This window comes from Halomonas sp. 3A7M (assembly GCF_014897875.1).
Classification (GTDB): domain Bacteria; phylum Pseudomonadota; class Gammaproteobacteria; order Pseudomonadales; family Halomonadaceae; genus Vreelandella.
This window is the reverse complement of record NZ_JABUZD010000019.1, coordinates 1-56,652: the sequence shown is the minus strand read 5'-3', so window position 1 is coordinate 56,652 and position 56,652 is coordinate 1. Positions and strand designations below refer to the sequence as shown.

The window sequence follows — 56,652 nt, the reverse complement described above, 5'->3', positions numbered from 1 at the left end:
CCTCCAAACTTTGTTATTACTCAGCGGGTATTACGCTTATTCGGTAGCTTAGCCTGTCTGCCCGTGATCTATGTACTGATTGTGCACGGTAATGTACTGGTGGATATGGGCTGGAACCGACGCTCGGTAGCGCTAGGTACGCCCATGGCCTATGTGTTCGCCGCGATTCCCGTAGCAGGTATCTCCATGTTGCTATTTTCTATTGAGACTATTCGCGATGATATCGCCAAGCTGCGTGCTGGTAGAGATGCGGCCAGTAGTGGAGAGGCCCCCGAATCATGAGTCCATTGATTACCTTGATTGGCAGTTTTCTGATTCTTATCGGCCTGAGTGTCCCTATCGCTTTTGCGATTGGTTTGGCTTCCATATTGACGATCATGCAATTGGGGCTGCCCTTAACATCGGTCGTTAATCAGATGTTTGCCAGCATTAACTCATTCCCGTTACTGGCCGTGCCTTTCTTCCTACTGTTAGGGCGCCTGATGAACGACGGGGGCATCACCGATCGTCTGCTACGCTTTGCGGATAGTACTGTTGGGCATGTCCGTGGCGGCCTGGGCCACATCAATGTCATGGTATCCATGATGTTTGCCAGCCTCTCGGGGTCTGCAGCTGCAGATACTGCCAGCGTGGGGGCGGTACTCATTCCGGCTATGAAGAAGTCGGGCTATCCCGCGCCGTTTGCTGTGGCATTGACGGCTGCATCGTCTGTGCTGGGGGGGATCATTCCGCCCTCGATTCTCATGGTAATTTACGGTGCCTTTGGCAACGTATCAGTGGGTGCTCTGTTTATGGGGGGCATTCTGCCAGGGATACTCGTCGGTTTGATGCAGATGGGATATGTGTATTACATCGCGAGAAAGCACGATATTAAAGCAACGGGTAAGTTCTCTTTCCGCCAAATGGGGCGCACTGCGATCACCGCTGCTCCACCTATGGTGCTGCCGCTAGTGGTTCTAGGTGGCATAACCCTAGGCGTATTCACTGCTACGGAAGCAGCTTCGGTAGCGGTTCTGGTAGGCGTGTTGTTAGCCTTTGTTTTTTATCGAGCGATACGTTTTAGGCAGCTTCCCGGCATTTTGTCAGACTCGGTTGTGGCCTTTTCGTTACCGATGTTTGCTGTCGCGTCCGCAGGCATTATGGGGTGGCTGATTTCGTACTTGGGGATCGCTCAGGAGGTCGCTAACTTTATCCTCACCGTAACGCAATCGCGGGTGGGCATCATGCTGTTGGTGATGCTGTTCATGTTAGTGATTGGAACCGTCCTCAGTCCGGTAACAGCAGTTATTATCTTCCTCCCCATTATTCAGGGACTGTGTATCGCGGCTGATATCAACCAGGTCCATATGGCGCTGGTAGTGATTTTATCGCTCACCTTAGGGTTGATCACGCCTCCCTATGGTATTTGCCTGCTTATCGCAACGCAGATTGGCGAGGTTTCCATGCCGCGTGCTTTTATGGCGGTAATACCGCTAATAGTGCTCATTATGTCGATCATTATCGCCATGATACTGCTGCCAAGCGTCTTCCTGTATTTACCGCAATTAGTGTTCCCAAAAGCGTTTTAGTAAGGTGGGGTAGCGTTATATTAGCGCTACCCCCACCTCGACGATGCCAAATACCGCCACCCCAGCTGCGACCGGCCAGCCTAATGAGCGTAGCCGCGACCATACCCATAATGTGACGGAGAGACCGATAGCAGTGGCTATCCATGAAACGGCACTCGGGCTCACTGGTACGATAGAAACGCCGAGCACAGCGGCGATCATCAGCGGGCCGAGAATACTTAGCCATTGAGGCATATTGTTAATGCCTGTCTCACTATTTATACGGCGCTGCATCCATAGAAAAGGCACCACACGCATCAGCAGAGTACCTATCGCGGATATCATCACCGCTAACCACAGCGCGCTACTCATTACTCCCTCTCCTTTTTTCAAACTTCACCAGATAGAAGCACAGCGCGCCACAGGCAGCCGCCAGTGGGATGGCCACATTGCCCCATCCAGTCAGCGTTAAACACAGCGCAGCAATGATGGTGAGTCCCATTGCTACTGCCCAACGTTTATCGGTAAAACGCGGAGCCACCATGGTGAGAAAGAGTGCAGGCAGCGCGAAAGGCATAATTTCACCCAACAACGGCCAGCGGGCGGTAAATGCTTCGCCAGCGGTAGCTCCCACGGCAGTGCCCACTGCCCACGCACCCCACGCCAGTAACGATGCACCTACAAACCAGCTAAAGCGCTTCGCGTCAGGCAACTGCGGAAGCCTGGTTAATGCCAGAGCAAATACCTGGTCGGTTAGGCCGTGCATTAGCCATGGCCAGTGGCGGCTGCGTGGCAACAGCTCGGCTAGGTTAGGGCCGTACACCATGTGGCGCACATTAATCAGTAATGTCATTGCTACCACCAACCATAGTGGTGCGCCGGTGGCGATCATGCCCACGAACAAAAACTGCGAAGCACCCGCGTAAATCAGCGCTGATATGGCTGTGGCTTCCCATGTGCTAAAGCCTGCTTGGCTAGCCACCAAACCAAACGATAGCGCCACCGGTATGTAACCACCCAATAGCGGAATCGCTTCCTGCACGCCTTGCAGCGCGCTGCGCCACGGCGAGTGGCTGACAACTTGGTTCATGGTGCATCCCCCTGTTCGCCGTAAGTAATGGTGAGTAGCATGGTGGCCTCTTGGTCTTGGGTGCGGTAAAAGTGAGGCTCATCAGCGCTAAAGGTAATGCTTTCGCCAGGGGCTAGCGCAGTAACCGTCCCTTCTGGACCGACTTCGAGCCAGCCGCTGATCAGGATCAGCGTTTCTTGAGTACCCAGGGTGTGAGCTTCGGCGTGGCGCAGGGTATGGGGAGCGCAGCGCATCCAGTAGGCATCTACCTGAGGCGAGCCTTTTCCCTGGTCAATTAACTGAACTTGCACGCCATCTTCACCTAAAGGCACAGAGATAGGCGCAACCAGGGTGCCGAAGGGGACATTAAGCTGCACTGCTAACCGCCAGATGGTATCCAGGGTGGGGTTGCCATTACCTTGTTCCAGACGACACAGATTCGATTTGGCAATGCCTGCTGCGTTGGCTAGGTGGGAGAGTGACCAACCTCGCGCTTGGCGAAGGGATTGCAAATGCTGGCCTAGGGTACTTAGTGAGTGCTCATCCATTCTATTATCTCGCTGTTCCTTTTATAGAACGTTCTATATAAGGAACAGCGAGAAGTCAATCAAATTGCGTTATAACGTGTGGTCAGAGCTGGAAGGTTGACGGGCTCGGCAAGCTGCTGCAGTGAACAGCACATCCGTTGAGGAATTCAGCGCGGTTTCGGTCGCGTCTTGTACCACGCTGATGACAAAGCCAATTGCCACTGCTTGCATGGCGACTTCTGTGGGAATGCCAAACAGGTTGGCAGCCATCGGAATGAGCATCAGCGAACCACCGGCTACGCCTGAAACACCGCAGGCAGCCAGTGCAGACACCACGCACAGTAGTAGGGCAGTGGGGAAGTCGACGGTAATGCCTAGCGTATGGGTGGTCGCCAAGGTAATTACCGTTATGGTGATAGCGGCACCACACATGTTGATCGTCGCGCCGAGCGGAATAGAAATAGCGTAGGTGTCGGCATCCAGCTTTAGACGGCGGCACAGCTCTAAATTTACGGGGATATTCGCCGCTGAGCTGCGGGTGAAAAAGGCGGTGATGGCACTGCCGCGCAGGCAGGTGAACACCAGTGGGTAAGGGTTCTGACGGGTAGTGAGGTAAACGAGCAGCGGATTGCTAACAAGAGCAACAAACAGCATACAGCCTACGATGACACCAAGCAGTTGGGCGTAGTTGAGCAATGCCTCTACCCCTGACTCTGCCAAGGTTCCCGCGACTAAGCCAAAGATGCCAATCGGCGCTAAGCGAATTACCAGCGTGACAATGCGGGTGACAGCAGTGGATAAATCGCTTAACGCTTGACGGGTGGTGTCGCTGGCTTGGCGTAGCATTAAACCAAGGCCAATGGCCCATGCCAGAATAGCGATAAAGTTCGCTTCCATTAGCGCACTTACCGGGTTAGCCACCGCATTTAATAACAGATCCCTTAGAACGCTAAAAATATCCCCAGGTGGATTGCCGTCAATTTGCCCCGCATTCAATGCAAGTTCGGTAGGGAATAGAAAGCTTGCCGCCACTGCAATTAGCGCAGCGACTAATGTGCCTACCACATACAGTATGAGCACGGGGCGAATGTGAGTGGGTTGACCTTTCTTGTGTGCAGCGATGGCAGCGGTAACCAGCACAAAGACTAAAATAGGGGCCACTGCTTGCAGCGCGGCAATAAATAGCTGACCAAGCAGTGCCACATTGCCTGCAATGTCCGGTGTGAAAAGGGCGATGAATATCCCGGTAACAATGCCAATTAAAATCTGTGGGATAAGGCCCAGCCGGAAAAGTGGCTGAAACACGGTGTAGATGGTGGCGATCATTGCGCGACTCTCAGGTAGTAGAAGGGGAAACGTTGTGGCGATAGGCCGTGGACGTGCCTGAAAGGGGCAGCATTCTACCAGCTGTGAGTATCTCGCGGGCAGTTGGGTGAAAAACTTGGGGAGGGCGCCCAGTTAGATAAGTAACTGACGATATAATCGTTCTGATCGCTATGTTTGGCTCTTGGCGATACCTACGTTGCAATCTATCGCTTCTCTTAAAAGGGAAAAGAACAGGAAACTTATCAATGCGCATTAAAGTGTTATTCGCTGCACTGCTGATACTGTGTAGCTCTTCGCTTGCAATGGCTGCCGACTACCACATCGATATCACTAATCGTACGGGCTATATCTTGTATTACATGTATATAAGCCCAACAGATTCGAAAAGCTGGGAAGAGGATGTGCTCGGTAATGATGTCCTGATGGATGGTGATACTCAACGGGTGGCGATTACGGGTTATGACAGTCCTATCTTCGATATTCGTTTGGTCGATGAAGACGACGACAGCTACACCTTCTGGAAGGTAGATGTATCAACCCGGGATCTTGTGGTTACGCTAGATGATTTAGACTGATAAAAAATTCCCAACGGTTTGCCTCCCCTAACAGCGCCCTTGCTGATGAATCTTCGGAATAGAGGCAAGCCGTTTATATAGGCATTGGTTAGCTAGTGACGTGATAAGAACGAGATTGGCTTTTAATCGAACAGAGATAGAATTATTACCTTGGCCATGACCGCAATGTCCAATAGCCTCCCCATAGCCGCGTGGCAGTCGTGATTAGGCAAGCGGCTGCGAATAGCCCCGCTAACCATGGAAAATAGTGAGGAAATAGGCAAAAGAGCACTAACGCGATCACGGTTTCTGTGCCTTCGGTTAATCCCTCTAAATAGTAAAATGTTTTTTGTGGAAAGTTTGGCCGCTCAGCATTGCGTGCTTTCGCCGCAATAGCAAAGGCTAAAAACGATGTTCCCGTGCCGATAAATGCGAATAGCAGTAGCGCGGCTGCTAGCGCATTTTGCCCAGGGTTAGCCAGCGCGAACCCCAGTACGACTGCGGCATAAAAGACAAAATCCAACCCGATATCAATAAATCCACCCGCATCGCTTTGCTGGCCGCTTAGCCGGGCAAGCGCGCCATCAAGCCCATCACCGAGGCGGTTCAACAAAATCGCCATCAGTGCCAAAACATAATATTCAAAGGCTAATAGCGGTAGCGCGCTCATACCCACTAAAAAAGCCACTAAGGTAACTTGGTCAGGGGTAATCTGCCGGTGGTTGAGGTGCTCAGCCATACTGGCAAGTGGTCGGTGGGTCAGCGGCATAGTAAAACGGTCGAGCACGTGAGTACCTCCTTAGAAAAAGACTCAAAACTACCGGGATAAAAGCGCAGTGTCACATCAGGGGAAGGCGCGCTAGTAGCTACAACTAAGGTTGTTAGACTTTGGTTGTAGTTTTCGTCAATTCGCTGGACTAATACTTGGCTGCAGTGAATAAAGGGCACCAAAAACCAGCTAGTCTGGTTTAAATACGCCATAGGGGGTTGCTGTGAGAAGCTCCCTTTCGATCACCTGACTGAGAACGGTACTTTGATAATGCGCAGAACTGCCACCATGACACTCTGGGAGTCGCTTTGGCACTCCCATGACCAAGCCAAAAACCTACTTATGTGCGCGTTGCCAGCCGCTGGCGCTGGACGCTCATCCTCTGCTACGTCAGGTGAGCAACAACATTCGGGTAGCAAACCGCCAAAGCCACCTGCCTATACGACAGCTCAAAAGGTTGGGCTAGTGCTAGGGCCGATGCTGTTTGCCTTCGTACTGCTGTTTTTTCACCCGGCGGAGCTTAGCTTAGAAGGCCGCATGGTGCTTGCTACCACGCTTTGGGTAGCCGTGTGGTGGATTACCGAAGCCATCCCTATTCCTGTTACGTCACTTTTGCCCATTGTATTGCTGCCGATCACCGGCGCCCTTGAGAGTAGTGCGGTTACGGCAGCATACGGCAATCCTATTATCTTCCTTTTCCTCGGTGGTTTTATGATTGCCCTGGCGATGGAGAAGTGGGATCTGCATAAGCGTATTGCCCTCACCATTATTTCAGTATTGGGCACCAGCATTAACAGTATTGTGTTCGGCTTTATGGCGGCCACTGGCTTTTTGTCGATGTGGGTATCCAACACGGCGTCGGTCATGATGATGCTGCCTATTGGCACCGCGATTGTGTATCAGGTAACCCAGGAGCTTAATAAGAGCGAGGGTGATCACAGCGAAGACATCGATAAATTCAGTAAAGCACTGATTTTTGGCGTTGGTTACGGCGGCACTTTCGGCGGTTTGGGTACCCTGATCGGTACGCCTCCCAATATTATTCTGGCAGCGATTGTGAATGAGTTGTTTGGCGTTGAAATTACCTTTGCCAGTTGGATGATGTTTGCTTTCCCTGTCGTTGTGGTGCTGCTGTTTATTGGTTGGCTAATGCTGACACGCTTTATTTACCCGATTAACTTCAGCAACCTTCCGGGTGGCAAAGCGCTCATTGCTAAAGAAAAGGCAGCGCTGGGTAAGATCACCTTTGAAGAGAAAGCCGTGCTGGTTGTTTTCCTGTTAGCGGCGTTTTTCTGGATTACCCGTTCTTTCCTGTGGCAAGGCCAAATACTCACCATTCCGGGGATTAACGACACGATGATCGCCATTGTGGCGGCAATTGCGCTGTTTTTAATTCCTTCGCCAAGCAAAGGCGGCTGCCTGCTGGGGTGGGATATTGCCAAAGACGTACCCTGGGGCATTCTGCTGCTATTTGGCGGTGGCTTGGCGATTGCTGCTGGCTTCGGTTCCTCTGGATTAGCCGCCTGGATTGGTGGTCAGATGAGTGTGCTGGAAGGTGTTAACTTCTTGCTGGTGATCTTGTTAGCCGCTGGAATGGTGTTGTTCTTGACTGAAATCACTTCCAATACAGCAACGGCCACGATGATTCTTCCGGTGCTTGCCTCGCTGGCGTTGGCGTTGGATATCCATCCGTTCGTACTAATGGTACCTGCGGCCATGGCAGCTAACTGCGCCTTTATGCTGCCGGTGGGTACACCCCCCAATGCGATTATTTTTGCGACCGGAAAAATCAAAATTATCGAAATGGTACGCAACGGCTTTTGGCTAAATATTTTCGCACTACTGCTGATTGTTGCGGCGGTTTATTTCTTATTGCCCCTCATGTGGGGAATCGATCTAACCACCTATCCGGACGCGTTCCGCGACTAACAGCCAGTCACTACTGTTGCTTCAGCCCCGCCATGTGCGGGGCTTTTTGTAGAAAGCTTTGGTAGAAAGCTTTTTGTGCTGCGTGACGGACAGTTTGGAATGCAGATTGCTATGATGGGGCATATTTTTTGCGTTGAGCCTGCCATGCGACTACTTCATACCGCCGATTGGCACCTAGGGCGGCTGTTTCACAACCTCTCCCTGCTGGAAGACCAGCGCCATGTACTGAACCAGCTACTGGATATTATCGACCGCGATGCGGTGGATGCTGTGCTGGTTGCAGGCGATATCTACGACCGTTCGGTGCCGCCATCCGCTGCCGTCACGCTGTTAGATGAGGTGCTTGGTGAGCTATGTGAAAAGCGTGGCCTACCGGTGATTATGATTTCCGGCAACCACGACGGCGCTGAGCGACTCGGCTTCGGGGCGCGCCACCTGCGCCAAGCAGGGCTGCATATTTTGTCTGATCTATCTGCCTGCGATCACCCGGTGACACTGTCGGTTAATGGGGAAGAGGTGGATGTGTTCGGTATTCCCTACGCTGACCCGGAGTATGTGCGCAGCCAGTTTTCGGTGGATGTCCGCGATTTCGACAGCGCCCACCGTTACTTAGTCGAACGTATCAACACCCAGCGTCAAGCGGGCCGACCGACTGTGCTTATGAGCCACTGCTTTGTGGATGGCGGCAGTGCCAGCGATTCAGAGCGCCCGTTAACCTTGGGGGGCGCGGAAAGTGTTGCTTGGGAGCCGATGCAGTCGTTTGACTATGTCGCCTTAGGCCACCTTCATGGGCCGCAATATCGCGGTGGTGAACATATTCGCTACAGCGGCTCGTTGCTTAAATACAGCTTCTCAGAGGCCAACCAGCGCAAAGGCGTCACGCTGGTGGATATTGGCCCCGAAGGCGTGAGGCAGATCGAGCACCGCCCGCTGACGCCGCGCCGAGAGGTGCGTGTGTTGGAAGGCGAGCTGGCCGAGCTGCTAACACTAGGCAGAACCGATCCCCAAGCCGATGACTATTTGTTAGTGCGGATGACCGACCGCCACGCGATTCTTGACCCCATGGGCAAGCTACGCGAGGTCTACCCCAACGTGCTGCATTTAGAAAAGCCCGGCATGTTGGAAGCCCAAGGGCGTCAGCAGTTAGATCGCGAACGGCTGCAGTTCAGCGCGTTGGATATGTTTAGTGATTTCTTTAGCCAAACCAGCGGGGGCAACATGAGTGATGAGCAGGCCAGTGCCATGCGTGAGCTCATCACCACCCTAAGTCGTGAGCAGGAGAGCCAGTTATGACGCCGTTGACGCTCACCATGCAGGCGTTTGGCCCCTTTGCAGGCAGTGAAACGATCGACTTTACTGCGCTGGGCAAAAGCCCATTGTTTCTGATTAATGGCCCCACGGGCGCAGGGAAGAGCTCGATATTAGATGCCATCTGTTTTGCGCTTTACGGCCAGACCACTGGTAATGACCGCGATGCCGGGCAAATGCGCTGTGACCAAGCTGCTGCTAGCTTGTTGACCGAGGTGAGCTTGGATTTTCGCCTGCGCGATAGTGCTTACCGAGTGCGCCGGGTGCCCCAGCAGGAGCGCCCCAAGGCGACTGGTGAAGGCACTACCACACAAAGCGCTGAAGCCCAGCTGTGGCGGCTTACCCCGGAGGGTGATAAGGATGAATGTTTGGTGGCGCGTAAGGTCACCGATGCCAACAGCCAGCTACACGCTTTAATAGGTCTGGATGCTAATCAATTTCGCCAAGTAATGGTGCTCCCCCAGGGGAAGTTTCGTGAACTGTTGTTAGCGGAATCGAAAGATCGCGAGAAGATTTTTTCGCAGCTATTTCAAACCCAGATTTTTCAGCGTATTGAAGAGCGCCTGCGTACCCAGGCGAATCAAATTGAGCGAGCGGTGAATGATCACCGCCAGCATATCAGCGGCATTTTGGCCGGGGGCGAGCTGGAAAGCGAAGCAGCATTGGCGCAAGAAGTAGAGGCGCTAACCCCGCAAGTAGGGCAAGCGCGTCAGCGTTTTGAAACCGCTCAGCAGCAGCGCCGTAGTGCTGAACAGCGACGAGATGAAGCCCAAGCGTTACAGCGCCAATTTGAAGCGCGGGACAGCCTTGCCACGGAGAAAGCACGCCACCTTGAGCAGCAGGCGCAAATAACGGCCTCTCAGAACCGCTTGACCCAAAGCGACCACGCTCAAGCGCTACGACCCTACAGTGCTGCGTTAGTCCAAGCCCAGCAGGCACTCACTACCGCCCAGGAAGAGCAGCGACAGGCCGATGCCGCGCTGACTACCCAGCGTACGAATACTGAGCAAGCCAAACGTACCTTTGAAGCGACACGCCAGCGCCAGATCGAACTCCCTGCACTGCGCGAGCGCCATCGTCAGTTGGGAGAGTTTATCCACAGAAGCCAGCAGTTAAGTGAGCTTGAAGCGCGCTGGCAAGCGGCACAAAACGCTTGGCAACAAGCCGATGACATACTTAAGCGTGATGAAGCTCAATTAGACGGTATTCGCCAGCAAGGTGAAGCGCTAAGCATTACTCTTGAGCAGCTGCAAACGGAAAGTCAGCAGTTGGCCAGCGCCCCTGCAGAGCTGAGCCGCCATGAGAGCCTGCTAGCTCAGCGACAGGAGTTGGAGGAGCTGATACGGCAGGGGCGCGAACTTGTCGCTCAACAACAGCAGGCAACGGCGGCGCTTAAAGGTCGGCGAAGGGAAGCAGAGCAGGCTAAACGCCACGCAACTGAGCAAGAGGTGCGCTGGCACCAAGGGCAAGCCGCACTGTTAGCGCTCACCCTGGAAGAGGACGCGCCTTGCCCGGTGTGTGGCAGCCTTGAACACCCATCCCCAGCGGTTCAGCATGCTGATATCGTTACCCAAGCGCAGGTAGAAGAAGCCCGCTCAATTGAGGAGCAGGCCCGCCACGCCTTCCAAACCGCCGAGCGTCAGGAGCAACAGCTAGCACAGCAGCTTAGCTATAACGCTGAGCAAGCGCAGCGACTTCGTCACCAGCTTGGTGAGTGGGCCAGCCAACCGCCGTTTGAGTTGCAACAAGCCTGCGAACAATTGCGCTGCCAAGTCGCACGTCGGCAACATGTCGAGAGTGAGATTAACCGGCAAAGCGCTGCCCGTGACGAGCTACGTAGCGGCTGGGGCACGCTGGACAAACAGATCAAAGTCCAGCGGCCTCAGGTTGAAAAGGCCAAAGAGGAGGCGTTACGGCTAGAGAGCCAGCGCGATCAATTAAGTCAATCACTGCCAGAAGATGCCCGTAACCCGTTGGCCATGCGCCAAACGCTCACTGAACTTGATAACCAAATTGCTGAGCTTGAACAGGCCTGGGAGCGAGCACAACAGGTGCTTTCGACGAGCCAGACCCAGCAGGCGCGGGCAGAAGAGCAGCTGCGCAGCGCAAACCAGCAGCTGGCGCGTAACCAGCAAGCACTTGAGCAGGTCCAGGCTGAGTGGCAAACGGCGCTACAAGCTAGTTCATTTGAAAGTGAAGCTGCTTATCAGGCGGCTCAGCTAGAGGATAACCAACGGCAAGACCTGGCTCGCCAAGTAGAGGCCTATCAACGCCGTTTGGCTGATCTTGACGGCGCGCTACACAATTATCACGCCCAGCTGGCCGAAAAAACGCCGCCAGATCTCGCCGCACTCACCACACTCACCGAAGCCGCCCAAGCGGAGGAGCACACTCAACTCGATGCGTGGCGGGCGCTAGATGGGCGGTTAAATACGTTGCAGGGAGTTCGCCAGAAACTTACCGCTGCCCGTGCGGCCCAGGCCGAGCTTGAAGCCCAGTATCGGGTGTGGGGGACATTAAGCGAAGTGGCTAACGGGCGCACCGGTAATCGCATTAGCTTGCAGCGGTTTGTGCTAGGAGTGCTGCTGGACGACGTACTGATCCAAGCGTCTGAACGGCTGGTGCGTATGAGCCGCGGGCGCTACCAGTTGGTACGCCGCGAAGACCCATCCAAGGGCAATAAAGCCTCTGGATTGGAGTTGGATGTGGCCGATACCTACACTGGCAAGAGTCGCTCGGTAGCGACGCTTTCCGGCGGCGAGTCCTTTATGGCGGCCTTGGCGTTGGCACTAGGGCTTTCTGACGTGGTACAGGCCTACGCAGGCGGGATTCAGTTGGATACGCTATTTATTGATGAGGGCTTTGGTAGCCTTGATCAGGATGCATTAGACCAAGCGATTGCTATGCTCAGTGAGTTACAAATGGGCGGGCGAATGATCGGGATTATCTCTCATGTCAGCGAACTCAAAGAGCAAATGCCTGTCCGTGTTGAAGTGCGTGCCAGCCGACTTGGTAGCTCGGTGGAAGTGAAGGGCACGCTTCTTTAATGCCTGGGGTGGCGTTAATTCATGCTGCGTTCATACAGCATGTTTTATAACGGAAGTGAATCGTCTAGCGAGCCCTAGAGATACTATCCACTTAGGAGTGCAAGGATGAACGCAAGCAAGATTTTACAACAGTTGATGAAGCAGGCCAGCGGTAGCAGAAGTAGTGGAAACAGTGGTGGAAACAGCGGAAGCGGTTTCGATGTTAAAGGCGTTATTGATGGGCTATCGCGCCAGCTAGGCGGTGGTAGCAGTAGCGCAGGCCAGGGCTCGCGGCAAGGGGGCGGCTCTAGCGGTTTTGATATGAAGAGCCTGTTAGGTGGTGGCGCAATGGGCATGCTCATTGGCTCTAAGCGTGGTCGTAGCATGGGCGGTAAAGCGCTCAAGTACGGCGCAATTGCTGGTGTGGGCATGCTGGCCTGGAAAGCATGGCAAAGCTCTCAGGAAGGGAAAAATGCTGCTAACTCGTCCAGTGCTGCTCAAAATGCATCCGAGGGCGAACGGGTAGAAGTGCTTAGCGGTGAGTATCAAGAGCGGCGCAGCCTTGAGCTGTTGCAAGCAATGATTATGGCCGCCAGGGCCGATGGCCACATTGATGAGCAAGAGCAGGCACTCATCACAGAGCAGATCGATGCGCTAGGTGCCGATCAGGAGATGCATCGCTGGGTCGAGCAGCAGCTCAATGCCCCGCTGGATGCTCAGACACTTGCCCGTGAAGCCGACTCCCCCCAGGCTGCCCGCGAGATGTATCTGATCAGCGTCGCTGTCACTGATGATCAAAATCCCATGGAGCGCGCTTGGTTGGATCAATTGGCAAGTGCGCTGAATCTCTCGCCCGACATGGCTGCCGAGCTTGAACGCCAGGCGCAGCAGGCCGGTTAATGCTGGATACCATTAATTTTTGGCTAGCCACCGGCTTTGGGCTGGGGCTAGCGCCGGTGGCGCCGGGTACGGTAGGTTCGCTGCTGGGAATTCCATTAGCATGGTGGTTGTTAAGTAAGCCAACCCGTCAGCAAGCGGCCATAACGGGGCTGTTAGTTGCTGCAGCTGTTCCAGTATGTCATGCAGCTTCGCTGCACTTTGCGGGTGCTGACCATGGCAGCATCGTCGCCGACGAATATGTCGCGTTCCCGCTAGCGGTATTGGGGCTAACAGCCGCCCGAAATCCACTCGTTATGGCCCTGGCGTTTGGAGTTTATCGCTTCTTTGATTCGCTGAAGCCGCCGCCAATTCATTTGGCAGAGTATGTGCAGGGTGGCTTCGGAATTGTGTTAGACGATGTTATTGCGGCGTTAGTGACGTGGGGAGTGATGGCCCTAATAGTGAGATTTTGGCAGCGCCGAACCGCTGAACAACACTAAAACCCATAACAATACTAGTAACCAAAAAAGCGCCGCTAGCCTGTTGAAAGCTAGCGGCGCGCTCTTTTCATGACCTATGATTCTGAGCGTTTACCGCCTCACTCTTTAACAACAATGACCGACTTTGCGTTAACGAACTCAAGCATGCCAAAACCACCATGCTCACGCCCATAACCGGAGTTTTTAACGCCACCAAACGGCATTTCCGGGGTGGCAACGCCAAAGCCATTGATAAACACCATGCCAGTGTCGAAGTACTTGCTGGCAAGCTCAGTGGCACGCTTCACGTCTTTAGAGATGATGCCACCACCGAGGCCATAACGGCTGTCGTTAGCAATGCGCATGGCGTCTTCGTCGTCTTTAGCGCGAATCAGCGCCGCGACGGGTCCGAATAGCTCGTCATCGTAGGCGGGCTGGCCGGGCGTCACGTTATCCAGCACGGTCACTGGGTAAAACGCGCCTTTGTCAGATGGTTTTTCGCCGCCGCAGAGAATTTTTGCGCCTTTGCGTACACTCTGTTCCACCTGCTCGTGGAGAGCATCGCGAAGGTCAACCCGCGCCATGGGGCCTAGGTCGGTGTCATCTGCCCTGGGATCGCCTACTTTCAGCGCCCTCATTTTTTCCACAAAACGCTCTTTGAACGCTTCGTAGTTGGCATCGGTCACCACGAAGCGTTTTGCAGCCACGCAGGTCTGTCCGGTATTAAACACTCGGCCAGTGACGCAGGTTTTGACGGCAACATCGAGATCGGCATCATCCAGCACCAAATAGGCATCGTTTGAACCCAATTCCAGTACGGTTTTTTTCAGGTGCTCGGCGGCTTTTGCCGCCACTTTACGTCCTGCACCATCACTACCCGTAAGCGTAACGCCACGAACCGCCTTGTGTGCAATCACCTCATCAGATACATCGTGAGAGATAATGATCGCGCGGAAAACGTTTTCCGGTAGGCCAGCCTCACGATAAATTTTTTCGAGCAGTAGGCCACTGCCAGTGACATTCTCAGCATGTTTCAGGAGCACGCTATTACCCGCCATAATGTTGGCGATGGAGTAACGCACTACCTGATAAGCAGGGAAATTCCACGGCTGTATGCCATAGATAACGCCCATGGGTGAGTAAGTAACAATGCCACGCTCGCCGTTGCTGGGGTTGCGCTCTTCGTCAGCTAATGTGGTGGGGCCATGCTTCGCGGTGTAATCGCATATACCTGCGCAAAGCTCGACTTCCTGGCGGGCTTGGTTGGGTAACTTGCCCATTTCCTTCACCATCAGTTCAGCAAGCTCTTCTTTATTGGCGTTAAGCGCCTCGCCAATGGCTTTCACTACCTTAGCGCGCTGTTCAAGTGGTTTAAGCCGCCAGTCGAGAAACGCTTCATGACTAGCCTCGACAATCTGCTTGGCATGGCTGGCATCCATTAGCGCATAAGTCTCAAGCGTTTCGCCGGTGGTTGGGTTGATGGTTGTGATGCTGTTGCTCATAAGATCTCCTATCTTTTGATCAACGGGGCGTTAAAGAATAGATCAGTTATTAGCCGACTGGTCTATTAATGCTGATCCTCCACTCTAGTAAAAAAACGTCGGTTTGCCCAAATTGATTGTTAGCGTCTTAACTACAGCGCTCCCTCTAGGGCAGTCGTCGGTAAAAAATGTTCCGTTAAACTTGCGCGTTAAGGGTAGGCTACTCAAATATCGGCCCTCCTGCCTCTTCGCCCCATACCTCTTCCAGGCGATTGTCCCGACCACAGCTCAAACGATAGAACCGGTAACGTAGCGGATTTTTTTCATAGTAATCCTGGTGGTACTCTTCAGCTTCCCAAAACTCGCTGGCAGGGGCTATCTCAGTCGCTATAGCCTGGTCAAAGCGTGCTTCCATTTCAGCTTTCGACGCTTCTGCTAGCTCTCGTTGTTCATCACTATGGTAAAAAATGGCTGAGCGGTACTGGTCACCGCTGTCGCAAAACTGGCGGTCTACGGCGAAGGGGTCAATATTGCGCCAGAAAATCTCTAGCAGCTGTTCGTAGCTGATTTTGCTGTCGTCGTAGGTAATTTGCACCACTTCGACATGGCCAGTTCCACCGCGAGAAATCTGTTCGTAGGTAGGGTTTTCAAGCTCGCCGCCCATATAACCAGAGATGGTGGCGCTGACGCCGGGCTGCTTATCGTAGGGCGGTTCCATGCACCAAAAACAGCCGCCAGCAAACGTGGCTTCCGCATTAGACTGGGCATGGAGTGGCGTGCTGGCGAGACCTGCGGCAGCTATAACACACAGCGTTAAGGGCTGAGATAAGGGGCGAAAAAGGTGGAATCGAATCATGGTAAGCACTCCGGTGGACGTGGTGAGTTATCGCTCGATGTAGAGTCGATTAGTGGCAACGTTGGCGACTACCTTACATAACCTATTCGCTACCCCAGCCGGTAAGGCCATACTGTGTCTAACGTATCCAATGCCGCTTTGAGCGTCGGCTCCGCAGCGCGTTCTTTGCGCCATATCATGCTAAGTGCGCAGGGCAGGCGAATATTTTCGGCTACAGCCAAACCGCTTTCCTGGCGTTCGGCCATTGCCAGCGCGTCCCTTGCTAAGCTTAGACCCACTCCCGCACGTACTAAATCCAGCATACAAGCTTCTTGGTCTACTTGGGCAACCCTATTAGGCGTGGCGCCACTTGGGGTTAGGACGCGTTCTAGCAGCCGGTGGTGTGCCGAGACTGAGGGCGTGACTATCCAGGGAAGCTTGGCTAGAGCTTCCCAGCGAGTGTCTAACAGTTTGGTTTCCCAGCCTGCTGGGGCAATGACGTGATAGTGGAAGTGGGTCAGCTCACGCCAAGCAAGGATTTCGCTTCCTGATCCTTCGCCGGGAGGGGCGAGAAAAAAGCCCACATCCAGTTCGCCTTGCTCTACCTTCGTTAATACGTTGCCACTCATCCCGTGATGCAACTCGGTTTCCAATTGAGGGGCGCGAGCCATCAATCGGCTGAGAAATTTACCCAGGCGAATAAATTCCGGGTCAACAATCGTGCCGATTTTTAGTTTTCCTCGCAGGGTGCTGTGCAAAGCGCTAGCGCGTTGCTCAAAGGCCAGGGCGCTGGCCAGGGCATTTTCTGCGGCGGGCAATAACGCATAGCCGTCGGCAGTTAGCGTTAATCCCTGAGGGCGACGGGTGAATAGGGTTAACCCTAAGTGCTGCTGAAGTTGCTTCAACTTTAGGCTGACGGCGGGTTGAGTCAGGCATAGCTGGTCAGCTGCCCGTGAAACGCTTCCGGTACGTGCGACGGCTACAAATGCCCGTAGCGCTGAGTTTTCTTGCATAAGCGAGCACCTGTTGTCGTTGTGTTATTTGAAAAGTTTATATCTGGGTTAAAAATTACTCAATTGATTGCCTCACAGAGCTGGTTAATCTGTCAGTACTTAATTCGGTATTTTAATCTGCTTATAAAGGTAGCCAAATGACAACAACCACTATTAATCATTTCATTAACGGGCAGATCAGCCAGGGAAGCTCGGGTCTCTCTCAAAATGTCTTTAATCCTGCGACGGGTAACGTCACCGGAAACGTGGTGCTTGCCTCTGCACACGATGTCGATAGTGCTGTGCAAGCCGCTAAAGCGGCATTTCCTACTTGGGCTGACACCCCGCCCATTCGTCGGGCACGGGTTATGTTCAAGTTTTTGGAGCTGCTCAACACCCATAAAGATGCATTGGCGGAAGCAATTACTAAAGAGCATGGCAAAGTGTTTACCGATGCCCAGGGCGAAGTTGCCCGGGGGATTGATATCGTTGAATTCGCTTGCGGTATCCCTCAGTTGTTAAAGGGCGACTATACCGAGCAGGTGAGTACGGGGATTGATAACTGGACCATGCGACAGCCATTGGGCGTAGTGGCTGGCATTACGCCGTTCAACTTCCCTGTCATGGTACCGATGTGGATGTTCCCCGTAGCGATTGCTGCAGGTAACACCTTTGTTCTTAAGCCTAGTCCGCTTGACCCTAGCGCCTCGCTGATGATCGCCGATCTGCTCAAGCAGGCGGGTCTGCCGGATGGTGTGTTCAACGTGGTTCAGGGCGATAAAGACAGCGTTGAAGCGTTGATCGACCATCCGGATGTTAAAGCGTTGTCGTTCGTTGGTTCTACGCCGATTGCTAACCTGATTTACGAGCGCGGTGCTAAGCACGGTAAGCGGGTGCAAGCACTGGGTGGCGCTAAAAACCATATGGTAGTGATGCCGGATGCCAACCTGGATAAAGCCGTGGATGCCTTGATTGGCGCTGCCTACGGCTCGGCGGGCGAACGTTGTATGGCGATCAGCGTGGCGGTGCTGGTGGGCGATGTGGCGGATGGCGTGGTGGCTCAGTTGGCTGAACGTGCCAAGGCGCTGAAAGTTAAAGACGGCATGCAGTTGGATGCGGAAATGGGCCCGATTGTCACCCGTCAGGCCCATGAGCGGATTACCGGTTACATTAATAAAGGCGTAGAAGAAGGTGCACACTTGGTGGTGGATGGCCGAGAATTCGATGCCGCGCAAACCGGCGACGGCTGTGGCGAAGGCTTCTGGATGGGCGGTACTCTGTTTGATCATGTCACTCCCGAGATGACCATTTACAAAGAAGAGATATTCGGCCCAGTGCTGGCCTGTATTCGAGTGCCGGATATTGCCACCGCCATTCAATTGATCAATGACCATGAATTTGGTAACGGAGTGAGCTGCTTCACTGAGAGCGGTAGCGTTGCGCGGGAATTTGGTCGCCGTATTCAGGTGGGCATGGTCGGCATCAATGTGCCCATTCCGGTACCCATGGCATGGCACGGTTTCGGCGGTTGGAAGCGTTCGCTGTTTGGCGATACGCATGCTTATGGCGAAGAGGGCGTGCGCTTCTATACCAAACAGAAATCCATTATGCAGCGCTGGTCAGACTCTATTGATTCAGGCGCTGAGTTTGTGATGCCTACGGCGAAGTAACGCCATTACGTTACGGGAGCCAGTTCATGTCACATGCTACTAATAATAACTTCGATTATATTGTGATCGGCGCAGGCACCGCAGGGTGCCTGATGGCTAATAGACTCAGCGCTAATCCAAATAATAAGGTGCTGCTAATTGAAGCGGGCGGGCCGGATAACTACCACTGGATTCATATCCCGGTGGGCTATCTTTACTGCATCAACAACCCGCGCACAGACTGGCTGTTTCGTACCGAGCCTGACAAAGGGCTCAATGGCCGCTCACTGATTTACCCCCGGGGTAAAACGCTGGGGGGCTGCTCCAGCATTAACGGCATGCTTTATCTACGTGGTCAGGCACGGGATTACGATCACTGGGCCGAGTTGACCGGCGATGACGCCTGGCGGTGGGAGAACTGCTTGCCAGATTTCATGAAACACGAAAACCACCACCGTTTGGATGAAGGCGGTGATGGTGATGCCGATCATCGCCGTTATCATGGCCATGGTGGCGAATGGCGGATCGAAAAACAGCGCTTAAGCTGGCGAGTGCTAGATGATTTCGCTGAAGCGGCGGTGCAAGCGGGTATTCCGCGCACTGACGATTTTAATCGTGGTGATAACGAAGGCGTTAACTATTTTGAAGTTAACCAGCGCAATGGCTGGCGCTGGAATACTTCTAAAGCGTTTTTGCGGCCGATCAAGCAACGCATAAACCTAACGATCTGGCACTCTACCCACGTCAATCGTTTGCTATTTGAACCACAAGATGGCCAACCACGCTGCACGGGCGCTGAGCTTTTGCGTGAAGGCACAACGATCAACGTGACAGCCAATAAAGAAGTTGTGCTGAGTGCTGGCGCTATCGGTTCGCCACAGATTCTGCAGCTTTCCGGTATTGGCGCGCCCGAGCTATTACAACAACACGGTATTGATGTGGTGTCAGCGCTACCCGGCGTAGGCGAAAACTTGCAGGATCACTTGCAGATTCGCTCCGTCTATAAAGTAAAAGGGGCAAAAACGCTCAATACCATGGCCAGTACTCTGTTGGGTAAAGCCATGATTGGTTTAGAATACGTGCTGAAACGTCGGGGGCCGATGAGCATGGCGCCTTCTCAGTTATGTATCTTTACGCGTAGTTCTGACGAGTATCAGCACGCCAACATCGAGTACCACGTACAGCCATTAAGCCTGGATGCGTTTGGCCAGCCGTTACACGACTTCCCGGCGATTACTGCCAGTGTCTGCAACCTTAACCCCACAAGCCGTGGCTCGGTAAGGATCAAAAACCGTGATCCACAAACGGCGCCCGCCATTGAGCCTAACTACCTGAGCACGCAAGAAGACCGCAAGGTGGCGGCAGACTCATTGCGGGTTACGCGGCGGATTGCCGAGCAGCAGGCATTCGCTAAGTATCAGCCAGAAGAGTTTAAGCCTGGGGTGCAGTATCAAAGTGACGAAGAGCTGGCCAAATTGGCGGGCGATATCGGTACCACTATATTTCATCCCGTTGGGACGGCGAAAATGGGCCGCGATGACGATCCGGGGGCCGTGGTGGATTCCAAACTGTGTGTTAAGGGCGTGAGCGGTCTGCGAGTAGTGGACGCCAGTATTATGCCGACCATTACCAGCGGTAATACCAACTCACCTACCTTAATGATTGCTGAGAAAGCAGCAGGGTGGATGGTGTCCGCGGACTAGTCATCACCCTGACATTTTTTTTAACTATAGTATTGACGTGCGGCTAAGTTAAGCGCATACTGAATGCAGTTGGTTAGCAAGTCGAACGTTGTCAGCAGTATCGAAACGCCCAAGCGTTTAGTCTGGTGAAAGTTTCTTGTTCTACCCACTGCAACTCGGGTATTACCCGGCTCTACATCAAGCTACATCGAGGATTTCGATCATGGCAACTGGTACCGTTAAGTGGTTTAACGACACTAAAGGCTTCGGCTTCATTTCTCCGGACGACAATGGCGACGATCTGTTCGCGCATTTCTCTGAAATTCAAGCTGACGGCTTCAAAACTCTGCAAGACGGTCAGAAGGTTTCCTTCGACGTTACTCAGGGTAAAAAAGGCCTTCAGGCTTCTAACATCAAAGTTCTTTAATTAGAAACGATGATGTTCGCTGTTAGCGGCTAACGCTAATATGCTAAAAAACCCCGCGAAAGCGGGGTTTTTTCGTTGCTACTTAGTCAATACCCTGCACACTCCATGCGCCTATATTCCTTTTTGTTCTTACTGTGTTTCTAAAAATAACTTTTTAGAATATCTTCGAAGCGGCACAATGCTCCTAAGATTTTAGGTTAGGGATGCAGGATATGTCGCTGGATGCTTGGATAGCCGTGGGGGTAGTGCTGACTATCTTCCCGTTAATGACACTGTCTCGACTGGGGCCGGACATTATTCTGCTTGGTGCCGTCGTAGTGTTAATGACCTTGGGTGTCATTGATCCGCAACAGGCGCTGGGCGGTTTTTCTAACAGTGGCTTATTTACCGTGGCCTTCATGTATGTGTTGGTTGCCAGTATTCGTGAAACGGGTGGCATTGACCTGATTATTCGCTATGTACTGGGTCGCCCTAACAGTGAGCGGGGGGCGCTTGTTCGGCTGCTGTTACCCGTGGCATCGCTGAGCGGTTTTCTCAATAACACGCCCGTAGTGGCTACCTACATCCCTGCTGTAATGAGTTGGAGTCGGCGACTAAGGCTTTCTCCTCAACGGCTTTTAATGCCGCTCAGCTTTGCTTCCATTCTAGGCGGTACCATTACACTGTTTGGTACCAGTACTAACTTAGTTGTGCATGGTTTGTTAGTAGAGCGCTATCCCGCGCTTGAGATGGGGCTATTTGATTTAGCGTGGGTAGGTGTCCCTGTTGCGCTGGTGGGTCTTGCTTATCTTATCTTCTTAGGGCCACGCTTATTGCCCTCACGAGAGGGGATGTCAAAAGCGTTTGCTAACCCTCGCGAGTTCACTATCGAAATGGAAGTTGATCCTGCAGGGGTGCTGGTTGATCGTACGGTGGAAGAAGCTGGGTTACGCCACCTTCAAGAGCTTTTTCTAGTCGAAATTGAGCGTGCAGGTAATGTGGTGAGTGTGGTGGGGCCAGGCGAGCAACTAAAGGCAGGCGACCGACTCGTTTTTGTGGGCACCTCGGACGCCGCTGTAGAGCTACAGCAGATTCGTGGACTCATCCCTTCTCGTGATGCGGCGTCGAGTTTGGAAAAAGAGTTTAAAGAGCGCCGCTTGGTTGAAGCGGTGGTATCGAACCAGTGTCAATTTATTGGACAGCGGATTCGTGACGGCCGTTTTAGAACGCTGTATGGCGCTGCTGTATTAGCAATCTGTCGTGGCGGTGAGCGGGTAACCGGCAACTTAGGTCAAGTCCGTTTGCAACCTGCTGATGTGCTGCTGTTAGAAGCACGCCCTCCGTTCATTGAGCGCCACCGCCAATCGAAAGACTTTCTTTTAATTAGTGAGTTGAACGGTTCAGCGCGACCTGTTCATGAAAAAGCCCCGCTGGCATGGGCGATTCTGTTGGGGGCGGTGCTGTTGGCGGCATTAGGTGTCTTAAGTATGCTCAATGCTGCCATGTTGGGCGCGGCGCTCGCGCTGTTAACCGGTTGTTGTTCCGTGGGCGCTGCTAAGCGTGGCCTGGATACGCAAGTGTTACTGACCATTGCAGCATCTTTCGGGGTGGGGGCTGCGCTGCAAACATCCGGCGCGGCGGATTTCCTGGCGGGCAGTGTTCTATCGCTGGTGGCGGGTAACCCGCTGTTGCTATTAATTGCCACTTATTGCGTCGTGGCAATGTTAACCGAGTTGGTAACCAATAATGCCGCTGCGGTGATCATTTTTCCGGTGGTTATGGCTGCAGCAGAAAGCCTGGGGGTTAACCCGATGCCCTACGTGGTGGCAGTAATGTTTGCTGCCTCGGCGAGTTTTTTGACGCCTATTGGTTATCAAACGAACCTCATGGTGCATGGCCCTGGCGGCTACCGGGTCAGTGATTTCTTACGCGTTGGTGGTGGCTTAAACCTATTGACGGGAGCCATTGCCTTAACCCTTATTCCACTGGTTTGGCCGCTTTAAGCAGGCAAATGACTCGCCCAACGCGTCACTTTACGCTAGGGTGGCGCTTTTAACGTTAGCAAGGAAAGAGCCCATGACAGCCCCAGGCGAACTGATTATTGAACCGCAAAATGGTCAACCCGCCGATGCGTGCGTGTTTATTATTCACGGGTTGGGTGCCGATGGGCACGATTTTGAGCCGCTAGTGCCAGCCCTGACGCTACCGGACTCAGCGCATGTGCGTTTTATTATGCCCCATGCGCCGCGCTTGCCGGTCACTATTAATGGCGGCATGGTGATGCCTGCGTGGTACGACATTCTCGCTATGGACTTAGGGCGTCGGGTAGATGAAGCGCAGCTGAAAACGTCTGCTGAACGTATCCAGGCACTGATTGAAGAACAGATTGATCAAGGGATCGACAGCCGTCGTATTATCGTAGCGGGTTTTTCCCAGGGTGGCGCAGTCGCTTATCAGGCGGCCCTCTCTTTCCCTCAGCCTCTTGGCGGGCTGTTGGCCATGTCGACCTATTTTGCAACGGCCGATAGCATCGATTTAGCTGAATCCAATCGTGATATACCCATCGAAGCACACCATGGGAATTTCGACCCCATCGTTCCTGAAACTCTGGGCCGCAGTGGTGTCGAACGTCTAAAAGAAATGGGCTACACGGTTAATTATCGTCAGTATCCGATGGCGCATGCGCTATGCCCGCAGCAGGTAAATGATATCGGCAAGTGGTTGAGCGAGCGGTTGGGCTAAGTGGGTAAGCAGTACCGAGGTCGTAGAGCTGGCGTACCTGGTGATATCCCTCGTGAGGGGTGGCTCGATATTATTTGGCGTGTAGTGCGTGCTGCACGTCGGGACCGGATTACTATCTTTGCCGCGGGCATCGCTTTTTATGCCCTGCTGGCGTTATTTCCGACCATTGCCGCCGTTATTTCTCTTTGGGGTTTGCTGTTTGATCCTGTTGAGGCAGGCCGCCAGCTTTACGAAATTAGCCGCTTTATGCCACCGGATGCGGCAAACTTGATTGATCAGCAGGCTCAAGAGGTGGTCGAAACGACAGAGTCTGGCAATGTGATGACAGCGCTTGCGGGGCTGTTAGTGGCCATGTACATCGCATCGAAAAGTGTTTCTGTGTTAGTGGTTGGCTTAAACGTAGTGTATGGCGAACACGAAAAGCGCCCGTTATTGCTACGTGGTGTCGTGCTGGTATCGTTGACCTTTGGTTTGATCATAATGACGCTAGTGTCACTGGGGTTTATCGCCATTGTGCCGATAGTGGTTGATGCGCTGACGATTGAGCCACCGGTGGATAGTGTTTTGAAATGGCTGCGTTGGCCCGCGCTGTTGTTACTGATGAGCGTGCTTATTGCTTTGCTGTATCGTTACGCGCCTTATCGACGTTCTGCCCAGTGGCGCTGGTTAAGCTATGGCACGCTGTTTGCCACCACTATGTGGTTACTAGGCTCAGGTGGCTTGTCGCTTTACGTACGTTACTTTTCTACCTTTAGTGAGCTGTATGGCTCTCTTGGTGCTGTTGTGGCGCTAATGCTGTGGTTTTGGCTGTCAGCGTTTGTGGTGCTGTTTGGTGCCGAACTCAACTGCGAAATGGAGCGCCAGACCTGCAACGACACAACGGTGGGAGCTGCTCGTTCACTTGGCGAACGTCAGGCATTTGCTGCCGACACGGTAGGTGTTGAAAACCCCTGGAATAGCGAAAATGTTGATACGCGACACCAATCGCGAGATTAATGAACTGGTAAATAATAGCTACTAAACAACACCGACCAGCTTTGCTGGGCGGTGTTGTTTAGTGGAAGTGTGAATCGGTAGGGTTTTTGCGGCAAACGTTACAACAGCTCTTCGGCAGCCAGTGCCAAGCGTGAACGTTCAACGCTTTTCAGGGTGATGTGCCCAGCATGGGGCCAATCCCTAAATCGTTCGACAACAGCAGCCATGCCACAGGTGTTGGCGGTGAGGTAGGGCGTATCGATCTGGCCAACGTTGCCTAAACAGACAATTTTGGTATTTCGACCCGCTCGGGTTACCAGCGACTTAAGTTGTTTAGGGGTGAAGTTTTGCGCCTCGTCAATAATCAAGAACGTATCGTTTAAGGTGCGCCCACGCATGAAGCTCGGTGCGCGGATCTGCACCCTGGAGCCAATTAACTGCCGAGTAGCACCATTATCCCAGCTAGATTCCCCTTCTTCATTACGCAACAGGTTGTCCATATTGTCGTGGAAGGCACCCATCCACGGTGACATTTTCTCCTCTTCGGTGCCCGGTAAGAAACCGATATCTTCACCCATGGGTATTGGCGCACGGGTAAACACAATGCGCTCAAATAGTTTGGCGTCCAGTGTTTGCTGGAACGCCGCAGCGAGTGTCATAAAGGTTTTGCCGGTGCCTGCATTGCCTGCAATGGTGACCAGGTCAATGTCCGGGTCCATCAGTAGGTTGAGGGTGAAGTTTTGCCGACTATCGTGGGCATGAACGCCCCATACGCCCGCATGGTGACGGTAGTTGGTAAGTAGCTGTAGTCGGGCAGATGACGGTGAAAGCTCACGGACAATGGCTTCAAACTCAGCGCCATTTTCGCTATCGGATACCAGCATGCCGACATGCCAATGGCGAGGCATGTTGCCACTTAGCTGATAAAAGGTGTGGTGGTCGACACGTTCAACGGTGACCTCGACATTGAGCGCTTCCCACAGCGAAGCACCATCCTGTCCGGCAGTGGCGTAAACCTGTGCGCCTTCAATCATGGCATCGCTGTCAGAATAGGCGCGATCATTCAGGTAATCTTCCACTGGCACTTTTAGCGCGGCAGCTTTCACCCTCAGGTTGATGTCTTTAGTGATCAGGATGACGGAAGCATCCGGACGCTCATCGCGTAACCGGCAGGTTTCCGCCAGAATGCGGTTGTCGGGGTTGTCATCAAGGGAGTCGAAGGGTTTAAGGTCGTTGTAGCACAAAAAATGGAGGCGGCCTGATTCACCACTGATGCGGGGAATAGGAATGCCTTTCTGGATTTCATCGAAGGTGACTTGGCTGGTTAAGTCGGAAAGAGTACGGCTAATTTGCCGCGCCGTACGGGCGATCTCTCTGATACCGTTTTTATGCTTGTCTAGCTCCTCGAGTACAGTCATGGGGATAACGACGTCGTGCTCATCAAAGTGGTAGAGCGCGGCGGGGTCGTGGATAAGGACATTCGTGTCTAGGACATACAGCCTAGTCGCTTTCTTATCGAGTCGTACCATCGTGGAAACTACTCCTTAGTTGACGGCAACATCGACACTGGCAGATGCACTTTACGCTTAGATGACACTCACCTGTGCCGGTTCTCTAGCGTGTCCTTTTGATCTCCTTATTTAGCACTTTTTTACAAGTTCCTTAACAGAGTGGAAGGCATAAGCAATTTTTTCCAATGCTCTATTTCAACGTTATTACAAAGCATCAACGGGTAGTGCCTAAAAAGCGTGACACTTTCGTTAGCAGAGCGGTGGCGACCACGCCCAGGCTTTCACCTTCTACGTAGCGATAATAGTGGCTGTCCAGGGCGAGATCATGATTTAACGCGCAAAGCTGATGGCTTTCTATGGCTTCTTTCACTAATGGGTAGGGTAGCAGTGCCCAGCCAGTGCCATTGATGGCGGCATCGCGAATGACCTCGAACATGGTCAGCCCGAGGTAGTTTGTCGAAAAAAGTGCCTCACTGACTAGCTTATCGCCCTGCTCATAGGTTAAGCACACCTGAGTATATTGGGCGAGATCATCGCGGGTAACACTGGGTAAGCGGCTTAGCGGGTGCGACGTTGCCGCTACTAGACACATGCTCACCGGTGCAAGATTACTGGCATTTACGTCGGCACCCTCAGCGGTATACAACCCAAAGGCGATATCAACGGTTTGGCGAAGGACGAACTGTGGGTGCTCTTGGGGAGGCAATAAATATACCGAGATGGCCGTAAGTGGATAGCGCTGCTTTAAATCGTGCATGACTTGTCGCCAAAATGCTTCAGGCAACGCATCATCCCTGGCAATGCATAGCTGGCTTTCTACGCCTTGCAGGTGCTGTTGGCAGTGTTTTTTGATTCGGCTGGCACTTGTCAGCAGTCGGTAGCAGTCCGGCAGCACGCTTTCACCTACTGCAGTGAGTTGTAGGCTATTGCCTGAACGCTCGAACAGCACGACCCCAAGACTATCTTCCAAAGCATTCACTGTGGCACTTAGCGTGCTGCGCTTTATCCCGGTGTGTCGCGCGGCCGCTGCAAAGGAGCCATGTTCAGTAACGTCAATAAACGCCTGCACTTGTTCTGCGCGCATGGGTTACTCCATTGAGAGCCAAGAAAGTTGGCGCTGAGCGATTGGTGAAACGTTAGTGTACTCACTATGATGCGTTGGGTTTAACATACTTTACTGGAGTATTTCGCGTGACCCCCTTTGTCGCCGAGCGCCGTGCGCTCAGATTTTCTGCTGTCTCTGCCAGCCTGTTTGCCTTTACCGGCCTTGCGCTCGGGCTTGCCAGTGGATCAATTACTATTTTATTCGATAGTGGCTATTCGCTATTAAGTTTAGTGCTGGCGTCGCTGTCGTTGTTTGCGTTAAAGCAGGCGCGCAAACCGGCAGATAATCATTACCCCTTTGGGCGGCTGACCGTAGAGCCGTTGGCTGTGCTGCTTAAAGGCGTAGTGATCGCGTTAGTGTGCCTGTTCTCAATGGTGTCTGCTGTGTGGAGTCTTGCGCAAGGCGGGCGGCTGGTAACGTTAGATCTTGCGTTGATGTTTGGTGTGGTGAATGTGGCAGGCTGTTTACTGACTTGGTGGTGGTTGAAACGCTATGCTCGAATTGCGCGCTCATCACTGCTGGCCGCCGAGCTGCGCCAGTGGCAAATGGACACATGGCTGAGTGCCGCTGTGATGCTGGGCTTTGCGCTCACATGGGGTTTAACGCTTACTCCTTGGGCTCATCTGGCGCGTTTTGCTGATCCTGTGATGGTGCTGATTATCGCCGGATACTTCTTGCCGATGCCTATTCGTATGATGCGTGGCGCGCTGCGCGAATTGATGTTTGGCGAACCGTTGGGTAGCGTTCGCCAGGACGTAGTGCAAAAGGTGGCAGATTTCGATATTACCAACGACGACGTGCGTTTAGCTCAGGTTGGTAGTTTTTTAATGGTAGATATTCAGTTAGATAAGCAGCAAATCAATGATGCTGAAGAGATTGTCGAAAGCGTGGAGCAGCATTGTAAGCTGCGTAACCTGCGTGCAGTGACCAGCATTACATTGGTAACTTAATTTATTAGCAGCAGAATAGGCAGCAGTGACAGCGCTGCCGCAACCTGAGCCGTTGCCGATAGGCGTTTAGTCGTTTGCTCTCTTTTGAGGCTTACCTTTGCGCTGGGTGCTTGCCATCTCTTCAAGTTCCTCTTCGCTCATTGAGTCATACATGTCTTTAGAGGAATCATAAAGTTCACTAGGCTTTGTTTCACCACGCTTGGCAGAAAGCGCCGCTCCCGCGGCTTTCTGCTGCGCTTTGGAAGTTGCTTTCATAGGTCGACTCCTGTCAGTTGACTTCCTTAAACCAATCACGATATTAAGCTTAGCAGAGAGCAGTGCTCTTTCCAGACGAGCTGACGATGTTAACTTAAGAGAATTCCATGACACCGGCGATTAATAGCGCGAAACACGCGGGAATTGCGTTTCAGATCCATGAGTATCAACACGATGCTGCTGCGCAATCTTACGGGCTGGAGGCAGCTGAAAAACTGGGTGTTGCCGCTCAGCAAGTGTTTAAAACCTTGGTAGTTACCCTGGATGGTAAGCAGTTGGCAGTTGGTATTGTACCGGTCACCAGCCAGCTGGGGTTAAAGCAAATTGCTAAAGCGGCAGGGGCGAAAAAAGCGTCAATGGCGGCGCCAGGTGATGTGGAACGGACCACGGGGTATGTGCTTGGTGGTGTTAGCCCGCTGGGCCAGAAAAAGCGTCTGCCTACGTTTATCGACGACTCGGCGCAGACATTTTCGACACTGTATGTAAGCGCGGGGCGACGTGGGCTGGAGATTGAGCTTGCTCCGAACGACTTAGCAGTGTTATGCCAGGGGCGTTTTGCGGCGCTAGCAACGACTCTTTCCTAATCTCTGATCTACTATTTATGGAACTAGCAACCACTCATCTATGGGGCTAGCAACCACCCATGTTGTACCGTTCGCCTATCCTTGCCAAGGCATAGGTTGGCGCTTTCTGGTATGGTGCTTCACATTATAGGTTTGCTGGGCAATATAGCCCCTTCAGGATAATTTTGTGTCTGACACTTCTTTTGCATCGCTTGCGCTCTCTCCTGCGCTTTTAAGCAACTTAGATTCCCTTGGCTATCACGCAATGACGCCTGTGCAGGCGCAAAGCCTGCCACCGATGTTAGCGGGGCGTGATGTGTTGGCTCAGGCCAAAACGGGGTCGGGGAAAACCGCTGCCTTTGGCTTGGCACTGCTGGCTGAGTTGCGCGTAGAAGCATTTGCTGTACAGGGCCTTGTGCTGTGCCCCACCCGAGAACTCGCCGACCAGGTGGCCGAAGAACTACGCCGTTTAGCGCGTGGGTTGCCCAACGTTAAAGTGCTTACCCTATGCGGCGGAGCGCCGTTTGGGCCACAGCTAGGCTCCTTGGAACATGGTGCGCATATTGTTGTGGGTACGCCGGGGCGTATCGACGAGCATTTGCGCAAAGGCTCGTTGACACTGGGGTCGCTTACCACCTTGGTACTTGATGAAGCCGATCGTATGCTCGATATGGGTTTTCAAGACACCATTGATGCGATCATTGATGAGACCCCAGCTGATCGCCAAACGCTGCTGTTTAGTGCGACATTCCCAGACGATCAGGCTTCAGGTGGCCTGACTGCTATGACCCGCGGCATTATGCGTGAGCCAGTGATGGTCAAAGTGGCCGAGGTTCATGATGCCACTACTATTGATCAACACTTCTATGACGTTGCCAATGAAGAGGCGCGTTTCGCGGCCCTTCAACAGCTGCTACTGGTTTATCGGCCAGCGACCAGCGTGGTGTTCTGCAACACTAAACGCGAAACTCAGGCAGTGGCTGAGCAACTGGTGGATGCCGGCTTTAGCGCCGTGGCGCTCAACGGCGACTTAGAGCAGAAAGATCGTGATCGTCGCCTCATTCTGTTTGCTAACCAAAGTGCGTCTATTCTAGTAGCAACGGATGTTGCTGCGCGCGGTTTAGATATTGCCCAATTAGACGCGGTGTTTAATTATCAGATTGCCCGTGAGCTTGATGTTCACGTGCATCGAGTAGGGCGAACCGGGCGCGCAGGGGCTAGCGGCATTGCCTGTACGCTGGTCACACCTAAGGAGCATTATCGGCTGGAGCGGTTGGAAGGCTTGCTAGAACAACCGATTACCACCGAACCCTTGCCCAAACCCCAGCATTCAGTGCCATTTGAACCGCCTATGGCAACACTGCAGTTGGCGGGGGGGAAGAAAGACAAGTTGCGTCCAGGTGATATCCTGGGGGCACTAACCAGCGAAGGTGGCCTGCGTGGCGATCAGGTAGGCAAAATTAAAGTGCTGGCCCGCAGTGCTTATGTGGCGGTGGAGTATGGTGCTGTTCAAAAAGCCCAGGCCAAACTTGAACGTGACAAGCTTAAAGGGCGCGCTTTCCGCGTCCGCCGTATTCGCTATTGATCGATTAATGAGTGTGCACAGATAGTAAAGAGGAGCCGACGCAGCTAACCATGAAAATCCCTAAGCGATTACAGCCCCTGGTCGATGATGGAATGATCGACGAGGTGCTGGTGCAGTTAATGAGTGGTAAAGAGGCGCAGGTATATGTCGTGCGCTGCGGCGAAGAAGTACGTTGCGCCAAGGTCTTTAAAGAAGCTAAACAGCGTAGCTTTAAGCAGGCCGTGCAATACCAAGAAGGGCGCAAGGAGCGTAATAGTCGTCGTTCGCGCGCCATGGCCAAAAAGACTCGCTACGGTCAAAAAGAGCAGGAACAGGCGTGGCTGAATGCAGAAGTCGATGCGCTGTATCGTCTTGCTGCCGCAGATGTGCGCGTGCCTGAGCCGCATGGTTTTGTTGATGGCGTACTGCTCATGGAAATGATCAGCGATGCCGAGGGTAACGTAGCACCACGTTTAGGCGAAGTGACACTAACCGAGGAGCAAGCGCTGCGCTACCACGCCAAAGTGATTCAGGACGTAGTGCGAATGCTGTGCGCAGGTTTGATCCATGGCGACTTATCTGAATTCAACGTGCTGGTTGACGCCGAAGGGCCGGTGATTATCGATTTGCCCCAGGCGGTGGATGCGGCGGGTAACAACAGCGCGGCGGCAATGCTAGAGCGCGATGTTGATAATATGCGCGCCTACTTCGGTCGTTTTGCCCCCGAGCTACTGACTACTCACTACGGTAAAGAAATGTGGGCCTTGTATGAAGCAGGCAAGCTACACCCTGATAGTAAGCTGACTGGCCATTTTGAGCTTGATAGCCACATAGCCAATGTCGATGAGCTATTGGAAGTGATTGATGATGCCATTGAGGAAGAGGCTGATCGCCAGGCGCGCATCCGCGGTGATGATGACGAAGATTAAAAATAGCAGTACTTAACACCTAATATCAGTGACTTAAAGTCTAGTACTGAACAACTAGCACTTAACAACTAGCTCATAACACCCGAAAGCCCTTAGCAGTGGTAATCTAACGTCTACGCTTAGCAGGTTAACAATTGCGTTTTAACGTTAAAGGTTAGGGTGGAGGAGAGCGTGAAGGGCATCCGTGTCAGCGCAGAAAGTGCAAAGGGACTTGTAACATCGCTTACCGTAGGCGCCGTGGGCGGCATCGTTTTTCATCTCTCCGGTTTACCGCTAGCCTGGATGCTAGGCCCGCTGATTGCCAATCTGCTGGTATCGGCAAAAGGAATTAGCGTTGGCGTACCGGAGCCGCTGCGCAACGTATTTTTAGCGGTCATGGGGTTGGTGCTGGGCAGCCAAGTAACGCCGCAGCTTGCCCATCGTGTGCTGGACTGGCCAATCTCGGCGGCACTCTTGCTGGCCGGTGTTGCGGCATCCACCGCGGTTGCCGCGGCGTGGTATCGTCGCTGTGGCTTCGACCCGGTCAGTGCTTGGTTTGGTGCATCGCCAGGGGCCATGACGGCCATGATTATGCTTGGCGATCAATGTGGCGGCGACCCGCAACGCATCGCCATTGCCCAGTCACTACGGATTATTCTCGTTATCCTGTTTCTGCCTCCCCTGTTTTGGGCATTTGAAGGCGGTGCAGGTGACATTGGACCAGCCCAGGCTGCCCTTGAGCACGGCTGGATGCTGCTCACTATTCCTTTCTTATTACCCGTGGGCCGGTGGCTGCGCATTCCAAGTTCGGCGTTACTTGCGCCGCTTATTATGGCGGCCTTGCTATCTGGGTTTGGGCTGGCAAGCCTTACGTTGCCTGGTTGGGGAATGAACCTCATGTTGTGGGTGCTAGGCAGCGCGATTGGCTCGCGTTTTCAAGGCATGACACGACGCCTGCTCGGGCGTTATTTATGGCAGTCGGGGGTGGCGACGCTGCTTGCACTGGTGGTGTTAGCACTGTTTGCTGAACTGATCCATCAGCTGTTGGGCGTGCGCCGTGACGTAGCCCTATTAGCGCTGGCTCCCGGTGGCATCGGTGAAATGGCTATTCTTGCTGTCACGCTTAATATCGACCCCGTGTTTGTAGCATTTCACCACTTACTGCGTATGGTCACACTGATGATCTTGGCCCCTTTTTGGGCTCGTTGGCTATTGCGTCGCCAATCTTCTTAACTACATCTGTCTATTAAGGTAACGAAAGGACTTTCTATGTTGTCACGTACGCTAGCGCCGCTGTTCCGTTACTTTGAAACGCGGGTGAACCCCTATCCCGAAGGTGAGGTTGCCACGCCACCGAAAGGACTGCTGCCGTTTATTTGGCATTTTTCGCGCCCTGTATGGCCGTGGCTATTGCTGATGTCGGTCGCGACTGCCTTGGTTTCCGCGGCGGAGGTGGTGTTTTTTAGTTATATGGGCGACTTGGTCGATTGGCTGGGTAACGTAGAACGCGCGAATTTCTGGTCGGATCACGGGCTTTGGCTGGCAGGCGTGGGCTTGTTAGTGATTATCGGCCTGCCGCTACTGGTACTGGCGCAGTCTCTGGTGACCCACCAAAGCATCTTCGGTAACTACCCGATGATCGGCCGCTGGCTTTCTCACCGCCATATGCTAAGCCAAAGCTTGGCCTTTTATCAGGATGAGTTTGCAGGGCGGGTGTCGCAAAAAGTCATGCAAACAGCGTTGGCCATCCGTGAGACTGTCACCAAAGTGATGGATCTAATGGTTTACGCCATTGTGTATTTCACTGGGGCGGCAATTTTATTAGGCCGTGCAGACCCGTGGCTGTTGCTGCCGCTGGGGCTTTGGTTGATCGGTTATTTAAGCATTATGCGCTTTTTTGTCCCGCGTCTGCGTGATGTCTCAATGGCTCAGGCCGATGCCCGAGCCCAGATGACGGGGCGCGTGGTTGATAGTTACAGCAATATCCAAACGATTAAACTGTTCGCTGATACCGAACGTGAACAGAGCTACGCCAAGGATGCGATGCAAGGTTTTATGGACACGGTGCATCGTCAAATGCGGCTAGTCACCATCATGAGTGTTTGCCTGACGCTGCTCAATACGCTGCTACTGGTGGGAACGGCGGGTATGGCGCTCAGCGCTTGGTATTTTGACGCTATTTCTCTGGGCGTGTTAGCGATTGCGATAGCCCTGGTCATGCGTATCCGCTTTATGTCGGATTGGATTTTATGGGAAGTGGCCGGCCTGTTTGAAAATATTGGTACGGTGCAAGATGGTATGAATACCATCGCCCAGGAGCCCACGATCAAAGATGCGTCGAATGCCAAAGCGCTTGCGGTTCCCAATGGCGAAATTGTGTTTGATGCGCTGCGCTTTCAGTACGCCCAGGCTAAGGGTGAAAGTAAAAACGTCTTTGACGGGTTGAGCCTGACGATTAAACCTGGCGAGAAAATTGGCCTGATTGGCCGATCCGGAGCGGGTAAGTCCACCCTGGCCAATCTGTTGCTGCGCTTTTATGACCTACAGGGCGGGCGTATCCTGATTGATGGACAAAATATTGCTGACGTTACCCAGACTTCATTACGTCATCAGATTGGCATGGTGACTCAGGATACCTCGCTGCTGCATCGTTCACTGAGAGATAATATTCGCTACGGTAGTCCTCATGCCAGCGATGATGATGTGTGGCAAGCAGTGTGCCGCGCCCACGCAGATACGTTTATTAACGAACTGGTCGACCCTAAAGGACGGCGCGGTTTAGACGCCCATGTCGGCGAGCGCGGTGTGAAACTCTCCGGTGGACAGCGCCAGCGTATTGCCATTGCTCGCGTGCTGCTTAAAAACGCCCCTATTCTGGTGCTGGACGAGGCTACCTCAGCGTTAGATTCCGAAGTGGAAGCTGCGATTCAAGAGCAGCTTGATTCGCTGATGGAAGGCAAAACGGTGATCGCCATTGCGCACCGGCTCTCTACCATTGCGATGCTTGACCGGTTAATTGTGGTCGATGAAGGTCGTATGGTGGAAAGCGGCACACACCAGGAGTTGCTGGCACAGAATGGCATTTACGCCAGCCTGTGGCAGCGCCAGTCCGGGGGCTTTTTAGGGCACGATCTTGATCTTGGCCTTGATACTGACCCCAGTGCCCTCATTTCATATTAGACCAGTCGTTTACTAGGCTTTTTAGTACTAGGCACTGTTGACGACATGTGTTCAATAGGAGGTAGTGATGAAAGCCATTCAGCTTCGAGAGCCCGGCGGTTTAGCTAAACTGGACGTGGTTGAACTAACGGCGCCAGGTGAGCCTGGCCCAGGTGAAATTAGAGTACGGCTGCGCGCCAGCTCACTTAACTTTCATGACTATGCCGTGGTAGCAGGGATGATTCCCACCGCAGATGGCCGTATTCCCATGTCGGATGGTGCCGGCGTGGTCGAAGCGGTCGGGGAAGGCGTTAGCGAGTTCGCTGTCGGTGATGCAGTCGTGTCGACGTTTTTTCCTGATTGGCTGGAAGGGCCCGCGCGAGTAGGCGACTTCACTACCACGCCAGGGGATGGCATTGATGGCTATGCTCGCGAGCAAGTGGTGGCCGCCGCTACCTCATTCACCCATCAGCCGCAAGGTTACAGTCATGCGGAGTCTGCGACGCTAACGACCGCAGGCTTGACCGCTTGGAGGGCACTAGTCGTTGATGGTGGGTTAAAAGCGGGGGACACCGTGCTAGTGCTGGGCACCGGGGGTGTTTCCATTTTTGCGCTACAGTTTGCCAAGATGATGGGGGCGCGGGTAATTGCCACATCGTCTTCTAATGAAAAACTGACCCGCCTGCGCGAACTGGGCGCTGAACACACCATTAACTATAAAGAAACGCCTGACTGGGGCAAGGCCGTTAAGGCATTAACGAATGGTGAAGGCGTCGATCATGTTATTGAAGTGGGCGGCCCTGGTACGCTGCCGCAATCGATTGATGCGGTGAAAATTGGCGGGCATATCGCGCTGATTGGTGTGCTAACCGGTTGGGAAGGTGAAATACCGACAGCCAAGCTGATGGCTAAGCAAGCTAAGCTGCAAGGGCTTATTGTGGGTAGTCGTCGTCATCAAATCGAGATGATTCATGCTATCGAAGCGGCTAATGTGAAGCCGATTATTGACCGTGAGTTTGCACTGAGCGACATTGCCGATGCCTTCCGCCACCAGGAGTCTGGCAAACACTTCGGCAAGATTTGTCTGACTTTCTAGCTAGGCAGCGCTTATCACTGGATTTAGTTAACTTTTTTAGTTTTGGAATGTTGCCATTGCACGCCCACTGAGTAGTGGGTGTGCAAAAAAGATCACGTTTCCAAGCGGCTATACACGACGCCTTTGACTTCAAGTTCCCAAATATCATCATAAGGAACGGTTACTCCTTCGATATCGCCTGGGTCACCCGTGCTGTTTTTGATCTGCGTTTCAGGAATGACCTTTAACCCCGTGAAGCCTACATGTTGAATACGTGCGCTAAATCGATTTCCCTCATGGTCGATAAGCACCCGTTCGCCTGCAATGCACTTTGAAAGCTTTTCATGCAGTTCTGCCATAGTGACGTTAACTACGCTCATTGTCGCCTCCTGCGCTTTGCTCTCATATTAGTTAGCTACTGTATAACGACTTTATTTTAGACGATAAGTTCGGCTAACCCCTCAATGACAATATGAGGCATGCTAACCTTAATCCACTAATTTATGTTCGAGGCGGCATATGACGCAGCGCTCAACGAAGACTGCTTTTTCGCTATGGGAAATGGTGGCACTTGAGTCGTTTCAAACACCAGAGCAGACCCAAGCTAGCCAGTGGCGGCGTAGTTGGCGAGCAGCAACTACATGGATAGTAGGTAGAGAAGCCTCGGAACGCCAAGCAAAAGAAGAGAGTGAGCTGTGTAAGTTACCTGAAGTCGCACTGTCGCACTGGGTGCCTGCTATTGATTGGACGCCGGCGGCTCGCGCCCTCAGCCAAGTAACGGAAGAGTGTGTTGATGCGCCAGTCGTGCTGTTTATTTCGCCACCTCATGGTGGCCATGGGGCTGTCGTTAGCCATTGGGCGCAGCAGCAGGGCGTCAATTGCATATCTGCACCCACCCTCAACGAGCTTACAGAGGGTTGCCTAGAGTGGGTCGAGCGCTGTGGTTCCCAGCGTCAGTGGGTAATCCCCGCCTTAGAGCGGCATTTTTTACGCCATACCCAAGGACTGCAGGGCGTCCGTGAATTGTTAGAGCGGGCGTTAAGTGGCCGTTTGGGGCAGGGCGTGATTGGTTGTGATAGCTGGACGTATGCTTATCTGCAGCATGCGGTGGGGTTGGAAGGTGTCCCTGTGGTTACCTTGCAGGCGTTAGAGGGCGAGCAACTGGCACACTATTTTGCTCAGTTGGCGGATGATGATGGCGTCCGCCCGACGGTGTATAGCTCCCGCACGGGACAGCTGATTCTTGCTGACGTTAGTGAAGATAGCGCTGGTGGTGAGTGTTCTTATAAAGAGTTGCAACGCCTTGCGGCCCACTGTCGAGGGCATTTAGGTATTGCTTGGCACTACTGGCGAGAGCGACTGCGCGAACCGGCGGGAAATGACGAAAGTGGCCGTTCACAAGAGCAGTCTCAAGGGCAGCCAAAAGAGTCGTCAAAAGAGCCGTCAAAAGAGCTGTGGCTATTGGATGCATTGGCGGAAGCGGAGCTAGCGTCAGATACGGGGGATGTGGCAACGCTGTTGCTGCATGCACTGCTCATTCATGGGGGGCTAGAGGATCAAGCGTTAGGGTATGTGCTGCCATTCTCAAGTCATGAAGCGCTAAACGCACGGTTAGCACTTGCTCGCCAAGGAATTCTCCGTTGCCATCAAGGGCGCTGGCAAGTCGCCCCATTAAGCTACGCAAGCGTGCGGCAACTACTGGAATCGCGCAACTATCTAGTTGACCCGCTTTAGGAGCTTATATGGACGATCAAGAGCAGTACGCCAAGCTGTTTAATGATATTGATAGTCAAGCGCTGATTACCTTAGGAGTCATTCTAGCGAGTACGGTGCTATTGATTATTGTCAGCCAGCGAGGATTGAACTGGTTAGCCAATCGCTTGCATGGCCAAGTGCGGTTTAGAGTATTTGCGCTGGTGCCACTAACCCGGTTATTGATTTTAATTACCGCACTGGCTGTGGCTGTACCTATCGTTATTGAGCCTTCATTGCGCAATATGGTAACGCTACTGGGTGCCATTGGCCTAGCGATTGGCTTTGCCCTAAAAGATTACGTAAGTAGCTTGATTGCCGGAGTAGTATCTGCCGTTGAATTGCCCTATCGGCCAGGGGATTGGGTCAACATTGAAGGGACTTACGGCGAAGTAAAGCACGTTGGCATGCGCACAGTAGAAATAGTAACGCCCGACGATGATTTGGTCTCGGTGCCTCATCTTAAACTTTGGGATTCTGCTATTTATAACGCTAACAATGGCGACGTTAGTCTTCAGTGTGTGGCAAGTTTTTATCTTCACCCGGAGCACGAAGCAGGCTGGGTGCGTAAAGCGTTACGAGACGTCGCGTTAACCAGTGCTTACCTTAAGTTTGATAAGCCGATTATTGTCGTAGCGGAGGAGAAACCTTGGGGCACGCATTACCGTATTCGCGCTTATCCGGTGGATCCTCGGCAGCAATTTTTATTTATCACCGATTTGACCGTGCGCGGTAAACAAGTGCTAAGTGCAGCGGGCGTTACTCCGGCGTTGCTACCGCCTGATGCAGCCTTGGACTCACAGGGCGCCACTAGTCACTGACTACGACCTGTAGTCGTCGGCGACATAAGTGCCGACGACTACAAGGGGGGTATGTTAACCGAGTGACGGTTTAAGCAGTTGCTTCCGGTAGTTCGGCACTGTGGAAAACATTCTGAACATCGTCCAGCTCTTCGAGCATGCCCAGCAGTTTCTCAAATATCACCACGTCATCGCCGTCGATGGGCGTGGGGGTTTGTGGTAAGAATTGGATTTCGTCTACTTCGAAATCAATCTCACCGAAAGCATCCAACAGCGCTTGTTTGGCTTTAGCGTAATCGGTATGCGGCGCAAACACCGTGATCCGTTCCTCTTCCTGCTCAATGTCGGTAACGTCGACATCGGCTTCCATGAGTGCTTCAAGCACAGCTTCTTCATCACTGCCCGCAAACGAAAAAATCGCGCAGTGATCAAACATGTGACTAACGCTACCGGGAGTGCCAATTTTGCTTTTCGTTTTGGTAAAGCAACCGCGCACATCACCAAAAGTGCGATTGGGGTTGTCGGTCAAACAGTCGACGATCACCATCACGTTACCGGGACCAAAGCCTTCATAGCGCGCGGGTGAAAAGTCTTCGCCGCCTGCGCCGCTCGCTTTATCCAAGGCTTTATCGATAACGTGAGACGGTACCTGATCTTTCTTAGCACGCTCCATTAAACCGCGTAGCGCAAGGTTACCGTTTGGATCTGTGCCGCCTGCTTTAGCGCAGACGTAAATTTCACGTCCATACTTGCTGTAAACCTTGGTTTTCGCAGCGGCCGTTTTGGCCATGGATTCCTTACGGTTTTGAAACGCCCTACCCATATTGAAGTCCTTTATTAGCCATGAACCGCCTGCATAGCAGGCGTCATCGTTTTCAAAAAGGGGAAAATTTTACCCAACAGCGTACCATGCTAACAGCGTTATTTAAGGGGATGGATTTATTCGCTAAACGCTTGTGCGACTGTCGTATACTCAGCCAACCTACATTGTTGTCTTTCAAGGAGAGAAAAATGCCGTTGTCACTCTGGCTATCGCTGGCCGCTATCTGTGCCATGGGGGCGATGTCACCAGGGCCTAGCTTGGCACTGGTACTGCGCCATACGTTAGGAGGTGGTCGCTTACCCGGCATGACGGCGGCGATTTTTCATGCGCTGGGCGTCGGGTTCTATGCGTTGCTCACCGTATGGGGCTTAGGTGCGCTTATTGTGCGCCATCCAGATTTATTTCAACTAGTGACATGGTGTGGGGCGGCCTATTTAGCCTGGCTGGGGATAAAAGCATTACGGGCGGGCAGAGGTGGAGCGCTATCCCCCGATGCCGCAGTGACGACGCCGCGACAAGCTGCCAAGGAAGGGGTGCTGGTGGCGCTGGGTAATCCCAAGTTGATCATTTTTTTTGTGGCGCTATTAAGTCAGTTCGTGACGCCTGAAATGAGTGTCCTTGCCAAGGCAATTATCGTCGCAACTGCGATTATTATTGATGGGGGCTGGTACGTTTTAGTAGCAGTAGGGCTTTCACACTCTCGCGTATTGCCCTGGCTCCAGCGCCATGCCCACTGGATCAATCGAATCACTGGGGTGCTGCTTATTGCACTGGCGCTGCGCGTTGTTGCAGGGCCGATTAGTTGATAAGCCGCACTGGTGTAACGGCCAATGCCGTGGCATGGTAAAGCCTATGCTGGTGGAGTCATTTAGGGGGCCTTGCGATGATGATTTATGAGCAGGATTGTTATACCCATCAAGGCAAGCCATTTAACTTGCGGGCGCTGCGCGGGCAGGTGTTATTGGTCGTTAATGTGGCCAGTAAGTGTGGCTTTACCCCGCAGTTAAAAGAGCTGGAAAGTTTGTACCAGCGCTACCGAGATCGTGGCTTTACGGTGCTTGGCTTCCCCTGTAACCAGTTTGGTAAGCAGTCGCCGGAGAGTGCAGAGGCTTTCTGTATCTTCGGCGAACAGCAGTTTGGCGTCAGCTTTCCACTAATGGAAAAAGTGTCAGTGAATGGTCCAAACGCCCATCCGCTGTTTGTGGTGCTTAAACAAGAAGCACCGGGCGTGTTAGGCACCAAAGCGATCAAGTGGAATTTTACCAAGTTCTTGGTGGGACGCGATGGCAGGGTGATCGCACGGTTTGCTCCCAACGATCATGGCCTGTCACTGCGGCTTGCGCTGGAGGCCGCCCTTGATAAAGAGTAAAGAGCAAGCTAAACGGTTAGAGCTCGCCACGGGTAACCATTAGTCGCTGCATTAACTCTACCCAGCGATGACGAACCATCATCGTGGTTAATCCAGAAAACAGCGCCCAACTTTTGCGCCGCCAGCCTTTCAGGCGCAAGTTGTGGCTTACCAACTGCTTCATCAGCGCATAGTCATCGAATTTTCGCCATTCACTGGCAATAGACAGCTGGTGCCTCGCCATCACTGGAGCAAGCTCCAAGCGGAACATCCACTCTAGCTCCTTCAGCGACATATCATGCTGTTCGATCATCTCAATCATATGGGCGTAGTCACGCTCGCTTGGCTCACGGTCCAGCCATAGCGGTGCAAGAGCAAGCCATAGGTCGCCGCGTTCATCGACTAGCTGCTGTGCGTTCATCAGGGTCTCGTCGGCAAGGAGTTGTCTGGTCGCTATCCTGCCGTGAATGGCGAAGAAGCTCAAGAGCGGACAGGGCGCGTCTAGACCGCTAGAATACCCCCACACGGTAATGGCACTGCCATGCTGATAGCGACATCAATCTGATAAAGGGGTCCAATGTGATCATTAAACCAAAAGTGCGTGGCTTTATCTGCACCACCACTCACCCTAAAGGCTGCGAGCAAAACGTTCTGGAACAGATCGAAGCGACCCGTGCGCGTGGTTTAGATAAAAGCCAAGACCCTAAAAAGGTGCTGGTGATTGGTGCTTCCAGTGGCTACGGCTTGGCAGCGCGTATTACAGCTGCCTTTGGTTATGGCGCTGATACCCTAGGTGTTTTCTTTGAAAAGCCTAGTAGTGAGAAAAAAACCGGCACTGCTGGTTGGTACAACAGTGCGGCATTTGACAAATTTGCCAAGCAAGAAGGCCTGTACAGTAAGTCAATCAATGGTGATGCGTTCTCTAACGAAGCGCGTGAAAAAGCTATTGAATTGATCAAACAGGACATGGGTGAAGTTGACCTGGTGGTGTACTCCCTAGCTTCACCAGTGCGCAAGTTGCCAGATACTGGGGAAGTAAAGCGCTCGAGCCTGAAGCCGATTGGTGAAACGTATCGCGCTACCGCGATTGATACGAATAAAGACGCCATCATCGAGGCAGAAGTCGAGCCTGCCACTCAGCAAGAGATCGACGATACCATCACAGTAATGGGCGGTGAGGACTGGGAGCTATGGATGAGCGCCCTGGACGACGCGGGTGTGCTGGCGAAAGGCGCGCGTAGCGTAGCGTTTAGCTATATCGGTACTGAAATTACCTGGCCGATTTACTGGCACGGTGCGTTGGGTAAAGCGAAAGAAGATCTTGATCGCGCCGCGACTGCGATTGATGCCAAGCTGAAAGAGACAGGCGGTGGTGCCAATGTTGCCGTGCTTAAGTCGGTCGTTACCCAGGCGAGTGCGGCGATTCCAGTCATGCCGCTGTATATCGCCATGGTCTACCGCATCATGAAAGAGCAGGGCCTGCATGAAGGCACTATCGATCAATTAAACCGCCTGTTTGGTGAGCGTCTCTACTCTGGTCAGCATGACGATATGGTTACTGACGACCAAGGCCGCCTACGTCTTGATGACTGGGAGCTGCGTGACGACGTACAAAAAGCCTGCCAGAACCTATGGCCGACTGTCACGACAGAGAACCTATTCGCAATTACCGACTATGCTGGATATAAGCACGAATTTTTGAAGCTGTTTGGCTTCGAGCGTGATGACGTAGATTACGACGCAGATGTGAACCCTGATGTTCACTTTGATGTCGTTACACTATAGCGCTAAGCGTGACGAGGAGGGTTAATCGCCGCGCTGTTGATCATCTAACCGGAAAGCGAGAGGTGTTGTATGGATACCAAGGAAAGCAAAACCCGGGAAGAAGAGATAGAGCACGTAATGAGTGAACGTCTGCCTGAGGACTATGAAACATCTCAGCCGCAACGGCAGCCAGAAGCGAAAAAGTCCCCTAACGGGCTACATAAGGTGCTTCCTTTAGTCATTATCGTGATGGGCATTATCGTTGCGGGCATTGTCATCCTGGGGCTTGGCAATAGCGGCGGTTAACCAAGACACATACTCCTTCTGTTGCCGGGCCTAGTGCCCGGCAATTTTGTATTTATGCCTCCTATTTTAGTTTTAAGAGCCATAGCGCTGCCTTCACTTGCGCAATTGGGTAAGATGGCTTTTTCTCTAGCTATTTATCTAAGTTGGCGGCGATTTCTATGCAGCAAAGCAACTTGTTATGTCCTCAAGTACGTTGATGTCATCCGCCAGTGAACGTCGGCGGGTGGCCTTTGTGTTGCTGCCTGGTTTTTCGCTGTTGGCCCATGCGAGCGCTATCGAGCCGCTGCAGATGGCCAATCAGCTAAGCGGGCAGATGCTTTACCACACCGTTACGTTAAGCTTAACCGATGAGCCTGTGCGCAGCGGCGCACAACTTTCCTTACTCGCTCAACATGTCTTAGGCGCTCCGCTCGGTCCGCTTGATATGCTGTTGGTATGTGCCCCTACACCACTACCCTATGCACTGCCCGCCAAGCTAAATGAGTGGCTGCGCAGTCATCAGGGCAGAGGTGTGGCTATTGGTGGCCTTGCGGGAGGCACGGAAGTGCTTGCCCGCTGCGGGCTATTAGAAGGCTACCGCGCCACATTGCCCTGGCAGCGCTTCGATGCGTTTGCACAGGCTTATCCTCAGGTCACGCTTTCTCAGCAACTGTTTGAAATTGACCGCGATCGGATAACCTGTGCCGGTGGCACTGCGGCAATGGATATGATGCTAACGCTGATTGGCAAGCATCACGACCAGCGCCTTGCCGAGCAGGTTTCAGAGCAGTTCGTTTGTGATCGCATTCGCTTAGCCGATGAACGCCAGCATGTACCACTGCGTAATCGCCTTGGCCATGCGCCACAAAGCCTGGTAGATGCCGTCACGTTGATGGAAGCTAATATTGAAGAGCCGCTTTCTACGCTAGAGCTGGCCGAGCATTTGGGTATTTCTCGACGCCAGCTAGAGCGACTGTTCAAAAAGTATCTGCAGGCAGTGCCTAGCCGCTATTACCTGGATTTGCGCCTACAAGATGCGCGTAAACAATTAAGAGAGAGCGATCGGCCGGTAGGTGATATCGCGCTGATGACCGGATTCTCTTCTGGTGCGCACTTTTCTACCGCCTATCGTAATCACTTTGGCATTACACCGCGGGAAGAACGGCTTGGATAAGCGCGGCTTTTCATAATTTACCGTCCCAATACTGAAAGCACGGCGTCTATTGCCCCCCGTATACTGAATCTATCCTTTACTCCACCGGAGGTATCGTCCCATGAGCTACACCCCAAGCCGTCAGGATTTCGATAACTACATGGCGCCAAACTACTCGCCACAACAGATTATTCCAGTGCGTGGCGAAGGCAGCCGCTTGTGGGATCAGCAGGGGCGTGAATATATCGACTTTGCTGGTGGTATTGCAGTGAACTCGCTTGGCCACTGTCACCCGGTGCTAGTGAATGCGCTTAAAGAGCAGGGCGAAAAGCTTTGGCACCTGTCTAACGTATTCACCAACGAGCCAGCACTGGCGCTTGCCAAAACACTCACTGAGCGTACTTTTGCCGATAAAGTGTTCTTGTGCTCATCCGGTGGCGAAGCTAACGAAGCCGCGCTGAAGCTAGCCCGCCGTTGGGCGGTAGACCACCATGGCGAGCAGAAAGATAAAATTATCTCGTTTTATCAGTCTTTCCATGGCCGCACTTTCTTCACCGTGAGTGTGGGTGGTCAACCCAAGTATTCTCAAGGCTTTGGCCCAGTGCCAGGCGGCATTCTGCATGCCAACTTCAATGACCTGGAAAGCGTACGCAAGCTAGTGGGCGACGATACCTGTGCCATTATGGTTGAGCCGATGCAGGGCGAAGGCGGCATTGTTCCCGCGACCCAAGAGTTCCTTCAGGGCCTGCGTGATCTGTGTGACGAACACAACGCGCTGCTGATTTTTGACGAAGTACAAACGGGCGTTGGCCGCAGCGGTGAACTTTACGCCTACAAAAATTTCGGTATCACTCCGGATATTCTCACCAGTGCCAAGTCATTGGGCGGCGGCTTCCCGATTGGTGCCACTTTAACCACGGATGCGATTGCGAAATCTCTGGCAATTGGTACCCATGGTTCTACCTATGGTGGCAATGCGTTGGCATCTGCGGTTGCTCTGGCGGCTGTGGAATTCATTGATACTCCTGAAGTACTTAACGGCGTTAAGCATCGTCACGACCTGTTCCGTGAACATTTAGAAACCATCAACCGCAAATATGGCGTATTTAAAGAAATTCGCGGTATGGGAATGCTGATGGGCGCACAAATGTCGGATGCCTTCGAAGGCCGCGCTAAAGACATTCTGCCGCTGGCTATCGAAGAGGGTGTGATGGCCCTGATTGCTGGTCCCAACGTGCTACGCATGGCGCCATCTTTAGTCATTCCGGAAGAAGATATTGCTGAGGGTATGGCGCGTTTAGAGCGTGCTATTGAGCGGCTAGTTGCCAGCGCATGAGTAGGCAAGAAGCCACACAAGAGGGGGCGTTAAGGATGCTGGTAATTCGACCGGTAACAATGGCTGATCTTCCAGCCCTGGAGCAGTTGGCTGAGCACGCGGTACCGCGGCTCACCAACCTGCCCGCCAACCGTGATCGGCTTGAGGAGCGCATCGTGCGCTCCCAGGAAGCCTTTAATAGTGAAATAGAGTTCCCTGGTAACGAGCACTACATGTTCGTACTGGCGGATGATGACCGCGAGGAAGTGCTAGGCACGGCGACTATTCGTGCCCAGGCAGGCGCAGCAGAAGCCTACTACACCTATCGCCAGGAAACGCTGATTCATGCTTCTCAACAGCTGAATGTGCGCCGGGAAGTGCAAACCTTGGCGCTTTCTCATGAAGCCTCTGATGCCACACTGCTCTGCGCGCTATCGCTTAATCCGCGCTACAAAGGCACCAGTGCAGAAAGTCTGTTACGCCGTGCGCGACTAATGTTCATTGCTCAATACCCCGAGCGTTTTTCACGCATTCTGGCGGTCGCCTTTCCGGGCTATCTGGATGGCAAAAACGAATCGCCTTTTTGGGAAAGCGTCGGTCGCCACTTTTTTGCGCGCAGCTTCCAAGAAATGAATCACATTGCTGGCGTTCGCTCGAAAAGCTTTATTGCTGAAGTGATGCCGCAATTTCCGCTTTATCTACCGCTGCTAACGCCTCAGGCACGCGCTGCCATTGGCCGAGATCATCCTGCCCATGAAGATGCACTAGCAGAAATGCTGGCAGAAGGCTTTGTGCGCTCTCGCCATGTCGATATTTTCGACGCAGGGCCGATTGTAAAAGCTGAGCGTGAGCGATTGGAAACCTTCTGTCGTGCTGCTTGGCATCCTGTCAGGGTACGCCCTGAACACGCACTGCCCGATGCAGAGCCTGCGATGATTGCCAACCAAACCTTAGGTGATTTCCGCTGTATTGTGGCGCGTTATGCGCTTTCGCCTACTGGGCAATTAATGCTTTCACCACAGCACGCTAAACGGTTAGGTGTTGAAGAGGGGCGCGCGGTGCTGGTAGCGCCGTTAAGCCTGCCAGGCGCGGTAGATGCGCTTGATGAAGGAGAAATGTAATGCGCATTCGACCCATTGCCCGAGACGATTTGGATGGGCTCCAGGCGCTTGCGCAACAGGCAGGCGTTGGCTTTACCTCACTGCCGGATAACCGTGAGTTTTTGGCTGGAAAAATTGAAGCCGCTGCCCGTGCCTTTGAAGAGCGCACACCAGCCGATGATCGACTCTATTTCTTTGTACTGGAAGATGAACAGAGCGGAGAGTTGGCGGGCTGCTGTGCTATTGAAGGCCAGGTAGGTCGTGAAGTGCCGTTTTATAATTACCGGTTAGGTACATTGGCGCACTCTTCGGTGCAGTTAGACTTGCACCGCACAATCGACACGCTATTTTTAAGTTCTGATCACACCGGCGATGCGGAAGTATGCTCGCTGTTCTTACGCCCTGAATATCGCGGCGAAGCAAATAAACACCTACGTAATGGCGCGCTGCTTTCCAAAGCTCGCTGGCTGTTTATTGCTCAGTTTCGTGACCGTTTTCCGCAAAAAGTGCTGGCGGAAATGCGTGGCGTGTTTGATGAAAATAACACCAGCCCCTTTTGGGAAAGCCTGGGTAAGCACTTTTTTCCCATGGACTTTAATGAGGCTGACCGGTTAACCGGACTAGGCCAGAAAAGCTTTATCGGTGAGCTGATGCCTAAGTTCCCGATCTACACCACCTTTATGTCGGAAGAGGCACGTGCCTGTATTGGCCAAGTGCACCGCCATACTCGACCAGCCCTTGAAATGCTTAAGAAAGAGGGACTGCGCTGGGAAGGCTATATCGATATTTTCGATGGTGGCCCCACGGTGGAAGCCTATATTGACGACGTGCGAGCGATTCGTAATTCGCAGCTCTGCCAAGTGGAAGTTTCTCAAAATGCTCCCGACGAAAGCGTCAGCCGCTGGCTGGCAGCCTCTACTGAGATGCTTAACTTCACCGCCAGTTGGATAGGCCGAGGACCCAGCGAGGAAAACACCATCGTGCTTAACCCGCAAGAAGCGGACCGCCTGGGTGTGACGACGGGTGACCACGTACGCTTATTGGAAACCTAGTTTTTCAAGAACCGTTTTTCAAAAATAGCCTTTCAAGAACAGCTTTTCGAGAACAGCTTTTCAAGAACGGTTTTAAACAGTCTTTCAGAATAAATATACATAACAAGCTCGCACAACAAGCACGCATACGGGAAGGAGATAAACATGCACGCCCAACAGCAGCAACTGATTAACGGCGCCTGGGTAACGGGCGATGCCGACACCTTCACAAAGCACGACCCGGTTTCAGGAACACTGCTTTGGCAAGGTGCTTCGGCCTCAAACGCACAGGTTGGCGCCGCTATTGATGCCGCGCGTGTGGCTTTTCCTGAATGGGCGCGCACTACGTTTGCTGAGCGCCAAGCACTTGTTGAGCGTTTTGTTGAGGTACTTACCGCCCGTCGTGAAGAGTTAGCGGTAGCGATTGCCTCTGAGACCGGCAAGCCGCTTTGGGAAGCACGCACTGAAGCTGGCGCGATGGTCGGAAAGGTGGCGTTGTCTATCAAGGCTTATCATGAGCGCACTGGTGAGCGGGAAAAAGAAGTGGGTAGTGCGAAAGCTGTACTGCGCCATCGCCCCCACGGTGTCATGGTGGTCTTTGGCCCCTACAACTTCCCCGGCCACCTGCCCAATGGCCATATGGTACCCGCGTTGCTTGCCGGTAATACCGTGGTATTTAAGCCTAGCGACCAAACCCCGTTGACCGCCGATTTAACCCTGCAGTGCTGGGTGGAAGCAGGGCTGCCTGCAGGGGTGATTAACCTAGTGCAAGGTGGTGTCGCTGTAGGCCAAGCCTTGGCAGCGCACCCCGGCATTGACGGCCTGCTGTTTACGGGCAGCGCTAAAGTGGGTGGCATGTTGCAGCAGCAGTTCGCCGGGCAGTTGGATAAAATCCTGGCGCTGGAATTGGGCGGCAACAACCCGCTGGTGGTGAAGGATGTCGACGACGAGCGTGCTGCCGTACTGACTATTCTGCAGTCGGCGTTTTTATCCGGTGGTCAGCGCTGCACCTGCGCCCGCCGCTTGATGGTGCCGCAAGGGGACGTTGGCGATCGCCTGATCGACGCGCTTTCCGACGCTATCGCCAAGCTACACGTGGCAGGGCAATTTGAAGAAGCACCGGCGGCGCCGTTCTATGGCGGCTTGGTCAGCGTGGCAGCTGCCGATGGCTTGCTTAAGGCGCAAGACGAGCTGGAAGCCCTGGGCGGTACGGTAATTAACCGGATGCAGCGCCTTAAAGAGAACACCAGCCTGTTAAGCCCGGCACTGATTGATGTCACAGGGTTGGACGTGCCCGATGAAGAGCATTTCGGCCCACTGCTGAAAATCCATCGTTACAGCGATTGGGATGAAGCGTTAGCCCTTGCCAACGATACACGCTACGGCTTGTCTGCAGGACTTATCGGTGGTGATAAAGCCGACTGGGACGACTTCCTGCTACGCATTCGTGCGGGTATCGTGAACTGGAACCGCCAAACCACTGGGGCTTCTGGCGACGCTCCCTTTGGTGGCGTAGGTGACAGCGGTAACCACCGCCCCAGCGCTTACTATGCGGCGGACTACTGCGCTTACCCAGTGGCGTCTATGGAAGCCGATAGCCTGGAAATGCCGGAAACGCTGCCGCCAGGAGTCAACCTATGAACGGCGTGGTGAATAGCAACGTGGTTAATAACAGCGTCAAAGAAGTCAACTTTGACGGCTTGGTTGGGCCCACCCACAACTACTCAGGGCTGGCCCATGGCAACGTGGCGTCGATGAGTCATGGTGGTCTGGTGTCCAACCCTAAAGAGGGCGCACTGCAAGGGCTTCTGAAAATGAAGTCACTGATGGATGCTGGTTACGCTCAGGGCGTATTGCCCCCTCAACAACGCCCTGATGTGGGTGCATTGCGGGATTTAGGCTTCAGCGGTAGCAATAGCGACGTGCTGAACCGTGCCGCCAAAGAGGCACCCCAACTGCTGAGGGCGGTCTGCTCAGCCTCCAGTATGTGGACGGCCAACGCAGGCACCGTTACCCCAAGTGTTGATGCGCCTGACCGCCGAGTGCATTTTACACCGGCTAACCTGCAGTCCAGTTTTCATCGCTACCTCGAGCCGCAAACCACCGGCCGTGTGCTGCAGGCTATTTTCCATGATGAGCAGCACTTTGCTCATCACCCGGTACTGCCAGCAACGCCTGCTTTTTCTGATGAGGGCGCGGCCAATCACAGCCGGCTATGCGGTGAACACGGCGAGCCAGGCGTTCACTTATTTGTGTATGGTCGTCAAGCATTTGGTGACGTGCGTAGCGGCGAACGTGAGCCAAAACGCTTCCCCGCTCGGCAAACCCTGGAAGCCAGTCAAGCAGTGGCCCGCCAGCACGGGCTAACGGATGCACAAACGGTGTTTGCTCAGCAGCATCCGGATGCTATCGATGCGGGTGTCTTCCACAATGATGTCATTGCCGTGGGTAATGGCCCCGTATTGCTCTATCACGAAATGGCCTTTTTGGATGAAGCGCGCACCTTAGATGAGCTGCGTAGCAAAATGTCCACACCACTGATTCCCGTGCGGGTGTCGCTAGATGCGGTGAGCATGGAAGATGCAGTAGCGTCGTACCTGTTTAACTCCCAGCTCCTTTCCAACCCGGATGGCACCATGACGCTGGTCGTGCCCAGCGAATGCCAAGAGCGCGACGCGGTTTGGCGCACGATCCAGGACTTTATTCTGGCCGGCAATAATCCGATTAGTGATGTGGTTGTTAAAGATGTTAAACAGAGCATGCGCAACGGCGGAGGCCCTGCTTGCTTGCGCCTGCGGGTTGCCCTATCCGAAGCCGAACGAGCAGCGTTGACCGGCCGCGTATTAATGAATGATGCGCTGTACGCTGATCTGACTGCTTGGGTCAACCGTCACTACCGTGATCGCCTTGCGGCAGATGATCTAGCCGACCCTAAGCTCGCTACAGAAGTGCTCACGGCGTTAGATGAGCTGACGCAATTGCTAAAAGTGGGATCAGTTTACCCGTTTCAGTTGGGGTAAGAAGTACACCCAGCAAAAACGCCAAGGCACAGCCTTGGCGTTAATCGTATATGACTGCAACGGATTGGCTTCAAATATTTGGTAGTGCGTGGTAAACCTACAGCGCACCCGCAATGTTCGCGGCTCAGGGGGAGTGGTTAGGAGGGGAGTGGTAGTATTCGCTAAGTGCTCTAACGACTAACCACCAAAACTAGAGATCGGTATTTTGAAAAAAGTATTAATGAGTGCCTGCCTCTTAGGGAAAAAGGTTCGCTATGATGGTGGGGCCCTTCCCGTGGCTGACCAGATTATTGAGCAGTGGCATTCTGAAAGGCGAATCGTTTCTGTCTGCCCTGAGGTTGAGGCGGGGATGAGTATTCCCAGACAGCCTGCAGAGATTTTTGAAGGCAATGGTCAGAGCGTAATAAATGGCGACGCCGATGTGATTGAAAAAGAGGGAGCCAATGTCACTGCCGAGTTTTTGGCGGGGGCTTCCGTTGCTCTAGATTTATGTCTTAAATTTAATATAAGCGTCGCGGTACTCGCTGAATCTAGCCCATCATGCGGAAGTTCCGCTATCTATGATGGCAGTTTTTCCGGTAAAAAAGTGCCAGGCATGGGAGTAACCGCCGCACTGCTCCGCCAGCATGGTATACGGGTGTTTAATCAGTATGAAATAGCGGAGGCCAATCAAGCGCTTCTCGCTAAACATGATGATTAAAGCGTCGAGAGCTAACCAGAGGCTCCCTAGCACTCGGTGTACCGCGTCTTATCGGCTTAATATCCTACGGTAAATGCCTGTTGAATATGTGTTGGCGTTTCTGCTTCATCAAGCATAGCCACTGCAAAATCCTCCATTGAAATACGCGATTCCCCGTTCTTATCCATGACAAGAGTGTCCGAGCCAAGGCGAAAGCTGCCTGTCCGCTTTCCAGGGACGAGCATGGCGGCAGGAGAGACGTAGGTCCATGCTGTGCGAGTTTCGGCAAGGCACCGTTGGTACTGTGCTTGGCAAGCCTTGGCAATTTCTAGTGCTGTTGCTGGTAGAAAGTCGGGGGCTGTTAACACCGTTTCCCCGCTGCGTCCGGGAATTAGCAATCGAGCGGCTCCGCCCACTAATAGCACACGTTGTTCGGCGAGAGCGCTGTTGAGAATCACATCCGTGAGTGTCACCAGCAGCGCTTCCTGCCCCTCTGGTGGGCGAACAGCGCTGATCAATAAATCCTGGCCTTCGACCGCCTGCGTTAGCTGGTGCGGGGCTGATATGTCGGCGACACAGTAGCTTGCCTCAGCAGGCAGCTTGTTACGCTGACTTTCAGTTCTTACTACACCTGTGACGTGATGTCCCCGCGCTAACGCCTCACTCATAATGCGTGTTCCGACGTCACCTGCGGCACCGAGTATCGCGATTTTCATGATCGTTATTCCTTGGTTGAGTGGATCTTGATTGAGTAGATATTCAGTTAGTACGAGAAAGCTGTTTGGCTTTGCCAATATTGAGCAAGAATACCTGCGCCAATTAAGACAATGCCTAGGAGTAGGCCCTCAGGAGCGGCTTCTCCCTGGAGGAAGATCGCAACAGGCACCCCCACGACAGCGCCGACGGAACCCAATAAGCTCAGGAATACGGGGCCACCGCTTTTCTGGAGCAGGAACAGTAGAAAGAACTGGCCTGCGAACACTAGCGCTTGGAGTGCAATCAGCATGATGGGCAAGTGGTGTTGAGTTGGAACACGCAACGAAAAGCCTGGTAAGAAGCCTATTCCTAGCAGGATTACAACGGCGGCAATCAGCATGCCGGGGGCCAGAGCACCGCTCGACACACCTGCAGGCCAGCGCAGAGTCCGGTAGATGTTGCCGATGGCTAAGAGCACTGGGCCAGCCAGGGCAATCAGAATCCAGAGGTGATTGGCATCAGGTGACGATAGCTTATTGGCGGCTAAGGTGATGGCACCCAACAGCGCAGACATAACACCAGCCGCTCGCATAAATTGAAATTTTTCTATTTTCAATAACAGCGCACCAATGTAGGTGAGCAGCGGCGGTAGCGTAATGATCAAGGCAACGAACCCAGCACCCACATGTGGGATAGCGGAGAAGAAGATCAAGTTAGAGCCAGCCACGCCAAGCAGTGCGGATACTGAGTAGTACTCAACCGAGCGCAAGCTTATAGGCGGTAAATGACCACGCAGTGCTGAGACGGCCAACAGAATTAACGCCGCCCCAGTGATTGACCAAAACAGAAATGCGAGTGCAGATAGCTGCATTTCCCCAGCAAATTTAGCCAAATTTGTTGACAGGCCGAGTAGGGCGCCACCTGACAGTAGGTAAATCAGTGGTGCAAGCCAGGCCCTTTTTGGTGAGTGTGTAGCAATTGTGTTTGATAATGCCATTAGATATGCTCTCAATTAATGTCTTGATATCAAGATATATGCGGGTTCTCTTGACGTCAAGATAAATGAGCTGAATGATAATTAGGAGCGCAGTATTTCTATGGATCATGTGGATAGAATTCTTAATCAGTGGCGACAGGAAAGGCCTGACCTTAATGTTGCACCGATGGCCACCCTTGGGCGGATTAAGCGACTGAGCTACTGCTTAACCCGTGAACTGGAAAAGACCTGGACAAAGTACGGGCTGAACGGTGCAAGCTTTGACGTTTTGGCGACCCTTCGCCGAGAAGGCCCCCCTTTTGCGTTATCGCCAGGGGGGTTAATGGCTTCCACGATGGTGACCTCTGGCACCATGACTCACCGTATCAACCTGTTGGAGAAGGCTGGTTTGATTGAGCGGGTCAAAAACCCAGAGGATGGGCGCGGTTTTTTGATCTCTCTTTCACAGCGTGGATTTGAATTGATTGATGAGGCGGTTACCGCTCATGTGGAAGCTCAGGCGCAACTGGTGAGTGGCCTCAGTGAAGAACAACTGGCGCAATTAGATGCTCTGCTGAAGCAGTTTTTAGCGGGATTGGAGCAGTAGTGATGTGTGCCATAACCGCTTACACATCGATATATGCTGCGCCCATTTGTTAAAGCGTTGAGGTGTTGGAATGAGCGAGCAGATATATCTCGAAAAGTCACTCAGCGTTGCGGTTTATCCGCCATTAAAGCGGGCGCTTGGTGTTGTGGACACTACCTTGCCTATGGTCGCCGTTGATGCAGGCTGCGGAGCAGGGCGCGATGCACTATTCATGGTAGAACACGGCTATACAGTGCATGCCTATGATAAAAGCGATGCAGCGATAGCGCGTCTGGAGGAGGTTGGAGAGCGTTATATTCATCAAACTCTATTTCCTAAAGTGTCCTGCTTTGAACAGTTTGTGTATCCCAGAACTGCGCTCATTAATGCATGCTCAAGCCTGTTTTTTTGTGATCCTGGGCTATTTGCCAGTGCTTGGCAAAACCTTACACGTTCACTACTGAAGGGCGGTGTATTCTGTGGCCATTTCATGGGGCCTGATGACAGCTGGGCAAAAATGGGGCGAGGAGATTTATCGATACACACCTATTCTGACATCCAAGCGCTTTTTAAGGATGCGTTTAGAGTCATCGATATTATCGAGCATAATACGCAGGGTAAGACACTGCTTGGTAAGCCCAAGCAGTGGCATATTTACGCCGTTGTTGCTCAAAAGGTTTAGTGACCAACATCGATAGAGTTTGAATGACTGCTTCTGAGCAGCATGGCAACAATTAAGTGATTTCTACAGCTGTGCCAGCCACTACGATTCCTCCTTGCGCAGGTACTTCGACCTGCAGCAGGCTTAAGCGTCCCATTGTTTCCCCTTGTCTTATAAGAAACTTCCCAGGCGCATCAATCAACTTGGCATCTCGCAGATACCCACCTAGTGCTGCAGCTGCAGCGCCGGTGGCAGGGTCTTCCACGACGCCGCCTATTGGGAAAGGATTCCGAGAGTGAAACAGACCGTTGTGCTCTCGAAAGACTAGCTGCAGCGTGGTCAACTCTTCTCGTAACATTAAAGCCTTCAGTTTTTCAAAATCGTAATCAAGTTGGCTTAATCGAGACTGTGAGTTGACCGCCAAAATAAGGTGCCACACGCCACCGTAGGCGAGAGCTGGGGGGATCGCTAGATCCAGCTCATCAGATGACCATTGCAGTAGCGCTAACACATCATCGACCAACGCTGTTGAGGCAGGTTTATGCGAGGGGGCTACCGAGGTTAGTGCTGCTTGAATCTGGCCATCGACCGAGCGAACCTCCACAGGTACTCGGCCAACGGCAGTATCCAGTTGGTAGGTGCCGGTACCACTTAAGCGCCCTAGCATAACGGCACTAGCAATCGTGGCATGACCACAAAAGTTGATCTCTGTCAGTGGGCTATAGTAACGAATGGTTCTAATGTTTCCGCTAGCTGGGGCGATAAACGCGGTTTCCGAGTAACCGACCTCTGCGGCTATGCTTTGCATCGTCTTAGTATCCGGCAACTCATCGCCAATCCAAACGCCGGCAGGGTTGCCTTTGCTAGGGTCGGTTGAAAACGCTGTTAGGTGGTATAGAGATTTACTCATGATGTTCTGCTCCGGAAGGAATTATGTTAGAGAGAACATCATTGTGACCTTAAAAAAAATAATGGAAACTGCATTATTGTCATCCATAGGGTTACTAAATTTTAGCCATGAGCGGAATCCCTTTTCCACCTTTAAACGCGCTTCGAGCCTTTGAAGCCGCCGCACGGTTAGGTAGCTTTGCTTCTGCTGCTCAGGAGCTGAACCTGACTCCAGCAGCCGTCAGCCATCGTATTAAAGAGCTAGAAGGTAGGCTCGATATTGCGTTATTTGTACGCCTACCACGTGGCGTACTTTTGACGGAGTCTGGTCGCCGCTACTATGGGCGTTTATCTAATGTTTTTACCCAAATCGAACAAGCAACTAAAGAACTGAGGCAGCAAGGGGTGGACGGTCCGCTGACGCTATCTGCCCCTCACTCTTTTATTCACTATTGGCTGATTCCACGGCTAGGTAATTTAAAAGCTCTTTACCCTGGGCTGGAGCTAACGTTACGTGGTGAAAGTGAGTTATTGAGTTTCCGCGATAATCAAGCTGATATCGGAATCCGTTTTGGCACAGGAGATTACCCAAACCTTCATGCTGAACACCTGATGGGCGATGCCGTGACGATACTTGCCCCTTCAACCCTAATTAGCAGCCTCCAGGATACTCGTCCTGAGAGTCTGTTACGTTCGCAGCTTTTATTGGAAGACAGTAGTGTTCACCCAACAGAGCCCTGGAATACTTGGCAGCCTTGGTTGCGTGAAGTAGGCGTTGAGTTACCTTCATCGCTACAGAAATTACAGTTCTCTGATAGCAGTCTAGCCTTAACCGCCTGCGCTGGTGGTCTTGGCCTTTGTATTGGTCGACACTCCATTGCCAGCCAGCTTCTTTTTGATCGGAAAATCCATGCGATTATGCCTTGGCGTAGCCACGAGTTCGCTTACTATCTAGTGTCACATCCGGCTGAAATTGAAAATCCACGTGTCATGGCATTTAAACACTGGTTAATTGAAGAATTTAAAAATTTTCAAATACCTTCCGCGCATGGATCAGCTTCCGAGTTGGTGAAATCGCAATAGTGAGCGCTATTATCGCTGTGCGGAGCTAGAGTCCTTGGTTGCGAATCCCCTCTGCTATTGCTTCCATAAACGTGCGTACTCTGGCTACACGGCGTAAGTCTGGGTGGGTGAGCAGCCATAGTGGAGTGGTCAGTGCTTCTATGGGGGCGCTTAGCCTGAGGAGGGCTTCATCGGCATCACCGAGATAGCAGGGGAGTACTGCAATCCCCGCCCCGTGGCGGACTGCTGATTGCATACCGAGCATGCTGTCTAGCTTGTAGGCGGCGCTTTTATCCATCATCCACTTTTCAAGTGCTGTATCGCCTAGATGAACATCCGGGCCTATCCAGGTTTCTTTTTGTAGTGACACTGGGTCTAGCGGCAGAGGGGGGTTTAGAAGGAGAGGAGCGTTTTGCCAAAGCGCCTTTTGTCCATAAATCGCCAGGTTGATATCGCTTACTCTGCGGCCTACGAGGGTTTCCGGTGGCTTACGGGTAGGGCGGATAGCGATATCGGCCTCACGCCGCGATAAACTTTGAAGCTGGTTGGAGATAACCACTTCCAGCGTGATATCTGGGTAGTGCTGGCGAAAATTTGCCAGTAGCGGTGAGAGTAGCCCTGCGAAAAGTGTGTCAGTGGTGGTAATTCGCAAGCTGCCGGTGAGGGTCAAATCCTGCCCAATAATGCGGCGCTCGGCGCCGTTGACTTCGCTCTGCACGCGTTTGGCTGAAGCGGTCAAATCATCCCCCGCCAAGGTCGGTGTATACCCTGTGCGGCTGCGCTCGAAAAGAGTCACCCCCAACCGCCGCTCCATATCACTTAAACGCCTAAAGACGGTGGCATGACTGATACGTAGCGCTCGGCTGGCGCCGGATAGCGATCCTGTTTCGGCAATCGCTAGCACAATTTGTAGGTCGTCCCATCTTATTTGCTGTTCATTCATGCAAACCTATCTCTTATTTTTAGCCAATTTTTGATCTTATGTGAACAGGTTAGTCTGTCATCAAACCAATCAACAGGGGAGATGCAGTATGAATGTATTGGTTGTCTTGGCTCATCCTGAACGCCAGTCGTTTAATGGCGGCTTAGTGGATATCGCGGTAAAACAGCTAGTAGATGCTGGGCACTGCGTCGAAGTGGATGATCTCTATGCCGAGCGGTTTGATCCAGTGGAGCGTACTGAGCTCTATCCGCACAAAGCAGTGGATGAGAACTATTTTTACCCTCTTAACGAGCAACGTGCTCACTACGAACAAAACACCTTGGCGCAGGATGTTCAGAGGGAACTGGCACGGCTGGAGTGGGCAGATTTGGTGATCTTCCAATTTCCTTTATGGTGGCACGCCCAGCCCGCCATTCTGAAAGGTTGGTTTGATCGTGTGCTGGTATATGGCGGACGCTATACGGTAGTTGTCAAGAAATCTGTCGCCTCTGAGGTCTTTTAGGCC

General features: G+C 52.9%; 56 protein-coding genes (1 of these 56 only partly in view). 38 read left to right on the top strand and 18 right to left on the bottom strand.

The features are described 5' to 3' along the window. Both INT19_RS01420 and INT19_RS01415 read left to right on the top strand, forming a co-directional pair. A protein-coding gene (locus INT19_RS01420; RefSeq protein WP_193059423.1) for a TRAP transporter small permease crosses the window boundary here: on the top strand, positions 1–282 show its 3' portion. It extends 225 nt beyond the left edge of the window; only the last 282 of its 507 coding nucleotides appear in the window; the start codon falls outside the window, past its left edge; it ends in the stop codon at positions 280–282. Continuing rightward, positions 279–1,568 (top strand): TRAP transporter large permease, encoded by a 1,290-nt coding sequence (locus tag INT19_RS01415; RefSeq protein ID WP_146941951.1) that lies wholly within the window; start codon positions 279–281, stop codon positions 1,566–1,568. The genes INT19_RS01420 and INT19_RS01415 overlap by 4 nt, the downstream gene beginning before the upstream one ends. Before the next feature lie 15 nt (positions 1,569–1,583). Here the strand turns inward: INT19_RS01415 and INT19_RS01410 are convergent, their stop codons facing one another. The 4 genes from INT19_RS01410 to sstT all read right to left on the bottom strand — a co-directional run bounded on the left by INT19_RS01410 (position 1,584) and on the right by sstT (position 4,469). Then, positions 1,584–1,919, bottom strand: a complete 336-nt coding sequence (locus INT19_RS01410; RefSeq protein ID WP_193059422.1) for an AzlD domain-containing protein — start codon at positions 1,917–1,919, stop codon at positions 1,584–1,586. Next, positions 1,912–2,637, bottom strand: coding sequence for an AzlC family ABC transporter permease (locus INT19_RS01405; protein ID WP_193059421.1), 726 nt, complete (start codon positions 2,635–2,637; stop codon positions 1,912–1,914). Before INT19_RS01405 ends, INT19_RS01410 begins: the two co-directional genes overlap by 8 nt. Then, positions 2,634–3,164, bottom strand: a complete 531-nt coding sequence (locus tag INT19_RS01400) for a helix-turn-helix domain-containing protein (RefSeq protein WP_193059420.1) — start codon at positions 3,162–3,164, stop codon at positions 2,634–2,636. Before INT19_RS01400 ends, INT19_RS01405 begins: the two co-directional genes overlap by 4 nt. Before the next feature lie 69 nt (positions 3,165–3,233). Then, on the bottom strand, positions 3,234–4,469 hold the full coding sequence (gene sstT, locus INT19_RS01395; protein WP_193059419.1) for a serine/threonine transporter SstT: 1,236 nt from the start codon (positions 4,467–4,469) through the stop codon (positions 3,234–3,236). Positions 4,470–4,714: 245 nt separating this feature from the next. Here sstT and INT19_RS01390 point away from each other — a divergent pair, with 245 nt between their 5' ends. Then, complete coding sequence (locus INT19_RS01390; protein ID WP_193059418.1) at positions 4,715–5,044, top strand: hypothetical protein; 330 nt, start codon at positions 4,715–4,717, stop codon at positions 5,042–5,044. A 145-nt stretch (positions 5,045–5,189) separates the two neighbouring features. Here the strand turns inward: INT19_RS01390 and INT19_RS01385 are convergent, their stop codons facing one another. Next, complete coding sequence (locus INT19_RS01385; RefSeq protein WP_193059417.1) at positions 5,190–5,810, bottom strand: CDP-alcohol phosphatidyltransferase family protein; 621 nt, start codon at positions 5,808–5,810, stop codon at positions 5,190–5,192. A 270-nt stretch (positions 5,811–6,080) separates the two neighbouring features. Here INT19_RS01385 and INT19_RS01380 point away from each other — a divergent pair, with 270 nt between their 5' ends. From INT19_RS01380 to INT19_RS01360, 5 genes are all read left to right on the top strand, one after another. Then, on the top strand, positions 6,081–7,721 hold the full coding sequence (locus INT19_RS01380; protein ID WP_193059435.1) for an SLC13 family permease: 1,641 nt from the start codon (positions 6,081–6,083) through the stop codon (positions 7,719–7,721). Positions 7,722–7,865: 144 nt separating this feature from the next. Next, positions 7,866–9,014 (top strand): exonuclease SbcCD subunit D, encoded by a 1,149-nt coding sequence (locus INT19_RS01375; protein ID WP_193059434.1) that lies wholly within the window; start codon positions 7,866–7,868, stop codon positions 9,012–9,014. Further along, the gene (locus tag INT19_RS01370) at positions 9,011–12,076 is read left to right on the top strand and encodes an AAA family ATPase (protein ID WP_193059416.1); all 3,066 of its coding nucleotides are present in this window, start codon (positions 9,011–9,013) and stop codon (positions 12,074–12,076) included. Before INT19_RS01375 ends, INT19_RS01370 begins: the two co-directional genes overlap by 4 nt. Before the next feature lie 105 nt (positions 12,077–12,181). Further along, the gene (locus INT19_RS01365) at positions 12,182–12,955 is read left to right on the top strand and encodes a tellurite resistance TerB family protein (RefSeq protein WP_193059415.1); all 774 of its coding nucleotides are present in this window, start codon (positions 12,182–12,184) and stop codon (positions 12,953–12,955) included. Next, the gene (locus INT19_RS01360) at positions 12,955–13,434 is read left to right on the top strand and encodes a phosphatidylglycerophosphatase A family protein (protein WP_193059414.1); all 480 of its coding nucleotides are present in this window, start codon (positions 12,955–12,957) and stop codon (positions 13,432–13,434) included. Before INT19_RS01365 ends, INT19_RS01360 begins: the two co-directional genes overlap by 1 nt. A gap of 98 nt (positions 13,435–13,532) precedes the next feature. Here the strand turns inward: INT19_RS01360 and INT19_RS01355 are convergent, their stop codons facing one another. The 3 genes from INT19_RS01355 to INT19_RS01345 all read right to left on the bottom strand — a co-directional run bounded on the left by INT19_RS01355 (position 13,533) and on the right by INT19_RS01345 (position 16,742). Further along, positions 13,533–14,915 (bottom strand): NAD-dependent succinate-semialdehyde dehydrogenase, encoded by a 1,383-nt coding sequence (locus INT19_RS01355; RefSeq protein ID WP_193059413.1) that lies wholly within the window; start codon positions 14,913–14,915, stop codon positions 13,533–13,535. A 199-nt stretch (positions 14,916–15,114) separates the two neighbouring features. Further along, complete coding sequence (gene msrA / locus INT19_RS01350; protein WP_193059412.1) at positions 15,115–15,750, bottom strand: peptide-methionine (S)-S-oxide reductase MsrA; 636 nt, start codon at positions 15,748–15,750, stop codon at positions 15,115–15,117. Positions 15,751–15,839: 89 nt separating this feature from the next. Then, positions 15,840–16,742 (bottom strand): LysR family transcriptional regulator, encoded by a 903-nt coding sequence (locus INT19_RS01345; protein WP_193059411.1) that lies wholly within the window; start codon positions 16,740–16,742, stop codon positions 15,840–15,842. A gap of 137 nt (positions 16,743–16,879) precedes the next feature. On the opposite strand from INT19_RS01345, the gene INT19_RS01340 reads away from it, so the two are divergent. The 6 genes from INT19_RS01340 (at position 16,880) to INT19_RS01315 (ending at position 24,196) form a co-directional block, all read left to right on the top strand. Further along, the gene (locus INT19_RS01340; protein ID WP_193059410.1) at positions 16,880–18,391 is read left to right on the top strand and encodes a CoA-acylating methylmalonate-semialdehyde dehydrogenase; all 1,512 of its coding nucleotides are present in this window, start codon (positions 16,880–16,882) and stop codon (positions 18,389–18,391) included. Positions 18,392–18,417: 26 nt separating this feature from the next. Further along, a complete protein-coding gene (locus tag INT19_RS01335) occupies positions 18,418–20,073 on the top strand; it encodes a GMC family oxidoreductase (protein WP_193059409.1) in 1,656 nt (551 codons plus the stop codon). A gap of 202 nt (positions 20,074–20,275) precedes the next feature. Further along, complete coding sequence (locus INT19_RS01330; protein WP_009101184.1) at positions 20,276–20,479, top strand: cold-shock protein; 204 nt, start codon at positions 20,276–20,278, stop codon at positions 20,477–20,479. A gap of 212 nt (positions 20,480–20,691) precedes the next feature. Continuing rightward, on the top strand, positions 20,692–22,461 hold the full coding sequence (locus tag INT19_RS01325) for an SLC13 family permease (protein WP_193059408.1): 1,770 nt from the start codon (positions 20,692–20,694) through the stop codon (positions 22,459–22,461). 73 nt (positions 22,462–22,534) lie between these two features. Further along, entirely contained in the window at positions 22,535–23,200 is a 666-nt protein-coding gene (locus INT19_RS01320) for an alpha/beta hydrolase (protein ID WP_193059407.1), read from the top strand. Continuing rightward, entirely contained in the window at positions 23,201–24,196 is a 996-nt protein-coding gene (locus INT19_RS01315; RefSeq protein ID WP_193059406.1) for a YihY/virulence factor BrkB family protein, read from the top strand. A gap of 98 nt (positions 24,197–24,294) precedes the next feature. Here INT19_RS01315 and INT19_RS01310 read toward each other — a convergent pair whose 3' ends face one another. Beyond that, positions 24,295–25,704, bottom strand: a complete 1,410-nt coding sequence (locus INT19_RS01310; RefSeq protein WP_193059405.1) for a PhoH family protein — start codon at positions 25,702–25,704, stop codon at positions 24,295–24,297. 196 nt (positions 25,705–25,900) lie between these two features. Then, positions 25,901–26,770 carry a LysR family transcriptional regulator gene (locus INT19_RS01305; RefSeq protein ID WP_038477383.1) on the bottom strand — a complete coding sequence of 290 codons (870 nt, stop codon included), beginning with the start codon at positions 26,768–26,770 and terminating at the stop codon, positions 25,901–25,903. 107 nt (positions 26,771–26,877) lie between these two features. Here INT19_RS01305 and INT19_RS01300 point away from each other — a divergent pair, with 107 nt between their 5' ends. Then, positions 26,878–27,741, top strand: a complete 864-nt coding sequence (locus INT19_RS01300; protein ID WP_193059404.1) for a cation diffusion facilitator family transporter — start codon at positions 26,878–26,880, stop codon at positions 27,739–27,741. Between the two features lie 66 nt (positions 27,742–27,807). On the opposite strand, the gene INT19_RS01295 is transcribed toward INT19_RS01300, so the two are convergent. After that, positions 27,808–27,996 (bottom strand): DUF3008 family protein, encoded by a 189-nt coding sequence (locus INT19_RS01295; protein WP_038477378.1) that lies wholly within the window; start codon positions 27,994–27,996, stop codon positions 27,808–27,810. A gap of 107 nt (positions 27,997–28,103) precedes the next feature. On the opposite strand from INT19_RS01295, the gene ybaK reads away from it, so the two are divergent. From ybaK to INT19_RS01265, 6 genes are all read left to right on the top strand, one after another. Further along, positions 28,104–28,580 carry a Cys-tRNA(Pro) deacylase gene (ybaK, locus tag INT19_RS01290; protein ID WP_193059403.1) on the top strand — a complete coding sequence of 159 codons (477 nt, stop codon included), beginning with the start codon at positions 28,104–28,106 and terminating at the stop codon, positions 28,578–28,580. Between the two features lie 166 nt (positions 28,581–28,746). Further along, positions 28,747–30,144 (top strand): ATP-dependent RNA helicase DbpA, encoded by a 1,398-nt coding sequence (gene dbpA / locus INT19_RS01285; protein ID WP_193059402.1) that lies wholly within the window; start codon positions 28,747–28,749, stop codon positions 30,142–30,144. A 50-nt stretch (positions 30,145–30,194) separates the two neighbouring features. Continuing rightward, complete coding sequence (locus tag INT19_RS01280; protein WP_193059401.1) at positions 30,195–31,052, top strand: PA4780 family RIO1-like protein kinase; 858 nt, start codon at positions 30,195–30,197, stop codon at positions 31,050–31,052. A gap of 171 nt (positions 31,053–31,223) precedes the next feature. After that, entirely contained in the window at positions 31,224–32,264 is a 1,041-nt protein-coding gene (locus INT19_RS01275; RefSeq protein ID WP_193059400.1) for an AbrB family transcriptional regulator, read from the top strand. A gap of 36 nt (positions 32,265–32,300) precedes the next feature. Further along, the gene (locus tag INT19_RS01270; RefSeq protein WP_319022173.1) at positions 32,301–34,211 is read left to right on the top strand and encodes an ABC transporter ATP-binding protein; all 1,911 of its coding nucleotides are present in this window, start codon (positions 32,301–32,303) and stop codon (positions 34,209–34,211) included. Positions 34,212–34,278: 67 nt separating this feature from the next. Then, positions 34,279–35,286, top strand: coding sequence for a zinc-dependent alcohol dehydrogenase family protein (locus INT19_RS01265; RefSeq protein WP_193059399.1), 1,008 nt, complete (start codon positions 34,279–34,281; stop codon positions 35,284–35,286). A gap of 92 nt (positions 35,287–35,378) precedes the next feature. Here INT19_RS01265 and INT19_RS01260 read toward each other — a convergent pair whose 3' ends face one another. Beyond that, positions 35,379–35,645: a hypothetical protein gene (locus tag INT19_RS01260; RefSeq protein ID WP_125750576.1), complete on the bottom strand. Its 267-nt coding sequence runs from the start codon at positions 35,643–35,645 to the stop codon at positions 35,379–35,381. A gap of 139 nt (positions 35,646–35,784) precedes the next feature. Between INT19_RS01260 and INT19_RS01255 the strand changes: the two genes are divergently transcribed. Continuing rightward, complete coding sequence (locus tag INT19_RS01255; protein ID WP_193059398.1) at positions 35,785–36,999, top strand: hypothetical protein; 1,215 nt, start codon at positions 35,785–35,787, stop codon at positions 36,997–36,999. A gap of 8 nt (positions 37,000–37,007) precedes the next feature. Then, positions 37,008–37,838 carry a mechanosensitive ion channel family protein gene (locus INT19_RS01250; protein WP_193059397.1) on the top strand — a complete coding sequence of 277 codons (831 nt, stop codon included), beginning with the start codon at positions 37,008–37,010 and terminating at the stop codon, positions 37,836–37,838. 70 nt (positions 37,839–37,908) lie between these two features. Here INT19_RS01250 and INT19_RS01245 read toward each other — a convergent pair whose 3' ends face one another. Next, positions 37,909–38,640 carry a YebC/PmpR family DNA-binding transcriptional regulator gene (locus INT19_RS01245; RefSeq protein ID WP_193059396.1) on the bottom strand — a complete coding sequence of 244 codons (732 nt, stop codon included), beginning with the start codon at positions 38,638–38,640 and terminating at the stop codon, positions 37,909–37,911. A 188-nt stretch (positions 38,641–38,828) separates the two neighbouring features. Here INT19_RS01245 and INT19_RS01240 point away from each other — a divergent pair, with 188 nt between their 5' ends. Both INT19_RS01240 and INT19_RS01235 read left to right on the top strand, forming a co-directional pair. After that, complete coding sequence (locus INT19_RS01240) at positions 38,829–39,446, top strand: LysE family translocator (protein ID WP_051626348.1); 618 nt, start codon at positions 38,829–38,831, stop codon at positions 39,444–39,446. A 77-nt stretch (positions 39,447–39,523) separates the two neighbouring features. Next, a complete protein-coding gene (locus INT19_RS01235; protein WP_193059395.1) occupies positions 39,524–40,009 on the top strand; it encodes a glutathione peroxidase in 486 nt (161 codons plus the stop codon). A 16-nt stretch (positions 40,010–40,025) separates the two neighbouring features. Here INT19_RS01235 and INT19_RS01230 read toward each other — a convergent pair whose 3' ends face one another. Next, a complete protein-coding gene (locus tag INT19_RS01230) occupies positions 40,026–40,409 on the bottom strand; it encodes a DUF7079 family protein (protein WP_038477342.1) in 384 nt (127 codons plus the stop codon). Positions 40,410–40,567: 158 nt separating this feature from the next. Here INT19_RS01230 and fabV point away from each other — a divergent pair, with 158 nt between their 5' ends. The 9 genes from fabV to INT19_RS01185 all read left to right on the top strand — a co-directional run bounded on the left by fabV (position 40,568) and on the right by INT19_RS01185 (position 50,356). Further along, entirely contained in the window at positions 40,568–41,773 is a 1,206-nt protein-coding gene (fabV, locus tag INT19_RS01225) for an enoyl-ACP reductase FabV (protein WP_193059394.1), read from the top strand. 69 nt (positions 41,774–41,842) lie between these two features. Then, a complete protein-coding gene (locus tag INT19_RS01220; protein ID WP_193059393.1) occupies positions 41,843–42,058 on the top strand; it encodes a hypothetical protein in 216 nt (71 codons plus the stop codon). A gap of 178 nt (positions 42,059–42,236) precedes the next feature. After that, positions 42,237–43,211 (top strand): GlxA family transcriptional regulator, encoded by a 975-nt coding sequence (locus INT19_RS01215; RefSeq protein ID WP_193059392.1) that lies wholly within the window; start codon positions 42,237–42,239, stop codon positions 43,209–43,211. A 100-nt stretch (positions 43,212–43,311) separates the two neighbouring features. Beyond that, positions 43,312–44,526 (top strand): aspartate aminotransferase family protein, encoded by a 1,215-nt coding sequence (locus INT19_RS01210; protein WP_038477336.1) that lies wholly within the window; start codon positions 43,312–43,314, stop codon positions 44,524–44,526. Positions 44,527–44,561: 35 nt separating this feature from the next. Further along, positions 44,562–45,626 (top strand): arginine N-succinyltransferase, encoded by a 1,065-nt coding sequence (locus tag INT19_RS01205; RefSeq protein WP_193059391.1) that lies wholly within the window; start codon positions 44,562–44,564, stop codon positions 45,624–45,626. After that, a complete protein-coding gene (gene astA / locus INT19_RS01200) occupies positions 45,626–46,657 on the top strand; it encodes an arginine N-succinyltransferase (protein ID WP_193059390.1) in 1,032 nt (343 codons plus the stop codon). The genes INT19_RS01205 and astA overlap by 1 nt, the downstream gene beginning before the upstream one ends. 144 nt (positions 46,658–46,801) lie before the next feature. Continuing rightward, on the top strand, positions 46,802–48,277 hold the full coding sequence (gene astD, locus INT19_RS01195; RefSeq protein WP_193059389.1) for a succinylglutamate-semialdehyde dehydrogenase: 1,476 nt from the start codon (positions 46,802–46,804) through the stop codon (positions 48,275–48,277). Beyond that, complete coding sequence (astB, locus tag INT19_RS01190) at positions 48,274–49,656, top strand: N-succinylarginine dihydrolase (RefSeq protein WP_193059388.1); 1,383 nt, start codon at positions 48,274–48,276, stop codon at positions 49,654–49,656. The genes astD and astB overlap by 4 nt, the downstream gene beginning before the upstream one ends. 205 nt (positions 49,657–49,861) lie before the next feature. Beyond that, a complete protein-coding gene (locus INT19_RS01185) occupies positions 49,862–50,356 on the top strand; it encodes a DUF523 domain-containing protein (RefSeq protein ID WP_226924420.1) in 495 nt (164 codons plus the stop codon). Positions 50,357–50,412: 56 nt separating this feature from the next. Here INT19_RS01185 and INT19_RS01180 read toward each other — a convergent pair whose 3' ends face one another. Continuing rightward, positions 50,413–51,051, bottom strand: coding sequence for an NAD(P)-dependent oxidoreductase (locus tag INT19_RS01180; protein WP_193059387.1), 639 nt, complete (start codon positions 51,049–51,051; stop codon positions 50,413–50,415). A 47-nt stretch (positions 51,052–51,098) separates the two neighbouring features. Then, a complete protein-coding gene (locus tag INT19_RS01175; RefSeq protein ID WP_193059386.1) occupies positions 51,099–52,028 on the bottom strand; it encodes a DMT family transporter in 930 nt (309 codons plus the stop codon). Positions 52,029–52,128: 100 nt separating this feature from the next. Between INT19_RS01175 and INT19_RS01170 the strand changes: the two genes are divergently transcribed. Beyond that, positions 52,129–52,614: a MarR family winged helix-turn-helix transcriptional regulator gene (locus INT19_RS01170; RefSeq protein ID WP_193059385.1), complete on the top strand. Its 486-nt coding sequence runs from the start codon at positions 52,129–52,131 to the stop codon at positions 52,612–52,614. A gap of 70 nt (positions 52,615–52,684) precedes the next feature. Then, positions 52,685–53,275 carry a class I SAM-dependent methyltransferase gene (locus INT19_RS01165; RefSeq protein ID WP_193059384.1) on the top strand — a complete coding sequence of 197 codons (591 nt, stop codon included), beginning with the start codon at positions 52,685–52,687 and terminating at the stop codon, positions 53,273–53,275. 52 nt (positions 53,276–53,327) lie between these two features. On the opposite strand, the gene INT19_RS01160 is transcribed toward INT19_RS01165, so the two are convergent. Beyond that, on the bottom strand, positions 53,328–54,164 hold the full coding sequence (locus INT19_RS01160) for a PhzF family phenazine biosynthesis protein (protein WP_193059383.1): 837 nt from the start codon (positions 54,162–54,164) through the stop codon (positions 53,328–53,330). Between the two features lie 107 nt (positions 54,165–54,271). Here INT19_RS01160 and INT19_RS01155 point away from each other — a divergent pair, with 107 nt between their 5' ends. Continuing rightward, on the top strand, positions 54,272–55,225 hold the full coding sequence (locus tag INT19_RS01155; RefSeq protein ID WP_193059382.1) for a LysR substrate-binding domain-containing protein: 954 nt from the start codon (positions 54,272–54,274) through the stop codon (positions 55,223–55,225). A 25-nt stretch (positions 55,226–55,250) separates the two neighbouring features. Here INT19_RS01155 and INT19_RS01150 read toward each other — a convergent pair whose 3' ends face one another. Beyond that, the gene (locus INT19_RS01150; protein WP_193059381.1) at positions 55,251–56,147 is read right to left on the bottom strand and encodes a LysR family transcriptional regulator; all 897 of its coding nucleotides are present in this window, start codon (positions 56,145–56,147) and stop codon (positions 55,251–55,253) included. Between the two features lie 88 nt (positions 56,148–56,235). Between INT19_RS01150 and INT19_RS01145 the strand changes: the two genes are divergently transcribed. After that, positions 56,236–56,649: an NAD(P)H-dependent oxidoreductase gene (locus INT19_RS01145; RefSeq protein WP_319022172.1), complete on the top strand. Its 414-nt coding sequence runs from the start codon at positions 56,236–56,238 to the stop codon at positions 56,647–56,649. Positions 56,650–56,652: the final 3 nt, after the last annotated feature.

Coding starts and splice junctions, on each gene's coding strand:
- INT19_RS01415 (WP_146941951.1), top strand. CDS start 279: ATGAGTCCATTGATTACCTTGATTGGCAGTTTTCTGATTCTTATCGGC.
- INT19_RS01410 (WP_193059422.1), bottom strand. CDS start 1,919: ATGAGTAGCGCGCTGTGGTTAGCGGTGATGATATCCGCGATAGGTACT.
- INT19_RS01405 (WP_193059421.1), bottom strand. CDS start 2,637: ATGAACCAAGTTGTCAGCCACTCGCCGTGGCGCAGCGCGCTGCAAGGC.
- INT19_RS01400 (WP_193059420.1), bottom strand. CDS start 3,164: ATGGATGAGCACTCACTAAGTACCCTAGGCCAGCATTTGCAATCCCTT.
- sstT (WP_193059419.1), bottom strand. CDS start 4,469: ATGATCGCCACCATCTACACCGTGTTTCAGCCACTTTTCCGGCTGGGC.
- INT19_RS01390 (WP_193059418.1), top strand. CDS start 4,715: ATGCGCATTAAAGTGTTATTCGCTGCACTGCTGATACTGTGTAGCTCT.
- INT19_RS01380 (WP_193059435.1), top strand. CDS start 6,081: ATGACACTCTGGGAGTCGCTTTGGCACTCCCATGACCAAGCCAAAAAC.
- INT19_RS01375 (WP_193059434.1), top strand. CDS start 7,866: ATGCGACTACTTCATACCGCCGATTGGCACCTAGGGCGGCTGTTTCAC.
- INT19_RS01370 (WP_193059416.1), top strand. CDS start 9,011: ATGACGCCGTTGACGCTCACCATGCAGGCGTTTGGCCCCTTTGCAGGC.
- INT19_RS01365 (WP_193059415.1), top strand. CDS start 12,182: ATGAACGCAAGCAAGATTTTACAACAGTTGATGAAGCAGGCCAGCGGT.
- INT19_RS01360 (WP_193059414.1), top strand. CDS start 12,955: ATGCTGGATACCATTAATTTTTGGCTAGCCACCGGCTTTGGGCTGGGG.
- INT19_RS01355 (WP_193059413.1), bottom strand. CDS start 14,915: ATGAGCAACAGCATCACAACCATCAACCCAACCACCGGCGAAACGCTT.
- msrA (WP_193059412.1), bottom strand. CDS start 15,750: ATGATTCGATTCCACCTTTTTCGCCCCTTATCTCAGCCCTTAACGCTG.
- INT19_RS01345 (WP_193059411.1), bottom strand. CDS start 16,742: ATGCAAGAAAACTCAGCGCTACGGGCATTTGTAGCCGTCGCACGTACC.
- INT19_RS01340 (WP_193059410.1), top strand. CDS start 16,880: ATGACAACAACCACTATTAATCATTTCATTAACGGGCAGATCAGCCAG.
- INT19_RS01335 (WP_193059409.1), top strand. CDS start 18,418: ATGTCACATGCTACTAATAATAACTTCGATTATATTGTGATCGGCGCA.
- INT19_RS01330 (WP_009101184.1), top strand. CDS start 20,276: ATGGCAACTGGTACCGTTAAGTGGTTTAACGACACTAAAGGCTTCGGC.
- INT19_RS01325 (WP_193059408.1), top strand. CDS start 20,692: ATGTCGCTGGATGCTTGGATAGCCGTGGGGGTAGTGCTGACTATCTTC.
- INT19_RS01320 (WP_193059407.1), top strand. CDS start 22,535: ATGACAGCCCCAGGCGAACTGATTATTGAACCGCAAAATGGTCAACCC.
- INT19_RS01310 (WP_193059405.1), bottom strand. CDS start 25,704: ATGGTACGACTCGATAAGAAAGCGACTAGGCTGTATGTCCTAGACACG.
- INT19_RS01305 (WP_038477383.1), bottom strand. CDS start 26,770: ATGCGCGCAGAACAAGTGCAGGCGTTTATTGACGTTACTGAACATGGC.
- INT19_RS01295 (WP_038477378.1), bottom strand. CDS start 27,996: ATGAAAGCAACTTCCAAAGCGCAGCAGAAAGCCGCGGGAGCGGCGCTT.
- ybaK (WP_193059403.1), top strand. CDS start 28,104: ATGACACCGGCGATTAATAGCGCGAAACACGCGGGAATTGCGTTTCAG.
- INT19_RS01280 (WP_193059401.1), top strand. CDS start 30,195: ATGAAAATCCCTAAGCGATTACAGCCCCTGGTCGATGATGGAATGATC.
- INT19_RS01270 (WP_319022173.1), top strand. CDS start 32,301: ATGTTGTCACGTACGCTAGCGCCGCTGTTCCGTTACTTTGAAACGCGG.
- INT19_RS01265 (WP_193059399.1), top strand. CDS start 34,279: ATGAAAGCCATTCAGCTTCGAGAGCCCGGCGGTTTAGCTAAACTGGAC.
- INT19_RS01260 (WP_125750576.1), bottom strand. CDS start 35,645: ATGAGCGTAGTTAACGTCACTATGGCAGAACTGCATGAAAAGCTTTCA.
- INT19_RS01255 (WP_193059398.1), top strand. CDS start 35,785: ATGACGCAGCGCTCAACGAAGACTGCTTTTTCGCTATGGGAAATGGTG.
- INT19_RS01250 (WP_193059397.1), top strand. CDS start 37,008: ATGGACGATCAAGAGCAGTACGCCAAGCTGTTTAATGATATTGATAGT.
- INT19_RS01245 (WP_193059396.1), bottom strand. CDS start 38,640: ATGGGTAGGGCGTTTCAAAACCGTAAGGAATCCATGGCCAAAACGGCC.
- INT19_RS01240 (WP_051626348.1), top strand. CDS start 38,829: ATGCCGTTGTCACTCTGGCTATCGCTGGCCGCTATCTGTGCCATGGGG.
- INT19_RS01235 (WP_193059395.1), top strand. CDS start 39,524: ATGATGATTTATGAGCAGGATTGTTATACCCATCAAGGCAAGCCATTT.
- INT19_RS01230 (WP_038477342.1), bottom strand. CDS start 40,409: ATGAACGCACAGCAGCTAGTCGATGAACGCGGCGACCTATGGCTTGCT.
- INT19_RS01220 (WP_193059393.1), top strand. CDS start 41,843: ATGGATACCAAGGAAAGCAAAACCCGGGAAGAAGAGATAGAGCACGTA.
- INT19_RS01215 (WP_193059392.1), top strand. CDS start 42,237: ATGTCCTCAAGTACGTTGATGTCATCCGCCAGTGAACGTCGGCGGGTG.
- INT19_RS01210 (WP_038477336.1), top strand. CDS start 43,312: ATGAGCTACACCCCAAGCCGTCAGGATTTCGATAACTACATGGCGCCA.
- INT19_RS01205 (WP_193059391.1), top strand. CDS start 44,562: ATGCTGGTAATTCGACCGGTAACAATGGCTGATCTTCCAGCCCTGGAG.
- astA (WP_193059390.1), top strand. CDS start 45,626: ATGCGCATTCGACCCATTGCCCGAGACGATTTGGATGGGCTCCAGGCG.
- astD (WP_193059389.1), top strand. CDS start 46,802: ATGCACGCCCAACAGCAGCAACTGATTAACGGCGCCTGGGTAACGGGC.
- astB (WP_193059388.1), top strand. CDS start 48,274: ATGAACGGCGTGGTGAATAGCAACGTGGTTAATAACAGCGTCAAAGAA.
- INT19_RS01180 (WP_193059387.1), bottom strand. CDS start 51,051: ATGAAAATCGCGATACTCGGTGCCGCAGGTGACGTCGGAACACGCATT.
- INT19_RS01175 (WP_193059386.1), bottom strand. CDS start 52,028: ATGGCATTATCAAACACAATTGCTACACACTCACCAAAAAGGGCCTGG.
- INT19_RS01170 (WP_193059385.1), top strand. CDS start 52,129: ATGGATCATGTGGATAGAATTCTTAATCAGTGGCGACAGGAAAGGCCT.
- INT19_RS01165 (WP_193059384.1), top strand. CDS start 52,685: ATGAGCGAGCAGATATATCTCGAAAAGTCACTCAGCGTTGCGGTTTAT.
- INT19_RS01160 (WP_193059383.1), bottom strand. CDS start 54,164: ATGAGTAAATCTCTATACCACCTAACAGCGTTTTCAACCGACCCTAGC.
- INT19_RS01155 (WP_193059382.1), top strand. CDS start 54,272: ATGAGCGGAATCCCTTTTCCACCTTTAAACGCGCTTCGAGCCTTTGAA.
- INT19_RS01150 (WP_193059381.1), bottom strand. CDS start 56,147: ATGAATGAACAGCAAATAAGATGGGACGACCTACAAATTGTGCTAGCG.
- INT19_RS01145 (WP_319022172.1), top strand. CDS start 56,236: ATGAATGTATTGGTTGTCTTGGCTCATCCTGAACGCCAGTCGTTTAAT.